52 protein-coding genes and 5 pseudogenes (1 of these 57 only partly in view) are annotated in these 57084 nt (G+C 69.5%); 34 read left to right on the top strand and 23 right to left on the bottom strand.

Translation table 11 applies throughout. From position 1 onward, the window contains the following. Both ACIRL2_RS45265 and ACIRL2_RS45260 read left to right on the top strand, forming a co-directional pair. Positions 1 to 992: the 3' portion of a hypothetical protein gene (locus ACIRL2_RS45265; protein WP_402240574.1), read on the top strand. The gene continues 154 nt to the left of window position 1, outside the view; the window shows 992 of its 1146 coding nt (coding positions 155–1146); its start codon lies beyond the left edge, outside the window; its stop codon occupies positions 990 to 992. Positions 993 to 1192: 200 nt separating this feature from the next. Further along, on the top strand, positions 1193 to 2734 hold the full coding sequence (locus tag ACIRL2_RS45260; protein WP_402240572.1) for a hypothetical protein: 1542 nt from the start codon (positions 1193 to 1195) through the stop codon (positions 2732 to 2734). A 106-nt stretch (positions 2735 to 2840) separates the two neighbouring features. Here the strand turns inward: ACIRL2_RS45260 and ACIRL2_RS45255 are convergent, their stop codons facing one another. Both ACIRL2_RS45255 and ACIRL2_RS45250 read right to left on the bottom strand, forming a co-directional pair. Continuing rightward, the gene (locus tag ACIRL2_RS45255) at positions 2841 to 3260 is read right to left on the bottom strand and encodes a hypothetical protein (protein WP_402240570.1); all 420 of its coding nucleotides are present in this window, start codon (positions 3258 to 3260) and stop codon (positions 2841 to 2843) included. A gap of 195 nt (positions 3261 to 3455) precedes the next feature. Then, positions 3456 to 4328, bottom strand: coding sequence for a hypothetical protein (locus ACIRL2_RS45250; RefSeq protein ID WP_402240567.1), 873 nt, complete (start codon positions 4326 to 4328; stop codon positions 3456 to 3458). Between the two features lie 780 nt (positions 4329 to 5108). Here ACIRL2_RS45250 and ACIRL2_RS45245 point away from each other — a divergent pair. Together ACIRL2_RS45245 and ACIRL2_RS45240 are read left to right on the top strand one after the other, a co-directional pair. Further along, positions 5109 to 5594, top strand: a complete 486-nt coding sequence (locus ACIRL2_RS45245; protein ID WP_402240565.1) for a GNAT family N-acetyltransferase — start codon at positions 5109 to 5111, stop codon at positions 5592 to 5594. Between the two features lie 229 nt (positions 5595 to 5823). Further along, on the top strand, positions 5824 to 6369 hold the full coding sequence (locus ACIRL2_RS45240; protein ID WP_402240562.1) for an SMI1/KNR4 family protein: 546 nt from the start codon (positions 5824 to 5826) through the stop codon (positions 6367 to 6369). A gap of 443 nt (positions 6370 to 6812) precedes the next feature. Here ACIRL2_RS45240 and ACIRL2_RS45235 read toward each other — a convergent pair whose 3' ends face one another. Then, entirely contained in the window at positions 6813 to 7328 is a 516-nt protein-coding gene (locus ACIRL2_RS45235; RefSeq protein ID WP_402240560.1) for an SMI1/KNR4 family protein, read from the bottom strand. Positions 7329 to 7389: 61 nt separating this feature from the next. Next, positions 7390 to 9494, bottom strand: a pseudogene (gene ligA, locus ACIRL2_RS45230) (NAD-dependent DNA ligase LigA). A 135-nt stretch (positions 9495 to 9629) separates the two neighbouring features. On the opposite strand from ligA, the gene ACIRL2_RS45225 reads away from it, so the two are divergent. Then, complete coding sequence (locus tag ACIRL2_RS45225; RefSeq protein ID WP_402240557.1) at positions 9630 to 9977, top strand: hypothetical protein; 348 nt, start codon at positions 9630 to 9632, stop codon at positions 9975 to 9977. A gap of 483 nt (positions 9978 to 10460) precedes the next feature. Here ACIRL2_RS45225 and ACIRL2_RS45220 read toward each other — a convergent pair whose 3' ends face one another. Further along, positions 10461 to 10877, bottom strand: a complete 417-nt coding sequence (locus tag ACIRL2_RS45220) for a hypothetical protein (protein ID WP_402240613.1) — start codon at positions 10875 to 10877, stop codon at positions 10461 to 10463. A gap of 716 nt (positions 10878 to 11593) precedes the next feature. Continuing rightward, positions 11594 to 12541 carry an SMI1/KNR4 family protein gene (locus tag ACIRL2_RS45215; protein WP_402240555.1) on the bottom strand — a complete coding sequence of 316 codons (948 nt, stop codon included), beginning with the start codon at positions 12539 to 12541 and terminating at the stop codon, positions 11594 to 11596. Positions 12542 to 12721: 180 nt separating this feature from the next. Between ACIRL2_RS45215 and ACIRL2_RS45210 the strand changes: the two genes are divergently transcribed. Continuing rightward, positions 12722 to 13678 (top strand): ankyrin repeat domain-containing protein, encoded by a 957-nt coding sequence (locus ACIRL2_RS45210; protein WP_402240552.1) that lies wholly within the window; start codon positions 12722 to 12724, stop codon positions 13676 to 13678. A gap of 262 nt (positions 13679 to 13940) precedes the next feature. On the opposite strand, the gene ACIRL2_RS45205 is transcribed toward ACIRL2_RS45210, so the two are convergent. From ACIRL2_RS45205 to ACIRL2_RS45195, 3 genes are all read right to left on the bottom strand, one after another. Further along, positions 13941 to 14150, bottom strand: a complete 210-nt coding sequence (locus tag ACIRL2_RS45205; protein ID WP_402240551.1) for a hypothetical protein — start codon at positions 14148 to 14150, stop codon at positions 13941 to 13943. A 44-nt stretch (positions 14151 to 14194) separates the two neighbouring features. After that, positions 14195 to 14584, bottom strand: coding sequence for a hypothetical protein (locus tag ACIRL2_RS45200; RefSeq protein ID WP_402240549.1), 390 nt, complete (start codon positions 14582 to 14584; stop codon positions 14195 to 14197). A gap of 632 nt (positions 14585 to 15216) precedes the next feature. Further along, a complete protein-coding gene (locus ACIRL2_RS45195; protein WP_402240546.1) occupies positions 15217 to 15441 on the bottom strand; it encodes a hypothetical protein in 225 nt (74 codons plus the stop codon). A 176-nt stretch (positions 15442 to 15617) separates the two neighbouring features. Between ACIRL2_RS45195 and ACIRL2_RS45190 the strand changes: the two genes are divergently transcribed. Then, positions 15618 to 16580, top strand: coding sequence for a hypothetical protein (locus ACIRL2_RS45190; RefSeq protein WP_402240543.1), 963 nt, complete (start codon positions 15618 to 15620; stop codon positions 16578 to 16580). A 119-nt stretch (positions 16581 to 16699) separates the two neighbouring features. Here the strand turns inward: ACIRL2_RS45190 and ACIRL2_RS45185 are convergent, their stop codons facing one another. Beyond that, positions 16700 to 17137 (bottom strand): DUF4259 domain-containing protein, encoded by a 438-nt coding sequence (locus tag ACIRL2_RS45185; RefSeq protein WP_402240542.1) that lies wholly within the window; start codon positions 17135 to 17137, stop codon positions 16700 to 16702. 185 nt (positions 17138 to 17322) lie between these two features. On the opposite strand from ACIRL2_RS45185, the gene ACIRL2_RS45180 reads away from it, so the two are divergent. The 3 genes from ACIRL2_RS45180 (at position 17323) to ACIRL2_RS45170 (ending at position 19670) form a co-directional block, all read left to right on the top strand. Next, positions 17323 to 17898, top strand: coding sequence for a hypothetical protein (locus ACIRL2_RS45180; RefSeq protein WP_402240540.1), 576 nt, complete (start codon positions 17323 to 17325; stop codon positions 17896 to 17898). Between the two features lie 942 nt (positions 17899 to 18840). Continuing rightward, a complete protein-coding gene (locus ACIRL2_RS45175) occupies positions 18841 to 18969 on the top strand; it encodes a hypothetical protein (protein WP_402240538.1) in 129 nt (42 codons plus the stop codon). A gap of 341 nt (positions 18970 to 19310) precedes the next feature. Beyond that, positions 19311 to 19670: a hypothetical protein gene (locus tag ACIRL2_RS45170; protein ID WP_402240536.1), complete on the top strand. Its 360-nt coding sequence runs from the start codon at positions 19311 to 19313 to the stop codon at positions 19668 to 19670. A 1309-nt stretch (positions 19671 to 20979) separates the two neighbouring features. Here the strand turns inward: ACIRL2_RS45170 and ACIRL2_RS45165 are convergent. Continuing rightward, a complete protein-coding gene (locus tag ACIRL2_RS45165; RefSeq protein WP_402240533.1) occupies positions 20980 to 22146 on the bottom strand; it encodes an LPXTG cell wall anchor domain-containing protein in 1167 nt (388 codons plus the stop codon). 360 nt (positions 22147 to 22506) lie between these two features. Here ACIRL2_RS45165 and ACIRL2_RS45160 point away from each other — a divergent pair, with 360 nt between their 5' ends. The 3 genes and pseudogenes from ACIRL2_RS45160 to ACIRL2_RS45150 all read left to right on the top strand — a co-directional run. After that, positions 22507 to 23568, top strand: a complete 1062-nt coding sequence (locus ACIRL2_RS45160) for a hypothetical protein (protein WP_402240532.1) — start codon at positions 22507 to 22509, stop codon at positions 23566 to 23568. Between the two features lie 380 nt (positions 23569 to 23948). After that, positions 23949 to 24419, top strand: coding sequence for a hypothetical protein (locus tag ACIRL2_RS45155; RefSeq protein WP_402240530.1), 471 nt, complete (start codon positions 23949 to 23951; stop codon positions 24417 to 24419). A gap of 62 nt (positions 24420 to 24481) precedes the next feature. Further along, positions 24482 to 24565 (top strand): annotated as a pseudogene (locus ACIRL2_RS45150) (RidA family protein); the annotation flags it as partial. A gap of 467 nt (positions 24566 to 25032) precedes the next feature. On the opposite strand, the gene ACIRL2_RS45145 reads toward ACIRL2_RS45150, so the two are convergent. Further along, complete coding sequence (locus ACIRL2_RS45145; protein WP_402240528.1) at positions 25033 to 25416, bottom strand: hypothetical protein; 384 nt, start codon at positions 25414 to 25416, stop codon at positions 25033 to 25035. A gap of 786 nt (positions 25417 to 26202) precedes the next feature. On the opposite strand from ACIRL2_RS45145, the gene ACIRL2_RS45140 reads away from it, so the two are divergent. Together ACIRL2_RS45140 and ACIRL2_RS45135 are read left to right on the top strand one after the other, a co-directional pair. After that, positions 26203 to 27000: a hypothetical protein gene (locus tag ACIRL2_RS45140; RefSeq protein ID WP_402240525.1), complete on the top strand. Its 798-nt coding sequence runs from the start codon at positions 26203 to 26205 to the stop codon at positions 26998 to 27000. 330 nt (positions 27001 to 27330) lie between these two features. Beyond that, on the top strand, positions 27331 to 28023 hold the full coding sequence (locus tag ACIRL2_RS45135; protein WP_402240523.1) for a hypothetical protein: 693 nt from the start codon (positions 27331 to 27333) through the stop codon (positions 28021 to 28023). A 654-nt stretch (positions 28024 to 28677) separates the two neighbouring features. Here ACIRL2_RS45135 and ACIRL2_RS45130 read toward each other — a convergent pair. The 4 genes from ACIRL2_RS45130 to ACIRL2_RS45115 form a co-directional block, all read right to left on the bottom strand. Next, positions 28678 to 29163, bottom strand: coding sequence for a hypothetical protein (locus tag ACIRL2_RS45130; RefSeq protein ID WP_402240522.1), 486 nt, complete (start codon positions 29161 to 29163; stop codon positions 28678 to 28680). A 42-nt stretch (positions 29164 to 29205) separates the two neighbouring features. Next, the gene (locus ACIRL2_RS45125) at positions 29206 to 29466 is read right to left on the bottom strand and encodes an Imm1 family immunity protein (RefSeq protein WP_402240520.1); all 261 of its coding nucleotides are present in this window, start codon (positions 29464 to 29466) and stop codon (positions 29206 to 29208) included. 889 nt (positions 29467 to 30355) lie between these two features. Next, complete coding sequence (locus tag ACIRL2_RS45120; RefSeq protein ID WP_402240519.1) at positions 30356 to 30916, bottom strand: hypothetical protein; 561 nt, start codon at positions 30914 to 30916, stop codon at positions 30356 to 30358. Positions 30917 to 31238: 322 nt separating this feature from the next. Further along, positions 31239 to 31823, bottom strand: a complete 585-nt coding sequence (locus ACIRL2_RS45115; protein WP_402240517.1) for a hypothetical protein — start codon at positions 31821 to 31823, stop codon at positions 31239 to 31241. A gap of 1425 nt (positions 31824 to 33248) precedes the next feature. Between ACIRL2_RS45115 and ACIRL2_RS45110 the strand changes: the two genes are divergently transcribed. The 4 genes from ACIRL2_RS45110 to ACIRL2_RS45095 all read left to right on the top strand — a co-directional run bounded on the left by ACIRL2_RS45110 (position 33249) and on the right by ACIRL2_RS45095 (position 38928). Beyond that, positions 33249 to 33455, top strand: a complete 207-nt coding sequence (locus ACIRL2_RS45110; protein ID WP_395872921.1) for a hypothetical protein — start codon at positions 33249 to 33251, stop codon at positions 33453 to 33455. After that, on the top strand, positions 33452 to 33838 hold the full coding sequence (locus ACIRL2_RS45105) for a hypothetical protein (RefSeq protein ID WP_395872922.1): 387 nt from the start codon (positions 33452 to 33454) through the stop codon (positions 33836 to 33838). The genes ACIRL2_RS45110 and ACIRL2_RS45105 overlap by 4 nt, the downstream gene beginning before the upstream one ends. Before the next feature lie 1612 nt (positions 33839 to 35450). After that, positions 35451 to 37151 carry an aspartate:alanine exchanger family transporter gene (locus ACIRL2_RS45100; RefSeq protein ID WP_402240610.1) on the top strand — a complete coding sequence of 567 codons (1701 nt, stop codon included), beginning with the start codon at positions 35451 to 35453 and terminating at the stop codon, positions 37149 to 37151. Between the two features lie 88 nt (positions 37152 to 37239). Continuing rightward, the gene (locus ACIRL2_RS45095) at positions 37240 to 38928 is read left to right on the top strand and encodes a bifunctional aspartate transaminase/aspartate 4-decarboxylase (RefSeq protein WP_402240514.1); all 1689 of its coding nucleotides are present in this window, start codon (positions 37240 to 37242) and stop codon (positions 38926 to 38928) included. Between the two features lie 77 nt (positions 38929 to 39005). Here ACIRL2_RS45095 and aspT read toward each other — a convergent pair whose 3' ends face one another. After that, the gene (gene aspT, locus ACIRL2_RS45090) at positions 39006 to 40688 is read right to left on the bottom strand and encodes an aspartate-alanine antiporter (protein WP_395872926.1); all 1683 of its coding nucleotides are present in this window, start codon (positions 40686 to 40688) and stop codon (positions 39006 to 39008) included. Between the two features lie 486 nt (positions 40689 to 41174). Between aspT and ACIRL2_RS45085 the strand changes: the two are divergent. From ACIRL2_RS45085 to ACIRL2_RS45075, 3 genes and pseudogenes are all read left to right on the top strand, one after another. Further along, positions 41175 to 41431 (top strand): annotated as a pseudogene (locus ACIRL2_RS45085) (hypothetical protein); the annotation flags it as partial. Positions 41432 to 41846: 415 nt separating this feature from the next. After that, positions 41847 to 42875: a P1 family peptidase gene (locus tag ACIRL2_RS45080; RefSeq protein ID WP_395872927.1), complete on the top strand. Its 1029-nt coding sequence runs from the start codon at positions 41847 to 41849 to the stop codon at positions 42873 to 42875. Beyond that, positions 42872 to 43603 carry an aspartate/glutamate racemase family protein gene (locus ACIRL2_RS45075; protein WP_395872928.1) on the top strand — a complete coding sequence of 244 codons (732 nt, stop codon included), beginning with the start codon at positions 42872 to 42874 and terminating at the stop codon, positions 43601 to 43603. Before ACIRL2_RS45080 ends, ACIRL2_RS45075 begins: the two co-directional genes overlap by 4 nt. A 192-nt stretch (positions 43604 to 43795) precedes the next feature. On the opposite strand, the gene ACIRL2_RS45070 is transcribed toward ACIRL2_RS45075, so the two are convergent. Beyond that, a complete protein-coding gene (locus tag ACIRL2_RS45070; protein WP_402240511.1) occupies positions 43796 to 43945 on the bottom strand; it encodes a hypothetical protein in 150 nt (49 codons plus the stop codon). A 286-nt stretch (positions 43946 to 44231) separates the two neighbouring features. Between ACIRL2_RS45070 and ACIRL2_RS45065 the strand changes: the two genes are divergently transcribed. Both ACIRL2_RS45065 and ACIRL2_RS45060 read left to right on the top strand, forming a co-directional pair. Continuing rightward, a complete protein-coding gene (locus tag ACIRL2_RS45065; RefSeq protein ID WP_395872930.1) occupies positions 44232 to 44390 on the top strand; it encodes a hypothetical protein in 159 nt (52 codons plus the stop codon). Further along, positions 44387 to 44464, top strand: a pseudogene (locus ACIRL2_RS45060) (serine hydrolase); the annotation flags it as partial. The gene ACIRL2_RS45065 and the pseudogene ACIRL2_RS45060, both read left to right, overlap by 4 nt. 230 nt (positions 44465 to 44694) lie before the next feature. On the opposite strand, the gene ACIRL2_RS45055 reads toward ACIRL2_RS45060, so the two are convergent. Continuing rightward, a complete protein-coding gene (locus ACIRL2_RS45055) occupies positions 44695 to 45618 on the bottom strand; it encodes an NmrA family NAD(P)-binding protein (RefSeq protein ID WP_402240607.1) in 924 nt (307 codons plus the stop codon). Positions 45619 to 45721: 103 nt separating this feature from the next. On the opposite strand from ACIRL2_RS45055, the gene ACIRL2_RS45050 reads away from it, so the two are divergent. The 3 genes and pseudogenes from ACIRL2_RS45050 (at position 45722) to ACIRL2_RS45040 (ending at position 46964) form a co-directional block, all read left to right on the top strand. Continuing rightward, the gene (locus ACIRL2_RS45050) at positions 45722 to 46285 is read left to right on the top strand and encodes a TetR/AcrR family transcriptional regulator (protein WP_402240508.1); all 564 of its coding nucleotides are present in this window, start codon (positions 45722 to 45724) and stop codon (positions 46283 to 46285) included. A 199-nt stretch (positions 46286 to 46484) separates the two neighbouring features. Next, positions 46485 to 46651 (top strand): annotated as a pseudogene (locus ACIRL2_RS45045) (RidA family protein); the annotation flags it as partial. Positions 46652 to 46703: 52 nt separating this feature from the next. Beyond that, on the top strand, positions 46704 to 46964 hold the full coding sequence (locus ACIRL2_RS45040) for a hypothetical protein (RefSeq protein ID WP_395872944.1): 261 nt from the start codon (positions 46704 to 46706) through the stop codon (positions 46962 to 46964). Between the two features lie 81 nt (positions 46965 to 47045). Here the strand turns inward: ACIRL2_RS45040 and ACIRL2_RS45035 are convergent, their stop codons facing one another. Beyond that, a complete protein-coding gene (locus ACIRL2_RS45035; RefSeq protein ID WP_402240507.1) occupies positions 47046 to 47621 on the bottom strand; it encodes a hypothetical protein in 576 nt (191 codons plus the stop codon). 919 nt (positions 47622 to 48540) lie between these two features. Here ACIRL2_RS45035 and ACIRL2_RS45030 point away from each other — a divergent pair. The 3 genes from ACIRL2_RS45030 (at position 48541) to ACIRL2_RS45020 (ending at position 50220) form a co-directional block, all read left to right on the top strand. Next, positions 48541 to 48843, top strand: a complete 303-nt coding sequence (locus tag ACIRL2_RS45030) for a hypothetical protein (protein ID WP_402240505.1) — start codon at positions 48541 to 48543, stop codon at positions 48841 to 48843. Further along, positions 48810 to 49049 carry a hypothetical protein gene (locus tag ACIRL2_RS45025; protein ID WP_402240502.1) on the top strand — a complete coding sequence of 80 codons (240 nt, stop codon included), beginning with the start codon at positions 48810 to 48812 and terminating at the stop codon, positions 49047 to 49049. The genes ACIRL2_RS45030 and ACIRL2_RS45025 overlap by 34 nt, the downstream gene beginning before the upstream one ends. A 637-nt stretch (positions 49050 to 49686) precedes the next feature. Beyond that, entirely contained in the window at positions 49687 to 50220 is a 534-nt protein-coding gene (locus ACIRL2_RS45020) for a hypothetical protein (protein ID WP_402240499.1), read from the top strand. A gap of 273 nt (positions 50221 to 50493) precedes the next feature. On the opposite strand, the gene ACIRL2_RS45015 is transcribed toward ACIRL2_RS45020, so the two are convergent. Next, positions 50494 to 50775, bottom strand: a complete 282-nt coding sequence (locus ACIRL2_RS45015) for a hypothetical protein (protein ID WP_402240619.1) — start codon at positions 50773 to 50775, stop codon at positions 50494 to 50496. Further along, entirely contained in the window at positions 50736 to 50900 is a 165-nt protein-coding gene (locus ACIRL2_RS45010) for a hypothetical protein (RefSeq protein ID WP_402240496.1), read from the bottom strand. Before ACIRL2_RS45010 ends, ACIRL2_RS45015 begins: the two co-directional genes overlap by 40 nt. Before the next feature lie 107 nt (positions 50901 to 51007). Between ACIRL2_RS45010 and ACIRL2_RS45005 the strand changes: the two genes are divergently transcribed. From ACIRL2_RS45005 to ACIRL2_RS44990, 4 genes are all read left to right on the top strand, one after another. Beyond that, positions 51008 to 51253, top strand: coding sequence for a hypothetical protein (locus ACIRL2_RS45005; RefSeq protein WP_402240494.1), 246 nt, complete (start codon positions 51008 to 51010; stop codon positions 51251 to 51253). Beyond that, positions 51250 to 54411, top strand: coding sequence for a hypothetical protein (locus ACIRL2_RS45000; RefSeq protein WP_402240491.1), 3162 nt, complete (start codon positions 51250 to 51252; stop codon positions 54409 to 54411). The genes ACIRL2_RS45005 and ACIRL2_RS45000 overlap by 4 nt, the downstream gene beginning before the upstream one ends. Positions 54412 to 54434: 23 nt before the next feature. Next, complete coding sequence (locus ACIRL2_RS44995) at positions 54435 to 55700, top strand: hypothetical protein (RefSeq protein WP_402240489.1); 1266 nt, start codon at positions 54435 to 54437, stop codon at positions 55698 to 55700. Between the two features lie 355 nt (positions 55701 to 56055). Continuing rightward, the gene (locus ACIRL2_RS44990) at positions 56056 to 56220 is read left to right on the top strand and encodes a hypothetical protein (RefSeq protein ID WP_402240487.1); all 165 of its coding nucleotides are present in this window, start codon (positions 56056 to 56058) and stop codon (positions 56218 to 56220) included. 162 nt (positions 56221 to 56382) lie between these two features. Here ACIRL2_RS44990 and ACIRL2_RS44985 read toward each other — a convergent pair whose 3' ends face one another. Beyond that, positions 56383 to 56658 (bottom strand): PQQ-binding-like beta-propeller repeat protein, encoded by a 276-nt coding sequence (locus ACIRL2_RS44985; protein WP_402240486.1) that lies wholly within the window; start codon positions 56656 to 56658, stop codon positions 56383 to 56385. Positions 56659 to 57084: the final 426 nt, after the last annotated feature.

The raw sequence follows: 57084 nt of genomic DNA, 5'->3' as shown, positions 1-57084 counted from the left end.
CCCTCGCCGCATACGTCACCGCACAACGCACCACCCACGGTCCCGCCGCCTGGGCGCATCCGCACCCACTGCTGCGCCGCGCCCATCAGGAAGCCGTCATGGCACTCGCACGCCTGGGGGACGTACGAGCGGTGCCCTCGCTGCTGACGGCTCTGGACGACGACGTGGACGCCTGGCGCGCCGAACAGGTCGCCGGACATCTGCGCGCGGTCGCCGACGAACTGGTGCCGCGGCTGTCCCGCCGCCTCGTCGACATCGACCTCGCGCGGCAACGGTCGGCCACGAGCGCGGGCGCCGCCGTCCACGCTCTGGCCGAGCTGGGCGACCCGGCGGCCGTCGATGCGATCACCGCGTTCGCCGGTGCCGCGGTTCGCCATGAGCGGTGGAACACCGCCGCCTCGGCCGTGGACGCGCTCGCGTCCTTCGGCACCGCTGCCGCACCGGCCCTGGGGGTGGTTCGTCCCCTGGCCGACGCAGCGGACGTGAACGTGCGCGCGGCCGCGACGGCCGCCCTGTGGGCGCTCGAACGCGACCCGGCCGACGTCGTGCCCCGACTGGAGAAGCTGATCGACAGCGAACGAAACCACGCGACGATCGACGTCCTCGGCCGGATCGGCCCGCCCGCCCGAGCCGTACTGCCGCGTCTGCGAGCCATGTCGCGAGACGGGCACGAGTGGACCCGCGTCCACGCCGCGGCGGCGCTGTGGGACATCGCAGGCGAGACCGAGGCCGACCTCGTCCTACCTGCCCTGCTGGCCGCCTGGGAGAGAAACGACGCGACCTCGAACCTCGTCCTGACCTGCCTGAACCGGATGGGATCGGCAGCCGCTCCGGCCCTGCCCCGCATCCGGGCGGAACTCGCGCTGCCCCGCCGCAGCGGCCGCTACGCCAACCTCGCCGACGACGAGGAACTCCAGCGCATGTGCCGTGACGTCCTGGCGCGCGAGGCCGGCGTGTCGAACGATCCGTCGAAGAGCGTGGACACGCGGTGAAGCGGGACGGTCCGCTGTTGTCGGCGGCGTCGTGATCGGGTGTTCTCCGCCGGATCCGCGGTGTCGTACACCCCACAGTCGCGAACTCGTCGGCTGTGGGTGGACGTTCCCGGGTTCGTGTTGTCTGTGCCGTGCGGCAGCATGACGCCTGGCCGCCCGGGTCGAGGACGCGGGGCCGGTGACGTTTCGGGGGAGTGTTCGTGCGGACGGTGTTCGAGGGTTCCGTGCACGTGGAGTACATGCAGATGTACGTCGACAGCCGCGCCAACTGCGTGCCGATCCGGGACGACCCCCGGGCGGGACAGGTCAACGGCCTGTGCGGCGCCGCCGTGGAGGGGTATCTGTCGCTGACCACCGGCATGCACACCGGCTGCGTGGGGCTGACCATCGAGGTCCACGACACCGCACCCGTAGTGGACGGGCGGTGGGAGGACGTGGTCGAGGCACCGTTCACCCCACAGACCCGCACCGTGTGGCTCACGCAGTGGGAGGGCGGAATCGCGTGCGAGTTCGAACTCGACCCGGTCGACCATCGCGTGCGCTACTGCGCGGTGGGGATGGACGAGGCCAACGCCCACGGCGTGGTGTTCGACGGCGAACCGCCGGTCGACCGCTACCTCCTGCAGTTCTGGCCCGCACCCGCGGAACCGGACCGCGTGGTGCGCCAGACCAGCGACCAGGCGGCCTACTGGCACAAGATCGCTCGGGACCTGCCGGCGCCGCCGACGCCCGGCGAGCGGGCCGCGGCAGCACGCGCGGCCCGCGCCGAAGAGGCCCGCGCACGCGCGGAAACCGTCCGAAAGCACGAACTCCGCATGTGGGCGGGCCGGTTGCCGACCGAGCGGCTGCGGAGCGTGGGCGGGAACGTGCACGGAATGCGCATGCTGGATGTGCACCTGGTCCACGCGATCGCGCGGGTCGACGACGGGACGCAACGCGAGATCGCCCGCTGGGCGGCGCACCGCGCCTGCGCCCTGGCGGGGCTGACCGACGTCGACTGGATCGCCCCGGCGTTGGCGGCCCTGGACGCGGGCCTGCCGCTGCCCGCGCCGTTCGACGAACCGGGCGCGGCGTGGCGGCGCCTGTTCGAGGACCCGAATGCTCCACTTATCACGATCACCCTCCCGGACGGCACCACCCACAACGCGTTCCAACAGGCCTTTGCCCTGCCGGCGTTGCTCGGTGCCGCGGAGTCGGACTCGCTGCAGGCCGCCCTCGACGCCCTGTACGCCGTCGCGTCGGCCCACGGCACCGACCACCGGGACTTCCTGGACGAGGTCCGCTACACCTGGCCCGGGCTCGGTGTCGTACCACCGGCGCCGGCCGAGTCGCTCCCGCCGCCGTTTCCCTTGCACCTGTTCACCCGGGACGCGCCCGACGACACCGCGTCGGGCGAACCGACCCCGGCCGCGGAAGCATCGCCCGCCGCTCCGGCGCCCGACCCGAAGGCCCCGGCCGCCCCGCCCCGGACCCGCCCGTCGACCACGCCTCCCCTCGCTCCCTCCACCGCACGGCGGCCCCCTGGCATGGACCACGCACCGCCGATCCCGGCCCCCAGCCCCCGGCCGCGCCCCGCCGGCAAGGCAACTCCGATCGCACAAGCTCAGATCGTCATCGCCGCGACGTCGCCGGGCCGGTCGGCGGCCGCCGAGGCCCTCGCACCGGACGGCGCGTCGCTCTTCCCGATCAAGGACGTCGATTCCGACGGCGACGGCGAGCAGGGGCCTTCGGAAGCCGGATGATCGTGCAGGTCCTGCCGTACGGGGGCGCACCGTCGCACGGCGCGTCGGGAGGGGGGCCCAGGCCGACCGGGACGTCGGCGATTCTGCCCTCACCGCCCGATGAATTTCAGATCGCGAGCCATCCGGGGCCGCCGTAGCTGGGCGAGACCGTGTGCGCCTCGAACCGGGCGGCGATCTCGTCGCCGAGGGCGCGGTGTTCGGGGCCCAGGATCACCTCGACGTGGTTTGCCATGACGTCGACGTACGTACCGAAGGTGGCGTTTCCGTATGCCTCCCGGACGGCCCGTTCGATGGCGTTCAGCCGGGCGAGGGTGAAGCGACAGGCTGCGATCCGAAGGCGGTTCGGGTCCGCGACGAGCGCCGCGACCTCCCGCTGTGTCTCGGTGTGGCGGTTGGTCAGGCCCAGGACGACCGCCGAGGTCACGTCCGGGTCCTCCTCGGTCGGCAGGTCCTTCCACACGCCCGCGTAGATGTCCGCATGGTCAATTCCCCAAGCCTCCAACGCTTCGTACGCCTCGAACAGCATCCGCCGGACGGCTGCTCCTTCCCCGGGCAGGCGGCGTCGGGAACGACGCGGGCTCCGAGGTCTTCCATACCGATCGATCACACGTTTCCTCTCTCGGATTTCCGGGACGAACGGGCGTGGTCCATCTCGCCGGCGAAGCGCCGAACCCGGGGCGGCCGCACGGGCGTCGGGCCCTCGGGTCTGGACAGGGGGAGATCAGCGGCGGGCCCACGGATCGGTCGTGTCGACGTTGTCGGTGTCGATCCGGAACACCAGCCCGTGGTGGTCCGAGGCGCCTTCGGGACGGTCCAGCAGGCGGTAGTTCGACACGGCCCCTGCCAGGGGGCTGCTCACCCACGCCTGGTCGATTCTGTCGTCCGTCCCCGTCCGCGCGAGCAGGCGGTGGTCACCCGTTTGCTCGAACAGGTGCCAGGCTACGTCGACAAGCCCGTTCTGCGCCAGCTTGCGGGCCACGCGACGATCCGGCTCCGGCGCCGTGCCGGGTGTGACGTCCCCGGCCGGCAGGAGTGTTCGGGATCCGGCGTTGTACGCCCGCATCGCCGCATGATCCGGCAAGGGGTTCCGGGCGGAGGCCGGGGGATAGTTGCAGTCGCCGCTGACGACGGCGAACGGACCGTACTTGTGGGCGCGACTGGCCACGAGATTGGCCTCGCTGAGAGCGGCGTCCGCGTCGAACGGCGTGAGGTGCACGGGAACGAAACTCAGCGGCGCCGGCAGCCCGACGTCGAAGGAGGTCACCGCGAACCCGTGCAGCGTCTCGGACGCGAAGTCCGGGTTGTGGCGCACCCAATGCCCCATGGTCTCGCGGCGGAACAACAGTGCGGTGCCGATGCCGCTGCGGGAGGGAGCGAGCGGCGCCGCGTCCAACCCGAGGTCGCACAACGCTCGCACCAACTGCTTGTGCCCGTACCGGTGCCAGTCCACGACCTCGCAGAGCATGACGACATCGACCCGTTCGGCCGCGGCCAGGATCCGCTCCACCAACAACGGCCACCGACCCTGCGGATCCCCGTCAGCGGACCGCAGGGCACCGAGCTTGAGGTTTTGTGTCACGACCGTCAACTCCACGCGAATTCCTCCACGTTGGTCCCACCGAGTGGGGTACATCCCGGCCGCCGATGGTCCCGGCAGCGGCGGCCTCGAACCAGGCGTATTGTCCGGTTGCGAAGCCGGTGCCGGCTTCGGTGCCGGTCTCGAACCTACTCGGCCGACGGATCGGGCGCTTTGCGACGACCCGGACGGTGAACGCCTGTGGGCGGTGGCGACCGGTAACCCGGGCGGGTACCCCCGCAGGCGGTCCGGCGCGAGGTCGTGATTACGGGCTTGGAGGGCATTGCCGAAGGCGGCCCCGCGTCCGTGACCGGGCGGTATCGGACGAGCCCACCGAGCAAGCCGGGGAGAGCGCCGGCGGCGTAGGACGCCACAGGGTGCTCGACTGCTGTTCACGGTGGGGGAGTTGGTTTGCCGGGCGGGCGGGCGCTGCGACGTTGAGGTCGAGTGATCCGTGATACTGCTGCGGATGGATCGGGAGTCATTCCTCCGCCGGTTTCCCGGCGGCACGGGGGTGCGGCAGCCGCGGGCGCAGTCCCGGGCGGTTCGGAAGGCGAGGCGCACAGCCGGGCCCGTGCGACGGGCGCGCCGGCGCCGTGGACGTTTCGATCGTGTCGCGTTCGTTTCGATCGCTGTTCATCGGGGGAGCCGCTCCCGCAGAATGACCGCACCACGGGTCGACCGGGGAGGATGGGGTCCGTGATCGGTTTTGCGCATCGCGCCAAAGGTGGGGTCGTCCTGGGCGCATCCCGGGGCGACGGGCCCTTCGGTGTCGCCGGCCCGAGCCACCCGGCGGGCGTGCGTCTGGTGCCCCGCTCGATCACCCATCCCGACGCACAGGCCCTCGTGCATGCCCTGTACGCCAAGGAGATGGACCTTCGGGGGTTCGCCGACCACCCCGAGACCATCGAACCCCGCGACTACGAACCGCCCGCGGGCCTGTTCGTCCTCGTCTATCACGGAACGGTGCCGATCGGTTGTGGCGGTTGGCGCACCCTGCCGGGCAGGACGGCGCAGATCACCCACCTGTACATCGACTCGGAACATCGGAGCAGGGGCCACGGCCGTCACCTGCTCGGCACGCTGGAGCGCACCGCCACCGAGGCCGGAGCACGACGCCTGATCGTGGAGACGGGCAACCCCGACATCGGCGCTCTCGCGGACGTCGGCTACACCCCCTGGGATTCGTACTCCCAAGACCGCGACCCTGCCGTCGACGCGGCGATGACCAAGCCCCTGTTCCGCGCGGTGGGCGCCCGCCCGCTTTCGGCCCCGCCTCGCTGAGGAGCGGACCCGAGGCTGCGCGTGCAGGGTACGGGGCGGCCGGGTCCCCGTCGACGTGGCAGGAAGTTGGCAATCGGTCCGGTGGCGTGTGCCCGGCGGGGGTTCGGCGTCACAGGGTTGCCGACGTCGGGGTCGCAGTGTCCCGGGATTCCCACGCATCGGCAGGCCGCAGCAATCCGGTACGGATACTCGCAGCGGCTCCGTCGGTCCTTTCTGCGAGGGTGTCGTCATGACGATCGCATCGCCTGACGAGCGTCCCGACGAGGCCGCCTTGGAGTTCCTGCGTTCGGCGTTCGAGCCGGGGTGGCGGGAGCCGGCTCTCGGATACGAGGCCGTCTCGGCGTGGGAGGCCGAGAACGGGGTCGTGCTTCCGGAGCCGTACCGGAGTCTGGTCGCGGAGATCTCCAACGGGTCCTCGGTCGGGCCGCCGGAGGACGGTGGCCTGCTGCCCCTGGGCCGACTCACGCCGGGTTGGTCCCACCGGGTCGACCGGGATCCCGCCGCGCCGTTCCCGCTCCGGGAGTCCTGGGCCTGGGAGGGCGAGCCCCTCGCGGCGGGCCACGACGAGCGCGTGGCCGACGTCTACGGCCACGGCTCCGTCGTGTTGGGCACCGATGATGAACTCTTCTACTGGCTACTCGTCGTCAACGGGCCCCAACGGGGCAGGGTCTGGCTGGTCGGCGAGACGGGCGCCTACCGGTATCCGGGGCCGGAAGCCTGCGGCTTCCTGGAATGGGTTCGACGTTGGCAGGTCGGCGACGGCTGGTGGGACTGACCGCGACAGGGAGCCCGACGCGCCGAGAGTGCGTCGGGCTCCAACGTTTGGCGGAGAGACTGCCGACGCCGACGGGAACCGCTCGCTTTCCCAGACGGGTTGCCGGTTGTCCGGGGTGCTCTGTGCCGGCCGCGCCACCGGCAAGCCGACGCGCAGCCACGAAGCACAAGGTCCGTTCGTCCGCGTGCCCCGGCCGAGGAGCCGGGCGGTCGGCACGTCGAGGATTGTGCACGCCCGGATCACACGTCGAACGGCTCGAACAGCGCAGCGAGGCGAGGCATGGTCACCCCGGTGGCCTGGTCGAAGGGGTACTTGCGCGACCACATGGGCGCACTGTCCACCCGCAACGCTCGTCGCCGGCGTGGACGTGCTTGCCACCATCACACCGTCGAACCGCAGTGATGGCACACGCCGTTCGCAGCATTTCCGGCGCCCCTCGACGGCTACAGCACGCGACCCACCATCTCGTAGGACGGCTCTTCCAGAACCGAATCGTGAAAGAAGTGAACGTCTCCCGCGAGTGCCTTGGTGAGGAACTCCTCGAAGCCCACCTGATAATCGAGCCACTCGGTGCCCCAGTCGACCAGAACGGACCAGCCGTCGTCGACTCGGGCGGCCCTGGGTCGCAGGAACACCTGGTGCCCGAGCGGCGTGTGCCCGATCGGGAAGACGCCACCTGCCATCGGGAAGATCCGGTACGGCACGAGAGCCGGTTCGGTCTGTTCGTACACGTCGGAAACGGTCGCGATCTTCCAGCGCAGGCTGAGACTGTCGTCCGCATTGGGTGCCCGAGGATGGAAGAGGGTCAACGTGTCGCTGATCACGCACGGCCCGTACGCCGACATGAACCTCTTGTAGTCGAGTGGGAGGCGGACTTCGAATCCGTTCTCGAAATCCCGCCAATCGGAGTCGACGTCGTGATTCAACAGAGGTGCGCCGAGGACGCGCGCAAGCTCCACCAGATGTCCTTCGTATGCAGTCGTGACCGGGTGTGGGATCCGGGAGCGGGCAGCGTCAGTTCTACGCGCCGTCGTCCAGGACGGGCGCCACCAGCGTCGCGAATTCCTCCGGGGTGATGATCTTGATGTTCAGGGTCTCGGCCTTGGCGCGTTTGGAGCCGGCCTTGTCCCCGGCGACGACGAGGGTGGTTTTCGCGGAGACGCTCGACGCGGCGCGGCCTCCGGCGCGTTCGATCAACTCGTTCATCTCGTTGCGGGACAGCGCTTCGAGCGCGCCGGTCATGGCACCGGTCACGACGACGGCCTGGCCGGCCAACGGCAGGGGCCCCTGTGGGGCGGCCGGGTCGTCCGCCGCGTCCGGGGCCGTCGATGCTCCGGGGGTGACGCCGGGTTCGGTCGTGTTCACGCCGGCGGCGACGAGCTTGTCCAACACCTCTGCCAAGTCCAGGAGTTCGGCCACGATCACCGGGGCCTTGCCGTCGCCGATGCCCTCGACCCGTGCCATCTCGACGACGTCCGCCGCCCGGATCGCGTCCAGGGTGGCGAAGTGGCGGGCGATGCGCCGCGACATCGAACGCCCCGTGCCCCGGATCCCCAGCGCGCACAGCACCCTGCTCAGCGGCCGGGACTTGGCGTCCTCGATCCCGGCGAGAAGTTTGTCCGCGCTCTTGTCGTCCATGCGGTCCAGGGCCAAGAGTTGGTCGCGGGTGAGGGTGAACAGGTCGGCCACGTCGGCGACGGCTCCGGTGTCGACGAGCTGCGTCACGAGTCGGCCGCCGATGCCCTCGACGTCGAGCTGGTCGCGGCCCACCGCGTACAGGATCCCCGCGTGCAACCCGCACGCCCGCCCCTGGACGCACCGCCACCGCTGCTCCGACGTGTCGATCCCCCTACCGCACTGCGGACACGCCGCGGGGAATTCGATCGGTGTCTCGTCCCCGGTGCGCACGTGCACCAGCGGGACCTCCACGCGCGGGATGATGTCGCCCGCCTTGTAGACGCTGACCTGGTCGCCGACCGTCAGTCCGCGGCGTTCGATGTCGGCGGGGTTGTGCAGGGTGGCGAAGCCGACGATGCTGCCGTCGATCTCGATCGGGTCCAGGATCGCCCGCGGCGCGATCACCCCGGTCCGGCCGACCGCCCAGTCCACGCCGACGAGCCGGGTGATCTTGTGGACCGCGGCGAGCTTGTAGGCGATCGCCCAGCGCGGCGCGCGCGACCCCGTTGCCCGCGTCGGCCTGGTCGGCGGCACTGTCGGCCTTGATCACCACACCGTCGATACCGAACGGCAGGTCCGGCCGCATGGCCGCGATCGCGTCCACGGCCTCCTGCACCTCCACCAACGTGGGGCACACCCGCAGCCCGGCGGGGGTGCCACCGGTGGTGTTCACCCCCAGGTTCGCGACCGCGGCCATCACCTCGGAGTGCGGCGCCTCGCGCAGGAACGCGGCGAAGGAGCCGTCGTCGTCGGCCACGGGCATGCCGACGTAGCCGTGGAACGTCGTGGGGATGGTGTACGGCCGGTCCTTGGCCCGCAGCGTTCCCGCGGCGCCGCTGGGGGGGTGGAGAAGACGGTCGCGCCGTTCTCCACGCGTATCTCGTTGGCCCGCTCGAACTGTTCGCCGGTCAGCAGGATCTCCCCGCGGACCTCGATCGATACCGGGTCCGCCAACCGCTCCGGCAGACCCCGCACGGTGCCGATCGCGTGCGACACGTCCTCCCCGGCGATTCCGCCGCCCCGCGTGACCAACTGCTCCAGCCGACCCTTGCGATAGTGCACCGCGACCGCGAGACCGTCCATCTTCGGTTCCACGGTGAACCCGTCGACCGGCCGGCCCAGTCGCCGCTCCAGCGACGCGCCCCAGGCGAGGAGCCCCTCCGGGTCGAACACGTTCGCGATGCTGAGCATCGGCACCGAGTGGGGAACGTCCCCGGGCGCGATCGCCCCGGCGGCCACCTTCCCGACGGGGACTCGGCGAGGACGTGGTCGGGGTGCTCGCGCTCGTACTCCTCGATGCCGCGCACCAGGGCGTCGTACACGTCGTCGAGCGCAGAGTCCGCGCCGCCGCAGTACGCCCGCGCGGCGGTGGCAACGGTTTCGACGGCCTGGGCGTAGGCGTCGATGTCGGCCGCCGGCGCCGGGGTGTCGGCCATGTGGACGATCATGACCGGGGGCGCCGACACCCGCCGACGCGGGGCGTGTCCCTGCTCTCGGACACGGACTCCGGGTCCGGATCGACCCGCTCGGCCCGCCTGTCGTCCGCGCAGAACGTCACCACGACCGGAGGATCGCGACCCGATATGACCGACATGCAAGAGTTCAGGAGTCTGTTCACCGAGCTTGCGGCCACGCCGTATCCGAGTCGCGCAAGGCTGGAAGCGCTACGGGAAGTGGGCTCGCTCCTTCTCGGCCTCGACACTCACGTCGCGGGATACGCGTCCCAAGTCCATGGCGGCCACATGCAAGCCGAGGAAGTGCCGGATCTACCTCGCCTGGTCGCCGAGGTGGAGTCTCTGCGCCGGGCCGCGAGTACCGTTCGTGCGCAATCGGAACAGGACGTCCGGCTGGGCCAGGAATATGTCCGGTATATAGAGATCTTGGAGTCCTTGGTTCGCAGCCTCGAACGAATTGCCCACGGGCAGAAGTAGCCCCCGGCCGGCCGACTTCGTCAACCTTGATTGTGGATGCACTCGTTGCCGGCCATGCCGGTACCGCCCGCCACGCGAGGTTTCGAGTCCCAGGGCCAGAGACCGGGGCCGGTCCTCCCGCCGGGCGTGCAGGGTGGTTGTGCAGGGCCGGTCCGCTTGCGGCCGGTGCAGGACGGGGTGCGGTCTCGGCGACGCGAGGCCACCTTCCGGCCCGAACTCGCTTCGATGATCTCGGTGTACAAGGACCGCGGCAACGGGGCAGCGGCAACCCGAATCGGTGTTCGGTGTACCGGGCCTTGCCCGGAGTGAGCGCGGGCAGGGGTTCCTCCGGAACGCCAGGGCAAGCGTCACACCCTCTGCCCGGGTCGACGTCCTGGTTGCCAGGCTGCGGGGCGGCACCATCTACGAATCCCGGCCCTCGGCCTCGACATGAGACCGCGGCTTGTCGCGCGGCGGCAGCCGTGATCCCGACGTGATCGCCGGCTACGAATCCGACCTCAGGCCCAACGCGCTGTGTTGCACGACACCGGCGGGAACATTCGCATTCCCGGACCTGCGGCGCATCAACTCCACCAAGCGCGTTCTGAGTTCTCGAGACGTCTCTCCGAGCACGATCGTGCTGAGTACCAGTTCCAGCATCAAACAGTCGTACTCGGCATCCTCGCCGCGATAGCGTTCCCGGTCGCGTTCCACCACGGCCCCGGCGATCCGGCGGCCGCCGTCGTCCGCCGGCACGAAGGTCGCCTCGAAGACTCCGTGGCCCGTCCAGCTTCGATGCAGGAAGACCACGTCACCCTCGGCGAAGACGTCCCACTTCTCGTCCATGTCTCGGGAGGAGTAGCCGAGCTGGATGCGCCGCCAGTCGGCATCCGACCAGATCCGGTGCGGCAGGAGCGGCAACGGCACAGGGACGGAGATCGGCTGAAGATCGGAAAACGAGGACCGTGTCACACGTTCGTCGGTGGGCATGCCGCGATCCTACGGAGGGCACTCATCACGGCAGCTCGCTGTTGATGCCAAACGCGAATACGCCGGCGCGAGCGGACGGTGCCGGTGCCCTGAGGCATGGCGCCGCGCAAGATCGCGCACGCCCCTGTTCCTCGAACTCGCCCGTGGTGGCCGGAGGTTCCCGGAAGAACCTGCACCGGTTCCCCTTGAGCTCGTGCTGTCCGTCCCGTGCGGCGGCATGACACTTGGAGGCCCGGGCCGAGGACGCGGGGCCGGTGACGTTCGAGGGAGTGTTCGTGCCCCGCAGCCTGCTCGATGCCGGCCTCGGCCGCCCGTGCCACCAAGGCAACGCGGGCGACTGCGAGGACCGCCGGCGCCCCGACCCCGTGCCGCATCGAAGGATGGTCGGCAGGTTCGATTCACGGCGGTCGAAGACGGGGAGACGGTGACGACGCCCCGTCACCTACGAGGCGACCGGCAAGGACCGGAACTCGGCCCCGAGTTCGTGGCAGTGTGACCGACCGGAGCCGACTGCATGTTGCTCGTGGCCACATCCGCCTCATGTGGCCACCCGACGTGTCCGAACGGCGGCCAAGGCGCCGGCGTCGTCGTCCACGCAGGGATGCCGGGCGTGTGTCGTCTGCCACGAGGAGCGCCGGGCGGATGTTTCACCAGTGTGGGTGGTACTCGTCCCAGAATGCTTCCTGGGCCCGTTCGACTTCTTCGTCGGAGGTGAACCAGTGCGACTCGAAGTGCTTCGCGAGCGTGTAGGCGTGGTGCGGGTCGGTCAGCATCCGGTGGACGAACTCCGCGGCGGAGCAGTCGAAGCGCTCCCAGGGTTCACAGGCGTCGTCGCGCGCGAAGACCGGCCACCGTTCCGGATCCGGATCCTCCACGAGCCAGCAGAACGAGTGCTCGGCCGACGTCGCGGCCCATTGCAGGAGCCGGATCGTGGGCCGGCTCGCCGGGGCGGGTTCGGCGAATTCGTGATGGTCCGCGATGAACAGGTCGAGGTCGTCGAGATGTGGTGATCCCGGTACACAGAGCCAGAGGTTGTCGTCGAAGGTGCCCGCGCCGAACGTCTCCGCCAACTGCTTGTAGTCACGCGGAAGACGAAGCCCGAGCTTGCGCTCCACGGACTCCCAGTCGATGACCCGGCGCTCCCCGCTCCAGCCGGTCAACGCGGCAAGCTCCGCAACCCATGACGACCCTGCGGGGTGCACCGGATTCAAAAGTGCGCGGACGGCCACCAGATTCACGGTGGCGGTGACGCCGGGGTCGTCGGTGGTGTTCTCGAGCAGGCCGACGCCGAGCCAACTGTGCCCGATGGTCCACCCGTGCATCTCGACGGCTCGGGCCACGAGAACGTCGGACAACGGGGGACCCGGCAGATGCCGGAGCAGCGAGGGATCCGTGACGCCGTCGACGGCTACCGTCGTGGGAGGCCCAAGCCGCGGGCGCAGCGCGGCCACGACATCGTCGAGGGGACAGGGCCCGTGCTCGCCGGCCGTGACATGCACCAGTTCGTAGCCCCGGACGTGGTCTTCTCGTCCGCTCTCCGGCAGAGGGCGGGCCAAGAGGTCTTCGATCGCGATGAGAAGAGCGGCGCTGTCCACGGCATGAGTAGACCTCAAGGGTCGGACACGCGCCACCAGCCGGTCTCGGACGCGGATGACGGCGGTGTGGGACGCGGCTGCGACCGCCCGATCCGGGGTATGGGCGGTGTCCGAGCCGTGTGCGAGTGTCCCGGGGGAGCCCCGCATGGGGCTTCTCGGGTCGCGGCTGGAGGGGTCATTGTGTCGGTGCAGGGGGATGGTTGGGCCGGTATCGGCTGGGACTGGAAGGACCATGACGACATCCGTCGTCGCCTCGACCGGGGCGCCGACCCGGAGGCGTGGCGCGGGCGGCGGCCGCTGCACCGTGCGGCCGTGTTCGGCTCTGCGGAGTTGGTTGCGCAGTTGGCCCGGCGGGTTGCGGACGTGGACGCGCTCGAGAACGGGGTGACGGCGTTGTGGGAGGCCGTCGTGTCCAGGAAACCGGACAACGCACGGGCCCTTGCCGCCGCCGGGGCCGATCCGTGGCGGCGATCGCTCGGCGGCTGGTCGCCGGGCCGCCTGAGCCTGGCCGGGCCCACTTCGGACCTGTTCACCGTGCCGCCCGACGAGCACCTGACCGACACGGAGCGCGCGGCGGCACAGGACGCCGGCCGGCTCATCGCGGCGCTGGGCAACTTCCACTGGGATGGCGCGGGATTGGCCTGCGTGGCCGGGATCGACGCCACCGAGGCGATCCGCCGCCTCGAGGCCACACCCGCACCGGCCGACACCGTCGACGCGGCGCTACAGAATCCGCACACCGCCGAACAGGACGAGATCCTACGGATCGTCGGTGTGACATCCGTGCCGGGCGGCTGCGCCGTGACCCAACCGTGGGGATACGCCCCGAAGATGCCGGGCGTGCTGACCCGGTTGTCGGTGGGAACCGTCTGCTACGGCCTCTACGCCAACCCCAAGAGCGGCAACCAGGGCGCGATCGCGCGCGACGGGGCCATCGAGGGCTGGGACCTGCATCCGGGCGGCGGACCGCACCAGGACGACACCCCCGAGGAGGTCTTGACCGCCTACCTCCACCAGTACCACGCGGTGGCCTTCACCTGCGCCTTCGCGGGACTGCGCCCTACAGGGCCGCGGGCGGTCGTCGGACCCCCCGACCGGTGGGTTCGATTGCCGGAACGCGACTACTGGAAACATTGACACCGGTGAGGCCGAACAACCTCGCCACTGCGCGGATCGGCGTCACCGGCGGGGTCGACGCCGAAGCCTGGGGTGTCCGCGGTCCGTTGGACCCGGTCGTGTGTCGGCAGGGCCGCGATGTCGTCGCGTTGACGTGCGTGCGCCGCGCGTGGAGCGTGCTCACTCCCGGAGTGCCGGCCATCGTTCGTGCGGGAGATCGTCGGGATCGGCGTGGGGGCGTTCCCGTTACGGGTCGGTGTCGGGGCCGAGGGTGCCTTCGGGGCTACGGGGTTCGGTCGGGGGCCAGTCGCCATGGGCCCGGGTATCGGGCGTTGCAGCGGGCGCAGTGCGCGAGGTAGAGCGCGGAGACCGGTCCCGGGGTCGTGGCGGGGCGGGCGCGCAGGCGCCGGTTCTCGACGACGGTGACCAGGTCCGTCCACGGGTTCGGGCAGGTGCAGTCGGGCGGCGGTCGTCCGGCCGGGGGTGTGGTCACGGGGTACCTCCGTCGTCCGGGGGGTCGTCGGGGGTGGTGGCGCGCTATTCGCGGGGCTGGCGGCCGAGGGCGTGCTGCACGTCGGCGACGTCGGCGTGGTCGTAGGTGGTGCGGACGCCGGAGATGGACATGCCGCTGGCGTCGGCGAGGTCGGCGAGTCGGTAGGGGCGGGGCCGGGTGAACTCGCGGCCGTACGCGACCAGGCGGCGGATCTCCGCCTCGGCCAGGTCGCGGCGCCACCGGGCGGCGGCGATCGCCGACAGCAGCGGCTCGTTGTTCTCGGCGTCCGCGTCCGAGGCGGCCTCGAGGTGGAGGGTTGTCTTCTTGCGGGCGGCGTCGACGTCGTGGTGGACGTCGCTGTGGAACTCGGGATCGACGGCGCCCGGTTCGGGCATCGGGTGCAGGATCGCGGCAATGTCTTCGTACACGCTCATGGTGTTCAGTCTGCGCAGGACCCGCCGGCGGCTTCGGCCACCGACTCGCCGCAGTCCTCGCCCTCACCGGCGGGCGCCGCGTGTGTCGAGGCCGCCGACGAGGACGCCCGGGCCTGCGCGCCTACCGACGCTGCGCCGCTGTAGCCGGCCCCGAGCACCCGACCCGAGGCCGTGGACCGCGACGGACGAACCCCGGACGTGAACGCGTCGATGGGCGAACCGTCAACGCTCCCGGGCCGCGACGGGACGCCGGTGGCGTCGGAGAGTGGCGAGGATTCCGGCGTCGAAGGGGCCAGGACGCAGCGACGAACGAACCGCCGCACTCCTGCGCGGCCGCGCAGTCGCCCGGGCCGCCCGGGGTTCGTGGACGTGGGAGACGTACGACCTCTTCACTCGCCTTCAGGCCGCGTCCAGCGGCATGCGGCTCTACCGGCTGCCCACGACCCGGGGATGGACACTTTCGGGGAACGCCCTTACGCCCCGCCCCACCGGACCTATCCGGTCGGGGGGCGAGCAGCATGGCGAACATCGGCGACACGGCCCGCGATCGCGTCCGAGCGGCTGCCCCGACGCCGCACTGGACCAAAAGGCGCATGCGCCCGGTGCGGCGTGCGGCTCTCGCGGACGCGGGGTCACCCGTCGGCCGGCCGGCGCTCCTCGAGGGTGTTGGCGACCTTGCGTGCCATGGCCGCCTTCTGCGGCGGAAGGTAGTCGTCCAAGGCTTCGTCCTCCTCGCAGAGCCTGGCGTTCAGGCGGTGCAGGCATGCCTCGGTGAGCAGGTCCTGGATGTCGTCCGCGGCGACGCGCAGCGCCGGCAACTCGGGTGCGCAGACACCGTCCTCGGACGGGCTCGGCATCGAGAGTGGAGCCCATGCCCCGCAGGTCGGAGTCGCCACCGTGCCGGCGTCCGCGTCCGGACCGCTACGCGTCCGTTCACCCGGACGCCGCCGAAGGGGCATCCGCCGAACGAGTCGTGCATCAAATATTCGGATATCCGCGCTACGACGCCCGCCCGGCCGCTAGCGTCGCCGTCGTGCCCAAGCCCCGCCGCCGCGAGCCGTCCGGTCGACGTCGAGCCGAACGGCGGTCCGGGCCGCGGAAGGATCAGCCGCCGCCTCCGCTCACGAGCGAGGAGAAGGCGTACGCCCGCCTGTTCGCGGCCCTGGACGCGGACACGAGCGAACCCGCGCACCTGGTGTGCCTCCCGCCGTTGTTCGTCGACCACCACGCCACACAGGCGGGGTTTCCCCTCCAACGCTGCCTCGACGACTGCTCCACCCTGGTCCACGCCTACGCCCACCTGGGCCTGCGCGCCCAGGTGCGTGTCGCGGAGCTGACGATCACCGACGCCCGCGACGGCTCCACCACCGTCCACGGCACCCTCGAACCCCGTTGGCGTGGCGACGTCTTCCACGGACACACCGTGGTGTGGCTACCGGACACCGGCCACCTCGTCGACCCCACCCCCGACCAGTTCGAACCCCTGGCAGCTCTGGACCAGGGGCCGGTCGTCGCCGCCGTCGCACGCGCGTCGCACACGGGCACCGGACCGACCGGGGCGAGCGTACGCCGTGAACACCTGTTGCTGGCCTACGCGTTGGCCCCGCCCGAGGCGACCGGCCCGGTGATGGACCATCCGATGATGACGGCCACCGGGCCGGAGGGCGACCACGCGCGCCACGGCCACAACGTGGCCGCGGCGATCGTGGCCCTGCTCGCCGACCGTCTCCCCCCCGCCCCGGGCCCGCCGCATTCCCCACGCCCGGGCGGCTGCCCTGGTCCGGGCCGCTCGCGACCTCCCGACGACCACCACTCCCGACGGGGACCCGCGGTTCGTGGTGTCCGCGCCCACCGGCGAACCAGTTCATGCCCGCCTGGACCAAATGCCCGTGGCCGACGACGTCCCCACGGCCGCCGAGTGCGAGATCTTCCGCAGGGAGAACCGGCTCGATCACTGAATCCTCGGGTCGAGCGCCGTATCGGCCGGGCAGGATGAAGCGCATGACCTTCACCTGGGCGACCCCACCGTGGCAGCGGCACGAGGACTGTACGCACATGGCGGTGATGCTCACCCATGTGGGTTCTGGCCCAAGTCTTGTGGTCGGTGGCGCGGCGTCACGGTTCCAAGTCGAAGAGTGGGATGTCAAAGCTCTCCAGCGGAGGGGAAAGCACTGCGCGTAGGCGGTTGATGTGGGCGAGCCATTGGCGCGCGTTGGCGGCTTCCAGCCAGTTCGCGATCAGGCCGGAGTCGTCGCTGGCAATGCGGTCGAGGGCTTCTGCGGCGAGCGTCCGAAGGACGGCGGGGGAGACCGGCATGGGTTCCTCGGGGCCGTATCCGCTGTCCACCGGTTCGCCGCCTGGGGACTGTGTCGCGATGAGGGCTGCGGCGGCGATCGCCTTTTCGGCCTCGAAGAGGTAGTCGATCGCGTCGACGGTGCGCGTGAGGACGCCTCGAATCAGGGCCTCGTGCTCTTCGGGCCCGGCATCGTCCAGCGTGTTGGCGAAGTCCGCTGCCGTGTCGTTGTCGAACGGGCCGGTATCCCAGGTCCCCACGTGTCTCCTTGCGTCGTTTCGTAGGAATCCTCCCAGTTGCGCCCGACAGGGGCGGTCACGGAGCAAGGAGGACTCGATTCCGAAGGAGATGGAAGCCTGCGCGGCCGAACATCTGACGTTTGAGCATCTCAAAAGTTACGTGGAATCTGCCGGGGTGATTGTGTCTCTCCGGTGCAACCACGGACTTGACAGATGTGTTGAGCGGCACGACGGTGCTGATGGAGAAGTGGCCTGTGCTCGGCCGGCACGAGTTCGACCAGGTCTGCCGCGAACGGTTGCTGGAGGGCAGCCCTCCGAACACCCTGCACACGATGCAACGGGCGGTCGCCGACCTCGGATTGTGTGATCCTCCGCGCCTCCACTCGGCGGGGCCGCGGCGGCTTCCTGACGGTCTTCAACCACAGTGCGAAATCGCGGGCCTCGACCCGGCCGGCCCGGTCCCAGGGAACGTTGATCGCGCGCAAGAAGCGGAACCACGCAAGAAGTTCGTGGGCGTACGACCTCAGCGAGGTTGGCTGCTGGTCATCGGCCAGCATGTGGTGGAGGGACTCGCTTACGGCCTCGACCTCGCCGCCGTGCTCGTCCAGCAGCGCGTACGGGCGAAGCGGTTCTCCCATGGACACCACCCGTCCCAGCCGGGCGACCCCAAGCGCCGCTACGTTCCGAATCCCCGTACTCGACTCCGTCATCTCTGCCCTCCGCATGCCGCTGTTGCGTGCCGACACGCGATATCAACCGATGCCGACGAGCACCCGCGGTGACCAACGGCCCCGGGCAAGGCTTCTCACGCAGCGCGATGACGTTCAGTGGCCGGCGCGGGAACCCCGGCCTTGACGTTCCTTAGTTCGGTCAACGGTCATCAGATGTCCTCTCCTGCGAGTCGACCCGGTCCAACGGCCGGGGCTGGTGGACATCCGCGACAACCTCATCGCCCGCATTGTCGAACCGGCTCCACGGCGGCGACCAACATCAACTGGATGCCCTCCCCGAGATACTCCACGCAGGTCAGCAACACCATCGACTCGTCCGGCACCACAAGGCCCCCTTCGCCGCTCTGGACTACCTACGCGCCCGCACGACCACGACCAAATGGCTCAAACGAGGCGAAGTGCCAGCACTCCAACAAACTCTGGAGTCGACGCCTTCACGCCCTCGGTGAGGACCCATACGGAGATCCACACCACCCCACGGACGACCGCATCGAGCTCGCCACCTACCCCGAAATCGTCACTCTGAGTGGCCTGTTCGCCTCACCTCGCTGGCGCGAGCGCAACAATCTGCACGCCGAGGCCGCACGCCGCCTGGCGATCGAAGCTCAGGACATGCCGCCCAACCTTACCCAAGTCGGCACGCACCCGGACGATCAAACTGGCCATGAGGCCGTGGGAGAATGCGACCTATGAACCGCACCCGAAGGGCCCGTGCCGCATAAGACGCCAGCATCACTCCGATCGCGCGAGCGCTCCTGGCGCAGTTCATGGGTGCGCTACCGTGACGTCCCAACCCTGTCAGGATCGGCAAACGCAGCCATTCGTTGCTTGGAACGCGATCGACTGATACCCGGTATCATCGCCACGGCCCTGAGCGTGTGGTCCACCCGAGTCCACGGGACCAGGCGACGCTGGAAGCCATGGGAGGCTGAGTTCACCTGCCCATGCTGCGGCGAAGGCTGGGCCCGCGACAAACTCGAAGAAGCGCTCGCCATGCTCCCGCCACGGGCCGCCAACGAACTACGGGTACTGGTCGACGACCTGGACGCGGTGTTGCTGCGGCGGACCCATCATGAACCACAGGCAGCCCCCGAGCTGGCCTGGTGGCACCGCAGGTGCTGATCCCTGGAGTCCACGCTCATCGCCCCTGGGAAATGTCATCTTCTATGAGACCCACGACGCTGACGTCTCAGCAGAAACGACAGCACGCAGGCCAGAGCCCCCTCACCGCACCATGATCGACGAGACGCCCGTCCCGTCCCGATCAGGCAACGCCACCGAGGCGCCAGCCGACCGCGCCAGAATCCCGAGTGCACCTGACAATGCGCAGGCCAAAGGACATCCACATCTCGCGATGAATGAGACGGGACATCCTGTCTCGGATGATCCGGTCCGATTTGGTCGTGGTTTCCGAAGATCCGGTCGGTCGCGCCGCTGTCGGTAGGGGATGGCAGGTTGCGTCGATGAGCTACGACCTTGCCGTGTGGGAGGGCGAGCGGCCGGCGGACAACACCGCTGCGGCCAGGTGCCTTGCCGATCTGTACGACCGGTACATGGACACGGAGGGGCCCGTGGTTCCCCCGGTGGATCGCATCGCGGCGTTCGTGGCCGCGCTGTTGGAACGGTGGCCGGATCCCACGGAGATCGACGACGATGACTCGCCCTGGTCGGCGGGGCCGCTGATCGGCGATGCCCGTGGCCCGTTGATCTACTTCCCCATGAGTTGGAGCAGGGCCGAGGAGGCATCCGCCTACGCGGCGGAGGTTGCCGCGTCGCTGGGTCTCAACTGCTTCGACCCGCAGGCGCGGCAACTCCGGCCCTGACTACGGCGCGGGAGCGATCAGACTTCGGCAGGTGGCCGGCCTGGCGGGCGCCCCCGGGTCCGGTGCCGGCTCGAAACACGGCCGACCCGATCATCCGTGAACGCAAGACGAACGAGACGCCCGTCGATCTCCGGATCCACCCCCGTGACGGAGTCCGGCTTCGGCGCTCAAGCGTTCCACCTGCCGACAGCAGTCGAACCGGCGAGCCGTTTCGCGCGGCGCTACAGCACCCTCGGCACCCACGAATCGCTCTACCGCCACTTCCGCAAAAGCCATGTCGTATGCAAACAGCGGAACTCGTTTCCAAAACGACATGGCAACCGCCCAGGTCGTAGGCGTCTCAATCGCCATCTGCATTGCGACAGGACACCGCAGTTCAGCGGGTTGTGTTGTGGCAGTCGGTCGGCGGCATCGTCGGTTCACCGACACGGACCTGAGATTCCGAGCGTCCGACACGACGTGAGACAGCGGACAGACTCGTAGGTCACGGGACCGACATGCGTCACGGGCCGCGAGACCCTACAGCATGTGCAGGGTCCCGCGATCCGTGGCGGAATCTCGTGGATCTCGACGGATGTCCGGCGGATCGCGAGAACTCTCAGGTCGGCGTTGTGTGTTGGGCCTGGTCGGCGTGCCGAACCGCCACCGCCGTGAGACGGCGGGCGACCGCCATGGTCCGAGACGCCGGGCGACGGTCATGGTCAGGGCATCGGCGTCCGCCAACGGCGGCGAGAACCTACATTACGCTGGCATGTCGGATCGCTGTCGGATCCGACATCGTCGTGAGACACCGCAGTTCGGCGGGTTGCGTTGCGGCAGTTGGTCGGTGGCATCGTCGGTTCACGGATACGGAACCGAGATCCCGAGCGTCCGACACGACGTGAGACAGCGGACGGACTCGTAGGTCACGGGACCGACATCAGTGCGGTGTGAGGACATCCGGCGTTTCTACTGGCCCGGCACGACCGACGATTTCGTTGTGGAGCCGACTCGTCATCGTCACGTCGCACTCGACGTGTGGTGACACCCATCGGCCGCCCGCACGCGCATGTCCCAGCGCAGGGGCGGCGCACACCGCAGGCCACCGAGCCGGACATGAAAGTTGCTTCCGGTCCCGTTTGGCGGGCCGGGCCAACGGAGCCGAGGGCTGCGGGTCACAGCACCCCTGTGCACACACGGCCCGTCTCGCCACTTCTGCCTGCGCGTCTTGTGATGCGCTCGAGTGGGACGGGACCGTGTGTGCCGGGTGCGCATGGCGAGCCGGGCGATTTGCCGCGACCCGACACGGAACGCCGCGAAGTGTGAATGATCAGCCGCGGCGACGGCGTACGGCGAAGGTGGTGCCGGCGCCCGCGGCGAGGGCGAGCACGCCGGCGACGCCCAGGAGGGTCGCGGTGTTGCCGTTGTCGTCGCCGGTCTCGGCAAGTTCCGGCTTGCCCTGGGCGGGCGGGACCGGTGCGGCCGTGGCGGGCGTGGACGGCGCGGTGGTCGGAGTGGTGGTGGTCGCGTCACCGGCGCACTTGGGGGCGCCGGAGACGGTGACCGTGGTGAAGTCGGCCTTCTCGTAATAGTTGTTGGGGCCGGCGCCCGGGTAGTAGCCGAAGGCGATCCAGTGGTTCGTCGGGGTGGCGTAGCCACCGCCGATGCTGATCCGGGCCTGGAGGACCTTGTGGTCGACGGGGCCGGTGGCCCACTTGGCGACGTCGACGTCGAGCTCGCTCCGGCCTGCCGCCTCGTTCTTGACCTTGTGCCAGACGCCCTGGGGGTCCTTGACCTCGATCCGGGCGTCGCAGGCGGACGTCCCGCTCATCGCGCGGTCCAGGTCCATGCCGAACGAGGCACGGCTCAGGTGCCAGTCGGCCTTGTTCCGGGTCTTGAGGTGCACCTGGAACTCGTGCGGTTTGGCGTCGGCGGGGAACTCCTTGGGCAGGCCCGTGTAGGAGGTCTCCAGCCCGCTCACACGCAACATGGTGCGTCCGTCGCCCTGGAGGTCGACGTAATTGCCGTTGGAGGTCGACCCCTTCGCGACGAAGACGCCCACGCCCATGTCGCTGGTGGGGCCCTCCGTGGCGACCTGCAGCAGACGCACCCGCACCCGCCAGGTGTGGTCGTAGCCCGCGGGCAGGTCCATGCCCGCGGCCGGGGCGAGGTCGCCCCGCACGTCCCGCAATTCGCCGATGGTCCGCGTCGCGAGCGGCTTCCAGGGAGCGCCCGGTCCGTCGGCGACCTCCACGAGGACGGAACTGGGGACGGCCGGGTCGTAGGAGGCACCCTGCAAGGACAGATACGGATGAACGCCCGTCAGGGACGTTCCGGTCTTGTTCGTCAGCCGGATCGTCCCCTCGGTCCAACCCCCCGCGTACTCGGCGGCATTGGGGAACTCGACGGTGACCGCCCCGTCGGGCAGGGCGAGCGCGGACGCCGGAGAGGCCGGAGCGAACACGCACAAGGGCACGGCGATTACTGCGGCGCTCACTATGAGACGCAGTGACTTCATGGATGTCCGTTCGAAAAGAACACGCCTCTGGGTGGGGCGTGTCACATGGAATGCCGGGGAAGGCACGGTGGCTCACTCTAGAGGCCAACCACACGCTCCCACCATCGAGTTGCCCACACCGCCCGAACACATTCCGACGTCGGACACCGACGTGTTCCAGGAACTCGTCACGGTCTGCCCGTCCGACGCCGGGTGTCGGTGGGGCCGGCTATGCTCCGCATCCGCCGGGTCCGGGGCGGTGCGGTGGCGCGACCGCCCTCGCGAACGGCCGGGTGAGTGAGGGCGTGTCGAGGGTCGTCGTCGTGTCGGGGCGTGGGGGCTTGGGGGGAGGCGTGCGGGATGGACGACGGTGTCGACGCGAAGGCGTTGCACGAGGCCTGGGTCGATGCGTTGCCGCGGTACTGGTCGCAGCGGTGGCAGGGGACCGACGGGGACGTGCGCACCGTGGTGGCGCGGATGCCGGCGGAGGTGTGGGACGGTTTCGTGTACGACCGGGTGCCGTGGGGCCGGTTCTCCCACGCCTACGGCTCGGGCGAGGACGTCCCCGAGGACCTTGAGGGGATGCGTTGTGCCGACGCCGTGACGGCGGAGCGGTCGCTCGGGTCGTTGTGGGGCTCGATCTGCCATCAGGGCTCGCGGGGTTCGGTGGCGCCGCTCGCGGTGCCGTTCCTGTTGCGAATCGCCGCGGATCACCGCGCGCATCCCCGGGTGGGCGCGCTCCTCCTGGTCGCGACGGTGGCACGCTGTGATTGTCAGGAGGATTCCCGCGCCGATCTGCTGCGGGTGGCCGATTCCTGTGGCGACCACGCGCACTTCGATGTGGGCGGCTACTTCCAGAACTGGACCGTGGAGGCGGCACGCGACGCGATCACCGCGGACGCGCACATCCCGATCGCGCTCCTTCACGACCCGGACCCCGACCTCCGGGAGGCGGCCGCGTACGCCCTGGCCGCGACCTCGGGCCGGGCCGGGGAGATCTCCACCGCCCTGCACGACCGCTTCCGGATCGAGGACCACACGCGCGTACGCGCGAGCCTGATCCTGGCGATCGCGCAGTCGGCCCGGGAACACCGACACGACAATGCCGCCGCCTTCACCCGCGCCCTGTGGTCGGACCCCACACGCCCCGCCGAGGTCCGAGTGGGCGCCGCCCTGGGATGGCTGTGTCTGGTCGAGGACCCCGTGCCCAACACCCTGCGCGCCGCCCTCGCCGCATGCGCCACCCCCGAACTCGACCGTGCAATGGTCTCGGTGCCCTGGCTGCGCCGGGTCGATCACGACAGCGCCGGATCGACCCACATCCTGCGGCAGTTGCTCGATCCGGACCCGTTCCGACGTTCGGTGGCCGACGGCCGCCTCTGGGCGGAGGCCGAGGGCTGCGCAGACGACCCGCCCTTTTGACGGCTCGGTGGCGGCCGCGGCGATCGGACGCTCCGGGGGCGGTCCGCGTCGGCGTCTGGGCATCGCGGGAGGCCGGGAAGGAGCGGAATGCCTTGCCTCGTCTACGCGCCGAGTGGTTCGGCAACGGCGCCGGCCGTCGCGGTGATGGGTCCGGTGTCGGGGATCGGTTGGGGTGATGAGGTGTCGACGGGTGAGGGTTCGGAGAGTCCTTCGCGCAGTCCGGCCGCGAGGAGTGGGCCGTGGACGACAGTGTCGTGGGGGAGTGCGAGGCCGAACACGGCGTCGGCACGTGAGTTTCGCTCACCAGGCACCCGGTCCTTCGCACCGTTCAACCCCACCCTACGGTTCGCAACCCGTTCACCACAGGCGATGATTCACCGATGTTGAACGTCACCGGCTCGGACGGCGCCGAAAGCGCGGCTCTCTTGCTGACCACGATGCACCGGCTGCACAAGCAACTGAACGACTTCGCCTCTCGGCTCTACGCCGCCTACGACTTCGGGGACGGGTCCGGGTTGGTGCCTGCCATCTTGATCGAAATGCACCCCGCGGGACCTGAACTGCGGCTCCGCCACCGCTTCGGCTTCTTCGCGGAGGGCGACTCGGATGTCAGTGAGCTGCGGTTCTCCGCAGGTGCGACCATCACCTCGGCCGGGAGCATCGTTGAAGCCATGGTGGATGTCGACCTCGAACGACCCCGGGGAGAGTTCGACTCCGGTGTCCACGCCCTCTATTTCGAGCGGATCGATCAACTTTCCCTCATGGACGCCCTGAGCCACTTGGAGGAGCAGGTCACGACGCTCTGCACAATGGGCGCTGTCCCAAGCCGTCTGGGGTTCGATACGCGTTGATCGCGGTTGGCCGGGTCCGCGGCTTCCTGCCGTCGCGGATACCGGATACGCCGCCCGTCGGCTTCCTCGCCGGGTCATGTCCGCTGAACGATGACGGTTCCATGGCAGCGATCGGGGACTACGCGGGCCGGGCAGCGAAAGCCATGCTGCTCGGTCCGTGCACGAGCGGTGACGAGACGATAGGAGTCGGTTCCGGCCTCGATGATGTTGCCGCTGGGTACCCGGGGGCCTTGGCTCGCCGTCGGATGTGACGCGTTTCTCGAACGCGGTAGCGATCGCGAACCGGCCGGCGCAGGGCGGGCACTGCGCCGTTCCGAAGAGGTACGGCAATTCGCTGGCGAGCGAGGTCTGCTCGTCGCGGGTGGCGATCTCGAGCAGGCGTGCGCCCGGTGGGGACAGCTCGCCTGCCGGGGCCGGCCGCCGCGGGCGGCGGTCGATGTCGCCTCGGTGCCGGTCGCGGATCGCGGAGTGGTTGCCGTGGTTGCCCACCGCGATGGTGACGTCGGCGCCGCAGCGGGGGCAGTGGACGGCGAGGAACCGGGATCCGGCACTGGTTGACGTTCGATGTCGGTGTGTGGCTGTCGGCTTCACCTGCCCCCGCCCATGAACGGCCTTACCTCGGGTGCAGGAAACTCCGGACATCGTCGTAACCGTCCACGGCCCGACCATCGACGTCCGAGGGGTCCGCCTCGGCGCGCGCCGACAGCGACCTCGCCAGCGCGAGAGCCTCATCGCTCAGACGCCCGAAGCGTCGAGCGGTGTGTCCCAGGCACAGGCCGGCCAACCCGAGGAGGGAACTGCCGGGCACGGCCCGCGTTCCGACCTCGATGCACCAGTGCTCCACGAACTGGGCGTCGTCGTCGTTCAACGCGGTCCCGACCAGGACGCTCGCCGCCTCACCCTCCGCCGAGCGGTCGCGTAGGGCCCGCTCCAACTCCTCCACCACCACCTCGTGAGGCAGCGCGGGCGGGTTCTCGAAGCTCCGATGAGAGTGCATCCCGCGACACTAGTCGGATGTCGGGTCCGTGACCTGCGGGTTTGTTCGCTTGTCCCGTCACACGGAGGTTGTCGGCGGACGTTGCCCTGAGCCGCAGCCCCGCCGGGTCGGTGGAGAACGATCCGGCAGGGCGGTCCCGGCAGACCCCGGCACGTGCGGATCTCGGAGCGGGTCACCGATCCGGATCCGGTCGTGTTCCTCCTCGCGGTACGGCGGTTCGCGCCGTCAACTCGGCGGCGTGGCGGACCTGTGCCGTGGGTCGAGGGTGACCCGCGTCGTGATGACGAGCCCATGAGCGTCGGTGAGGGCGACCAGGTGGTGGCCTTGCGCCTCGTTCCGCGGGGTCCTCGCTCGCGTGCTCGCCTACGGACGCCCAGAGGGTGTGCCCGGGCCGCGGTCCGACCCGGCCGCGATCCGTCAGCCGGTTGCGACGCCATCGCATCCTGCCCGCCTGCGGGTTCGAAGGCCCACGTGGACCCTCGTGTCGGGCGGGCGTCGGCGGTGTGCCGATCGTCCACGACCACCTGTCGTGCGGCCGGTTCTTCTCCGAGGTCATCGCCGAGCGGGCGGAATCGTCCGGATCCGCCGCCTGGTTCTCCGGGGCACGGCCTGCTTGCGCGGTTCGGCACAGCGGGCATTCGATTCGTCCCACCCGGTTCCCCCCGCCCACACATCCCCTCCGATTCCGCTGGGGCTCTCGGTACACGGTTCGGATCCCCCGCCCCGTGGGCGCAGTTGCCGAGCCCGGTAGGTTGGCGGTTCACGGGGCCCGGGAGGAGATTCGGCATGGCAGGCCTGATCTTGACGGTGTGTCTGCCGCCGGAGGCGCGCGCCGATCCGGACGCGGCGCTGGCTCGGGTCATGGATCCGTTCCATATCGACTGTGGTGTCTGGGAACGGGCGATGTGGGACTCGTGGAGCCTGCGCGTTTCGAGCAACCTGGGCCGTTTTCGCGTCCTGCCCGGTTACGAGGGGGACCCGCGGCTGATCCACGAGGCGCCCGACGACGATGGTCGGATGCCGCCCGGTGGGGCGGGTTGGTGCGCGGGCGGCCCGCGTGGACTCCTCGACTTCGACGGGCCCCGCGCCGCGGAGCGGGCCTGGGCGGGGTCCGCCTGGGACCTGTGGCAGCGTCTCGCGGCACGGCACCCGCCGTATCTGCCGTTCTCCGTGTTCCAGGAACGGCACGCAGCAGTCATCGTGCACTCGCCGCCGTGGGCACGTGCATGCGCCGACTATGAGGCGCAGCCGTTGTTGCGAGCCGCGGCAGCGTACCCGGAGGCGGACGCACCGGTCCGCTTCGCCGAACGCGTCGACGCACTCGGCCGGCCCGACGTGTACTTCGCCGGGACCCGTGAGGAATTCGCCGGAAAGGTCGGCGACGACGCCGTCCTGCTCACCGACCTCCTGACCTCGGACGGGTGGTGGATCGAAGCGGACGGCACCGCCATGCACGCGACCTGTGAAGCCGCGACCACCTGTGAACACCGGTCCGAACTACTCGACCGGCCCGCCGACAACCGCACCCACATGGAATCCCTCCCCGACGACACCCTGCTCGTCCGCGTCCGGTGCCACGTCTAGCGCACAACGCGCCGGCCGATCACAGAAATGGGCGCATGCCTTCGCAAAGGTGATGGAGAATTCGAAAGAGCCTGCGGATCTCCGGAACGCGATTCGGCCATCGGACCTCGCGCGCAGGTCCGCTTTTGTGAGCCGATGACCGCCCACGGAAGCGGCCGGTACTGTGGGGTGGACTTCCAAAAGGTGATTGCCGAACGGGCATGACTTTTGTTTCGGGCGAATCCGTGCCATGGCTGTTCGAAACTTGTTTACATCGAAGGCGGACGGTCGTAGGCCGAGGAGGTTTCGTTGGTTGGCCAGGGTGTGTCGGCGGTGGGTGGAGCGCGATCCGTGGGGCTGGTGTCGGGTGCGCTGGCGTGGGGCGCGGCCGGCACGTGGCGGTCGACACACGAAAGCAACTATCCGTGGAATGTTTGGATTCCCATCGGTTATGGGGCGGTCAAAGGAGTTTTTCTCGGACTTGCGATGGGTTGGTGTGCCCTCTTGCTGGCTCGAAAATGGGGGTGTGTCCGAGGGTTCATGGACAGGCGGATTTTCGCTGCTGTATTTCTGCTCGGCCTGCTGCCTGGGACATATCAGGATCTGACCGGCCCATCACCCCGGTTGGTCTATTTCGAGGAGTCGACGCCGGACGATCAATGGTATTGGAACGCCTTCGCGACCCAATGGATCACGGGTACCGTTCTCCCGGCGTTTGGATGCGCGCTGGTCGTGGCGTCGTTCGCGGCCTTCAGCGGTCGTTCATCGCGGAAGCGCCTGATGTCCTTCATTGGTGTCCTGGTGACCGGTGTGGGAGGCGTGCTGTTGATCTTTCTGCCGGCGCTGGCCTCTGCCGGCGCGCCTTCGCCCGAAGGCAACGGGCAACACGTCGACGAGAGCGCAATCACGGCGATGGGAGTGATCCTCGTCGGACTGTCTCTCGTGTTGCGCAGCGTGATCGGGCTCATCTCTGCCGTGAAACGTAGGCGTCGGTTGCGTGAGGTCTCTCGAAGGCAGGGCGAGAACGCCATCGGATCAGCCTGAGCCACCGCTGTGCGGCACGTTCCGCGACCACATGGTCCATCCCGGGCGCCCGGTCCGCGCGGTGAGCGCCGAGCGGATCCGGTTCCCGATGAAGGTGCGTGTACATCGGCGCCATCCGGTCCGATGCCGTGAACAACAGCCGGCCGCAAGCGAGTTCGTAGAGCATGCGGCCCAGCACATATAGCCCGGCGGCGACCGTGTGCGCGAGGAGTCGGCCGGGGTCCGTGCCGAAGCGGTCCTCGGGAGCGTCTTCCTCGAAACCGGACGGGTCGGGTGAGGACGTGGTCGCCGGCGCGTTGGACGCGGGCCATGACGCCGAGTTCGGGTGTGTACGGGTCGAAATACTGTGAGAACCGCGAACACGGGCTCGTGCGCCGCGTCGGCCCCGTGTCTTTCGTCCGTGGTCGTGTTCGCGGTTCAGCCGTCGAACGTGGTCCAGTCGATGCCGGAGTCGGTGAGGGGGCGTAGCAGGTTGCGGTGTTTGGCGCCGATCCGGACGGTTCCGGTGGTGTGGTCGTTGGTTTCGCCTCGGATCATGGTGATCAGGCCGGGGGAGACGTGGAAGGAGGTGGGGTTGGTGTGCCATGCCCAGGTGCGCAGGGGTACTCGGGTCTGGAGGCCCGGGGGATCGTCTCCCGGGTGTGGCTGGGGTGTTCATGTTCCCGGGAGCCTGGGCTCGCCGTCGGATGCGAAGCGTTTCTCGAACGCGGGGGCGATCGCGAACGGGTTTGCGCAGGGTGGGCATTGGGCCGTTCCGAAGAGGTACGGCAGGCCGCGGGCGAGCGAGACCTGCCCGTCGCGGGTCGCGATCGAGAGCAGGCGTGCGCCCAGCGGGGACAGTTCCTTTGCCGGGGCCGGCCGCAGCGGGCGACGGTCGATGTCGCCTCGGTGCCGGTCGCGGATCGCGGAGTGGTCGCCGTAGTCGCCCACCGCGATGGGAACGTCGGCGCCGCAGTGGGGGCAGTGCACGGCGAGGAACGTGTCGGTGAGGTCGTCGAGTACCCATGCCCAAGCGCGTGGGTCGCCGTCCGCGGCGTCCCGCGGCGACAGCGTGGTGCTGCCTGCGTCGGGGGCGTCTCCCGCTCGCACCACGGTCGCGGCGACGTCGCGCACGCGCGAGCGTTGGCTGCGCATCGCCATGAACGCCCCACCGTGCGCGAACCTGCCGCGTCCTTCGGAGGGTTACCGAAGGCTGTCCCAGTCGATTTCCGGATCCTCGACGAACTCAGCGATGGGTGGACGATCGAAACGCTGCCCATTCATGCCACCGACAACCCAGTCGATGCACTCGGGTCGTTCTCCCGTGCCCGCTCGGCAGAATTCTTCCAGTGCGGCACGAATTCGCGGGATCGGAAGGGCGCTGGACGGGTCGTGGAACAACGGATAGCAGGGATCCGACACCACGCGCGGGTCGAGGTCGGGGGGTTCGGGATTGTCGGACACCCAAACGTGATCATGAATTCCCCCCTTTTGAAATTTTGGGTTGATAAATCACACCTAAGCACCATGTCCCGTACGTTGGTTGACCGCGACACGCAGGTTGCTTCCCTTCACCGGTCCGTCGCCACAGCGCTGGTCGGCAAGAAAGAACCAGGATGAGTCGAGACGCATCAACCCTTTCACCGTAGTGCCACCGATCCTGGAAAAATACGCTCAGAATCATGATCCGGGCCGCCATTCATCGTTTCGGACGAGTACTCCCGGATCGACGCGACGGACTCGCTCGCCACCGTCGAAGCCGTGTACGAACTCCTCGGAGCGTAGGAGCGGGTCGGTCGGCCTTCATCGGCCCCACCGGTCACGTGGCGGGCTCACTCCACGGGTCGAAGCCGTCGACGCCCCCGGCCGAAGGGGCGGCGGCGCCCTTGGCGTCCACGCTCTCGTAGGGCTGCCATGTCCTCTCGTCGTGTCGGTGCTCCCATCCGGGCAGGACGGTCAGGCCCCGAGGCGGTGCTCGGGGACGGCGACGGGGCGGTGTGACCCCGCGGAGACGGGCCAAAGTCGATGTGCCGTTCTCCGAGCCCGGCCGGGGAGTCGAAGACGCCCACGGGGAACGTCTGCTCGTCCCGTCCGCCCGCACTCGACGTCCAACCGCAACACTCGGTGGAGGTACGGGCGTTCCTCGTGTAGCGGGGGATTCCCGGCCGCGCGGCCGATCCGCGCCTGCCCTCGGGGAGGCTGCGGGCACGGGGCGACAACCCCGCGCGGTAAGCGAGTTGAGCACGCCACCGGCCCGCGACCCGACGGGGTCCGCGCTCGATCCGCCCACCGCCGCGCCGACCGGGTTGCTGTCGATGTGCCGGTGTGTGGCGTCTACGGATCGCTCACCGCGTCAGGGATGGAACGGTTCGTTGGCGGCGCGCCGCCACGCGGTGATCCGTTCGTCGGATCGGCCCGGGATCGCGTCGCGGGGTCCGGCCGGGCGTGTGTAGCCCTCGGGGTACAGGTCGTTCTCGAGTTCGGCGTATTGATCCGGAGTGAGGGCGGGGATGAATCCGGTGGGGAATCGGTGCATGAGCGGGTGGGCCCCGATGTTCTCCAAGCCGTGCACGGAGCACTCCAAGGCGACGAGATGCTCTCCCTCGCCGCTACCACCCCCGACGTAGGCGCGGTCGTGGGTGAGGCACACGTACCCGAGGGACACACACGGATCCGTCTCGGACGGCTCGTGGAACGACGGATCCCGCACCACCTCGATCACGACGTCCTGCGGGTCCAGGCGGGGGATCGGCCGCGGGTCACGCCACAGCAGTCTCGGAGGGAGCACGCCGTCATCATCGCGCGCGCACGTGTTCCGCCCGAAGGCGGTATCGGCGGCGGACGCGAGGATGCCGTCCGAGGGGCCGAACAATGTCGCCTTGAGCACGCCGATCAGCTTCTCCGTTCCCCTCATGGTTCCCCGGGCAGCCCCTCTCGACCGGCACGACAGCGTGAGACCGCCTGCCGACCACCCGCCCCGACTCCCGGCGTTCACGCGCGCGGGCCCGGCATCCGGCCTGTGCCGCGCCTCGCGCGGGTCCTGACGACGGCCGGGGTGAGCGCGGTCGGTTGAGTACGTGGACGCGCTCGGTTGAGTACGTCGTCCCTGTGGGTGTGCTCTGTGACGACGAGGGCGGTGGGGCGGCGCGATGCGGTGGGCGGGATGCGGCGACCTTGTATCGCGAAGCTCCCTGCCGCGGCCTTTCAGTCCATGGCGACCTTGATGTCCACTTGACTCACGGCATCCTCCTCGCCCACAGATGAACGCGATTCGGCTCGGCGTCGGAGCGTGCGATCCATGTACCGTCACCCAACGCGGTAGGCACTCCGGTCACAGGAACCGGGTAAGCGATCTCGACAGGCACGGACGGTTCGGCGGAGTGGAGGGTCCAATGACGATGCCGACCCCATTGGTCGTCGAGATCCGAGGTCGAGGCAATGATGGTGTCACCATCGATATAGCTGCACATCTGATCCCAAACGGGGAGGTCGTTGGGATCGTCGGCGTCGGGATGGGTCGTGAGCGCCTCGTAGTCGATTTCGATGATTGGGCTGTCATCAGCCGACCGATACCTGGTCAGAACGTCAGTCGAGGGGGTGAGGGCGACATACTCGTTTCCTGCGGGTGAGATGTCGCACAGAATGATTCCCGGCTCCGTCTCTGCGCGTCGAGTGTTCGCCTCTCGGCCGTCCCAGGAACCCCAGATTATGGTGATGTCGTCTGGATCACTGCCGAGGCAGAGGGCGATGCTCTGTCCATCAGGGTGAGGGATGTGACGCGAGTTGGTCGCATAGAGATCGTGGAGGTCGATACGGTGCACGATTCTTCCATCGGAGGCGTCCAGGAGTAGCCATGCCTCGCCCTGTGGTGTTCCCGGTGTGTCCAGGGCAGTCGGTGTTGCCACGTGTGCCCAGATCAGGCGGCTGTCGGGAGTGACCTGGCACGAGCCCGTCTCTACGCTATCCGACGTTCGCATACAGGGACATTCCATATCACCGCTCGGGATGAATGCCCGTCCGAAAACGGTGCGGCATTGATGGAAAAACTCCCATCGGGTTTTTCCGTTCGATTCCACCACGCGAACAGAATGCGGGCCCACGAATACGGCATACGTGAGATCCGGGCTCACCGCGTCCTGTCCACTCTTGTCCCTGGACCACGGCGCCGGGAAGTCTGCCTCCGTGGCATCGCCGGAAACCGAGTCGACAATGACCCGGGCCCGTAGAACCGCGTCCGTGCGAAAGGCGAGTATGCGTCTTCCTGCCCACCGCAGCACTCGGGATTTGGCATGATGCGGCATTTCTATAGTGGTGATTGACCGTGCCTCTACAGATGCCATGGCTCTCCTGCAACAAAGATGATCGGCGAGTCGATTGTCATGCGAAAGATACAAGGCCGAAGTCGATGGTGCGCTGCTGGTCGACTGTTGCCGGAGGGGCGGTGGGTTCGGTGGGTAGAGGTGTGATACTCGCGCGTCGGTGTATGCACGGCGCGCGTCCCGCCTGGGCACGACACCGCCGCCTGGATGGTCCGGGTGGCGAGCAGGCCCGAACCTGATCGAGGCGGACGAGGTAAGGGCGTGGCCGGACCATCATGACGCGCAGATCGCGCCCGAACGGATCGCCACCGTCACCGTGTCCGTCACGCCTCCCGAGAATGCGACCCCCGGGCCCGCCGCCGTCGAGCTGATCGGCGGCTCCGGTCTCGAGTGCACCGCCTATCCCGGCACCCTGACCCGACCGAAGGCCAACGAGAACGACGTGCTCGCCAGTCACTATCACATCCTGCGGAAACATCCTGAGGCCCCGCACACTCCCGGACACCACGTCGGCCTCGACGACTTGGTCCCCGGTCTGCTGCGCCCGGACTCGAACCCGCAGTTTGTGGCGATGGTAAAGCCTGCTGCCAAACCGGGCCCGCGCCGGTCGATGTGTGCCCGACGGGGCGCCAACTCGTGGCGAATTCCTCCAGCGCCCGGATCGGATCCGCCTCCACGTGGGCAATCCACTCCGCCCCCGCCGTCCGTTCACGCCGGAGGCAGCGTTCCACCGGCCGCCGTGGCAGGCCGGCGCAGTGTTCGCCATGACTGCCTGCCCGAGCCGGCCTGTTCACCTGCCGGAGCCACCCACCCGGGGGTCCGGTTGCGCCCTGCTCGGTTCGCCGACGACGACGGCTCCCAGGGGCCCCAGCGGTTTTGGTACCGGTCCGGTACCGCCGGTGGTACCTGCCTGGTACCTTGGTGGGCATGCCAGCTTTGAACATCGAGTACACGGACGAGGAACTCGCCGCAGTGCGCAAGGCCGCGCAGCTGGGGGGCAAGTCGGTGAAGGCCCATGTGCACGACCTGAGCGTGTCCGAGGCCGCCCGCCGCAACTTCGTCACCGGCGCCGCCACGTTCGTCACCGACCACTTGGCCGAGTTCCAGGACGCCTTCCCCGAGGGGCAGCGTTGATCCTGCGCGTCGACGCCGGCTGGGTCCTGGACATCCAGACCGCGAACACCCCGGTGAACCTACCTCTCACCGACTGGGGATCGTTCGCGTTCTGCGTCGAGCGCCACCGCTACGAACGCTTCCGCGGCGAGCTCTACTACGAGGAGACCGCCGCGCGCGCCGCGACGTTCGTCCACTCCATGATCGTCTTGGAACCCTTCGCCGACTACAACGCCGTCGTCGGCTGCGCCTGCGCCGACCGCTACATGGCCGGCTCCGACGAACCCCTCACCGTCCCTCCCGGCGGCTGGGTACAGCTCACCCGCGACATCCGCGAACGCAAACACACCCTCACCGACGTCGCCCGAACCCTGCGCGCCTGGAGCCGGCCGCAGACCGATTGAACATCGCGGCCGGCCGACGCACAGGGTTCCGGCGAGCCGGTGGAACAGGATCCGTCCGCTCCGCTCCCTCGTCACCCATGTCGGGATCTGTGCCGGGGCCCGCAGTTCGGCGTCGAAGCGGCACGGATCGTCCTTGCGCGCCGGCGACCGGTGGCTGAACGGGAGGCGTTCCGGCGGCGAATGCCGGTGTGGGGCGGCGGGGTTCACATTGCCGAAGGGTTGGGCACGTCCCATTGCCGGCTGTCCGCGGTGGTGCAGGTGACGAATTGTCGTTCCCTCGAGACGGCGTAGACGAAGTCGGTGGGCGCGGGGCATCCGGCGTCGTGCCACCAGGTGGTGGCGGCCTCGGAGGCGTGTCCACAGGTCGTGGGGTCCCCAGGTCCAGGCAGGGTGGTCGCCGTCGGGGTCGGACACCGCCATGGCGTGCGTCCCGTAGGGCTCCATGCCTGGGCGCGTTGGTGGCCGTTGTCGTCGATGCCGCGACCAACCGTGCGCTCTGAACAGCCGCCACACGCTCGACAGGGACGCGTACACCACCCCCGTGACCTGCGTGATCACCCGCCCGACCCGCGTGAGCGTCCAGATCCGCCCGGTGAAACCCGCCTCCGGACCGGCCTCCAGCACTGTCGCCACCTCGGCGAACCCCTCGTCCGACACCCGCCGGTGGGCACCCGGCGGGCCGGCGGAGCGCAACGAGTCCGCCCCGCCGTCCGCCCACGCGCGATGCCACGTCGACACCGCCTGCGGCGAAACACCCGACCGACGCGCCCTTGCGCGCGACCTCCTGCAGGCGGTGTTGCTGTGGCTTCCTGCGGGCGCGAAGGCCGATCTCGGGAGGGTTGTGGGGCGACTCGACGCGGAGTTCGACCGCCGGACGGTGCCGCGTCCCGGGCTTATCGGACCTGACAGTCCCTGGGGCGTGAACGGGCCGTGGCGCGATCAGCTTGCGGTGGAGTGAGTGGCCTCCGGATTCCTGACCGCCTTCCCTGTCGCCGCTGGATCCCCGGCGGGAGGCATGGTCAGGTAGCGGTTCGTTGCTGTTCCGCACGGGACAGGGCGGCGACGGCGCGGGCGGGGGTGCGGCGCAGGCGATCACGTACAGGACGCGGGTGGTGTCGGGTGTGGTCATGCGGGCAGTCCAGCGCGTTCGGCCAACTCCCGCAACGGCCACGGCGCCGCGCCCCTGGATCGCCGGTGCAGGTCGGTGACGACGTTGCGGGCGCAACCGGATCGCAAGCTCACGCTGGGACAGACCCCGCCGCTCCCGCCAATGCCCGACGTCCTCATGTCGCGCCATACCGCATCGCGTACCTCGCGTGCCGCTCCGGCGCCGCGGGGCGGCGGGGTTGGGCTCGACGGGTGCACTGTGGACCCGTACGGCGCAGCAGTGGTGTGGCGTGCGGCTGATCCGCTCACTGTTCCCGGCGGGCGCCGTGACGATGGACCCTGACCGTGGCGGCCGGAAGGAGAGCATGAAACCGCGCTGTTGCCGACGGATGCCGAGCATGTGTACGGAACCCAGGCGGCTCTGCCCATCGGGCGGGGGCGACGCAGGCCCGGGTGGGTCGGATTCGGGCGCGTGTCGTACTCCCCGGCGTCGGGGCTGACCACCATGGACTGGCTCAAGGACGAGATCTTCAAGCCGTATCCGGAGCTGCTGGTCTTCCTGACCGTCGCCTTCGGGTTCCTGCTCGGCAAGATCCGCTACAAGACCCTCGCGCTCGGCTCGGTCACCGGCTGCCTGGTCGCGGGGCTGCTGCTCGGAGCCGGGGTCGACGTGCAGATCAACGGGACGGTCAAGTCCCTGTTCTTCATCATGTTCTTGTTCGCGCTGGGGTACAAGGTAGGCCCGCAGTTCTTCCGGGGCCTGAAGAAGGATGGCCTGCCGCAGGTCGTCAACGCGCTGGTGGTGTGCGTGACGGGGCTGCTGGTGTGCTGGGGGTTCGCCACGATGCTCGGGTACGGACCGGGGTTGAGCGCCGGCCTGCTGGGCGGGGCGCTGACCCAGTCCGCGGTCATCGGCGTGGCGCAGGACGCCATCGGCCAACTGCCCGGCTACGGGGGGGCGAAGGCCCAGAGCGAGGCCAACCTCGTTGCGATCGGATACGCCGTCACCTATCCGCTCGGCACGATCCTGTGCGCGCTGCTGCTCGCGAACGTGATCCCCGCACTGCTGCACCGGGACCTCGCGAAGGAGAGCGCCGACCTGGGCAAGGAACTCGACGTCCCCAGTGCCGACCCGGACCTGGGTCGGGGCTACTACGAGGACGTGCTGCGCGCCTACACGCTCACCCACCAGGAGTACGCCGGGCAGACCGTCGCCCGGTTCGAGGCGGCGCAGCACGATGCGGGCCGACGCGTCTACATCACCCGGATCCGCCGCGGCGACGAACTGATGGACGGCGCGGAGGAGACCGTGCTGCGGGTCGGCGACGTGCTCGCGGTCAGCGCGCTGCGCGAGGATCTGGTCGCGTTCGATCCCGAGACACGTGTGGGCCCCGAGGCCGACGACACGGCGCTACTGGCCTACGCCACCGAGACCCTGCATGTCGTGGTCTCCGCGAAGGGCCAGATCGGCCGGACGATCGCGCAAGTGCGCCTCGAACCGTTCATGGCGGGCGTCTTCATCGACAAGCTGTACCGGTCCGGGGCGGAGTTCCCGTACGTGCTCTCCTCCACCCTGGACCGCGGCGACACCCTGGTCCTGAGCGGCCCGCAGCGTCTGGTCGTCGGTGCCGCCAAGCACCTGGGCACGCCGGTGCCCACCAGCTATGCCACCGATATGATCTGGGTGGGCCTGGGCATCTTCGTCGGCGGTTGCATCGGCATTCCCGCCCTGCACGCCGGCGGCGTGCCCATCAGTTTGTCCACCTCCGGCGGCGCGTTGATCATGGGCCTGGTCTTCGGGTGGCTGCGCGGCAAGTACCCGACGTTCGGGAACGTCCCGCCCGGCGCGCAGTGGTTCATGGACACCCTCGGGTTGTGCATGTTCGTCGCCGTGGTCGGCATCAACGCCGGTCCGAGCTTCACCTCCGGGCTCGAGCAGGCCGGGTTGGGGTTGGTGGTGTGGGGGGCGGTGGCCACCGTCGTTCCGCTCGTCGTCGGTTTCCTGTACGGCCATGTCATCCAGAGGATCCGCATGCCGCTGCTGCTGGGCATGCTCGCCGGCGGGCAGACCACCACCGCCGCGATCGGCGCGATCAACGAGAACGCGCGCAGTCAGGTGCCCACTCTGGGCTACACGGTCCCCTACGCGGTGGGGAACGTGCTGCTGACCATCTGGGGCTCGGTCATTGTGCTGCTCACCCATTGACGGGCCGGTCCCTCGCCCTTTCCCTCCGTAACCCCGTCCGGTCTCCGTCCGATTCCCGTTCCGGTTCCGTCCTTGAGGAGTCAGCGTCGTGCCCAAGGCCACCTACAGCCGCGAGAAGATGCGCACTCTCGCCGCCCTGAGCCCCTTCGAGCTGAAGGCCGAGTTCATCAGGCTCGCCGAGGCCCATGCGGCGGACGCGAGTCCCGAGGACGCGCAGAAGCACCGGGCTGCACGGCAGATGCTCAACGCCGGGCGCGGTAATCCGAACTGGATCGCGACCGGGCCGCGCGAGGCGTATCTCGCGCTCGGGCATTTCGCGCTCGGCGAGAGCCGTCGAGTGTGGACCGCCGACGACCTGGGCGGCATGCCCGTGCAGCCCGGAGTCGCGGACCGTTTCGAGGCGTTTCGCATCGCGAATCCGGGGCTCGCCGGTGTCGAGATGCTGCACAAGTGCGTACGGCACGGCATCGACGCGTTGGGCTTCGACCCGGACGTGTGGCTCCACGAGCTGGTGGACGGCTATGTCGGGGACAACTACCCGATGCCGGACCGCATTCTGGCGTGCACCGAGCAGGTTGTCCGGACCTACCTGCACCACGAGATTTTCGATGGCGAGGCGGTCGCCGGCAACAGCCTGAGCCTGTTCGCCACCGAGGGCGGCACCGCGGCGATGTGCTACATCTTCGACTCGCTGATGAAGAACGGCATCCTGCACCGGGGCGACCGGATCGCGTTGATGGTGCCGATCTTCACGCCCTACATCGAGATCCCCGAACTGGACACGTACGGCTTCGACGTGGTCGACATCAAGGCCGAGCTGTTCGCCGGGAACGGGGTCCGCGAGTGGCGTTATCCCGAATCGGAGATCGCCAAGCTGGAAGACCCCGCGATCAAGCTGGTGTGCCTGGTCAACCCCAGCAATCCGCCCTCGCTCGCGCTGTCCGAGCGGGTCGCGCGGCAGATGGCCGCGATCGTCCGGGACAAGAACCCGAACCTGGTCGTGGTGACCGACGACGTGTACGGCACGTTCGTCGACGGTTTCCGCACCATCGCCGCCGAACTGCCGCGCAACACGATCCTGGTCTACTCGTACTCCAAGCACTTCGGCGCGACCGGCTGGCGGCTGGGCGTCATCGGCGTGCACGACGACAACGTGGTCGACGCGCTTCTCGCCGCCCTGCCGGACGCCGAGAAGCGGCGACTCGCCAAGCGGTACGGCACCATCGCGCTCGAGCCCGGTGCCCTGAAGTTCATCGACCGGCTCGTCGCGGATTCGCGGCAGGTCGCGCTCAATCACACCGCGGGCCTGGGTTTGCCACAGCAGGTGCAGATGGCGCTGTTCTCGCTGTTCGGGCTGCTCGAGGAGGGCCAAGCGTACAAGCGACTCCTGCGGGAGACGGTGCGCCGTCGCCTCGATCTGCTCCTGGAGGGGTCGGGGATGCGGATCGCGGACGATCCGAAGCGTGCCTGCTACTACATCGAACTGGATTTGGTGGCGGAGGCGAAACGTGTGCACGGGGACGGTTTCGCGAAGTTCCTGGAGGCCAACTACGAGCCGATCGACCCGCTGTTCCGGCTCGCCGAACAGACCTCGGTCGTGCTGCTCAACGGCGGTGGCTTCGACGGGCCGCAGTGGTCGATCCGGGCGTCGCTGGCGAACCTCGACGACCTCGACTATCTGAGGATCGGTCACGCCGTGCGCGGGATCTTCGACGACTACCACCGCGAATGGGTGGACGCGGGCAGCCCGGGTGCCGGCGACGACAGCGGCGGCTGAGCAACCGGCGGAAAACGGCGTGGGGCACCGCGGCTGCCGAAGTGCCCCACGCCGTCCGTCGGGTCGTCCCCGGGGGATCAGGTCTTCAGGCCGATGATGCCGACGAAGATCGGCCCGGTGAGCGGGAGCAGGAAGTTGGAAAGCGTGTACGTGATCGTGTAGCCGAGCATCGGCACGGAGCTGCGCGCGGTGTTGGTGACCGCGGTGATCGCCGGAGTCGAACACTGCTGCCCGGCGATGGCCCCGACGAGGATCGGCTTGTCGATGCCCAGGAACCTCCGGCCGATCCACAACCCCAGGAACGCCGGGATCACCACCATCGCGATGCCGGACAGCGGCAGCAGCAGCGGGTACTGCTTGAGCAGCGGCCCGGCGTCCGGCCCGGCGGCCAAGCCGGTGACGGCGATGAACATGGCCAGGCCGAGGTCCTTCATGGTCTGTGCGGCGACCGGCGGGTACGCGCCGAAGGTGGGCTGCGTGGACCGGAACCAGCCGAACAGCAGTCCGGAGATCAGGCAGCCGCCGCCGGTGCCCAAGGTCAGGTCCGCGCTGCCGACGTGCACGACGATCTGGCCGAGCAGCACCCCGAGGCAGATGCCCAGGCCGATGTAGATCCAGTCGGCGCTCTCGGTGCGGACCTTGGCACCGAACTTCCGCTGGAACCGGTCGACCTTGGAACCGCTGCCGACGATGGTCAGCGTGTCGCCATGGCGCAGTTCCGTCTCTCCGGTCGCGGGGAGGTCCTGGCCGACCCGCTGCAGGCCGGTGAGATACACGCCCTCGGTCTCGTCCGGGTACGCCCGGTTGAGCTCGGTGACCGTCTTGCCGGCCAATTCCTTTTTGGTGAGCACCAGTTCCCGTACCGACAGGGGGTTCTCCAGGCCGGGGACGCCCGCGGTCTCCGGTCCCAGCCGTCCACCGGCCGCCATGACGCCTTCGCGCCGTCCGACCACCAGCACGCGGTCGTCGCGGGCCAGCCTCAGGTCCGGGGCGACGGTCAGCACCTTGGTGCCGCGTTTGACGCCCTCGACGGAGGCGTGCAGCCCGACCGCTTCCTCGAGCGCCTTGATCGTCACGCCGCCGCCGTCGGTCACGTGGTACGTCCGGCCGACCAGGGCCGGCATCGACGCCTCCTGGCCCTCCTCCAGCGTCGCGTGCGCACCACGCATTCGCTGCCAGAGCTCGCGGCTGGCATCCGCCAGGTCGATCTTCATCAGCCGTGGGAAGAGCTGACTGGTCAACATGACGATGGTGATCAGCCCGAACAGGTAGCACACCGAATACGCGGTGGCGACGTGCGCCTGCATCTCCTTGGACTCGTCCGCGGTGATGCCGGACAGCTTGGAGATCGCCTCCTGCGCGGTGCCGACGACCGCGGACTCGGTGGCGGCGCCGGCCAGGATGCCCGCGCCGGTGCCGACATCCAGGTCGCCGGCCTTGGTGATCACGATGGCGATGATCACGACCACGACGGCTTCCATGATGGACAGCGCGCCGAACCGCAGTCCCTTCGCGTTCAGGTTGGCCACGAACCCGGGTCCGGCGATGTATCCGAGGGAGAAGATGAACAGCGCGAACGCCACGTTCTTCACGTCGGCGTTGACCGACACGTGCTGCGCGCCGATCAGCATCGACACGATCAGCGTGCCGCAGATGCCGCCCAGCGTGATCGGCCCGACGCGTAGCCTGCCGACCAGGTAGCCCAAGGTGAGGCACGCGAACAACGCCAGCACGGCGTTCTCCCGCATGAGATTGAGCACGACACTCCTCCCCGAAGCAACAGGTGTTGCATAGAGCATCACATCGGGGCATTCCGGAGGCCCGCAGGCCACCAACGCCGAACGAGTGAAGGGATGGCGCAGGCGGGGGTATGGGGGAGGCGGGGTGGCGCCGGTGCCCCGGATGTGGAGCGTCCGAGCGAGCGGTCGAACCGTCGCGACTTCCACGACCGGCACGGCATCGCGACTTTCAGCCGTGTGATTCGAAGCGGGCTCGTGTGTCGAGGGGCGGGTCGCCGGGTCGGGCGGGATTCGCGAGGGTGCCGGTGCGGCTCTTGCGGCTCTTGCGGCTCTTGCGGCTCCGTCGCACCGCGGGACCGGTGGCAGCGACGAGGACTCCGAGGGCACACAGTGTCACCGTCCGAGCTGCGGGGGCCGGACTTTTTGGTTCGGGCAGCCCCGCGGGCTCAGGTTCAGGTGTCGCCGAGCTCGACCGCGCGGCGTAGGCCCGGCGGAGGGTCGCGGAGGGCGACGGCGAGCGCCTTCAGTCGACGCGCCACCTGGGACGACACCCACACCTGGTACCTGACGACTCGGGAGGTCATGAACAGGTTGTGGGTCGCGGAACCCAGTTCCCATTGCCCACGCATGACGCGGCGCGCGCGTACTTCCTCGATCTCCACCGGACCGTCCGGCAAGGCCTGCCCGACGGCGAGAGCGTGCGGGACTACCCGGAGGGAACCCGGTCGGCGTTCCTGGACGCGGCTCGTGCCGTCATGGAGTGACGCGCGACCGCCGTCCCGAACCCCACCCCTCTGCTCGTCGCCCTCTCCCGCCTGCTCGATCCGCCGTCGCCGACCGGGCTGCGGCAACGGTGGGGCCGGAAGGCGGTTCCACCGAGCAGGCACGTGGGCAGACGACACCGGGCCGCGGGAGCACGTTCACGTGTACCTGGTTGGGCACCGCGGGCCGGGCAGGTTGATCGCGTCCCGGCCGCCGACCACGATCGCCGGCTCGACACGTCCCGCCTCCGGCAGGATGGCCGGCCCTGGCGGTACGCGGCCATGGGCGCGGTGGCGGCCAGGCTGGAGCTGCGACCCAATGCGGGGCGCCAACTTAGGTCGCGGGGACAATGTTCGCGGCCTTGATGCCCATGAGAATCGGCCTCGTCCGTTGTGAGCCAGAGAGGCCGATCGCGCCATGAGCAACTCCGTACCACCGCGTCCCGGCCGGCCTCGGCTGCGTGAGCTCGGACACCGGATAGGCCGCATCGACCCGGGGCCGCTGAACGCGATCACCGATGTGGCGGGGGTGCGGGTGGGCCATGCCACGGTGTTCGACACCGCTTGGGGCGTCTACTCCGGGGTGACGGCGATCGTTCCGACCGCGCTGCAGGGGGTGCGATCGCTGTCGGCCGGTCTTCATGTGGCGAACGGGTACGGGAAGTTCGTCGGCGCCACCCAACTGGTGGAACTGGGCGAGTTGGAGACCCCGGTGCTGCTCACCTCCACCCTCTCCACGTTCCGGGTGGCCGACGCCCTGGTGAGCTGGGTCCTCGACCACGCGGACGGCCCGGTCAAGTCGCTGAACCCGGTGGTCGGCGAGGTCAATGACTCGTGGCTGTCGTCGACGGTGGCGCGTCCGGTGACCGCCGACCATGTCTTCACGGCGTTGGCCGAGGCGGACACGGGACCGGTGGCAATGGGCAACGTCGGTGGCGGCACCGGGGCATGCGCTCTCGGATTCAAGGCGGGCATCGGCACGGCCTCACGCCGCATCGACATCGACGGCCGCGCCGCGACCGTCGGGGCGCTGGTCCAGGCGAACATGGACGGCTGCCTGCGGTTTCCCGGGCGGATCGTGACGCCCGAGAGCTTGGGGCTGGCCGGCGCCGGACCCGACAGTGCCCAGGGCTCGTGCGTGGTGGTCCTCGCCGTCGATTTCGCGTGCCCGGCCGCGCAGTTGTCACGGGTCGCAGCACGCGGCGTCTTCGCGCTCGGTCGGGTCGGTGCCGCGTTCAGTCACGGAAGCGGTGACTACGGCCTGGCATTCTCGACCGACACCACCACGGCGAGGAACCTCGAACCGGCAGAGCTGGACGCGGTTTTCGCCGCCGTCATGGACTGCGTCGAGGAGTCGGTCATCGACGCCCTGCTCGCGGCGGAGACGGTTACCGCACCATCAGGCCGCGTCGCCCACGCGCTCCCGCACCGGACGGTGCGGGTATGAGCGCCCCGGCGGGCATGACCGACACCCGACGACCCATGCGCCGACTGGGCATCCTGGGCGGCATGGGGCCTCTGGCCACCGCCGACTTCTACCGACGGCTGGTGGAACATACACCCGCCGATGTGGACCAGGAGCACCTGCCGGTCGCGATGTGGGCCGACCCCCGGGTACCCGACCGGACCGCCGCGTTGCTGGGCAACGGCCCGTCCCCGGTGCCGGCTTTGCTGGAGGGAGTGCGCTGGCTCGAGTCGGCCGGTGTGGATGTGATCGCCATCCCTTGCAACACGGCGCACGCGTACGTCGAGGACATCCGCGCCGCCAGCGACATCCCGCTGCTGGATATGATCGGCACGGCTTTTGCGGACGCGCAGCGCCGGACGGACGACGTCACACGGATAGGTGTGCTGTCGACGCGGGGCACGCGCGCCGCGAAGCTGTACGAACGTGCTGCCGAAACGCTCGGTGGAACGATTGTGCAGGTCCCCGACGCAGCGCAGACGGACCTCGTGGACCGGGCGATCCGCGCCGTCAAGAACGGGGCGGATCTGCGGGAAGCGGAGCTGTGGATCGAGTCGGCCGCGCAAATCCTGCGCGACCTGGGTGCTCAGGTCGCCATCGCCGCGTGCACGGAGATTCCGCTGGTCAGCGCGGGCGCCGCAGGTGTGCTGCCGGTTGTCGATTCGACGGCCAGCCTGGTCGAGTCCGCCGTGGCGCGCCTGTGGTCGTGAACGCCCGCGCCCTCGCTGCGGCGATGACCGCGGATGCACGATCCGGCGGCGCGCTCGTGCGCGCCGGGCGAGGGCCGAGGACGGCTCGCCTCAGGCGAGTGGCTGTGGGGCGCCTCGGGGCCTGCGGAAGTCGGACGCGCCCGTGCGGTGCCTCACGGTCGTCAGCGCCGCACGGGCCGGCCTGGCAGCGCGTCAAGCGACCTGGATCCTGCCCTCGCGACGCATCGCGGGGACGCTGTCCTGCAAATTGCTCCCGGGGAGGTAGTTGCATCGGTTGACGGCTTCGAGCAGGGTGAACGCGCCGAGTTCGCGCACATAGCGGCGCAGCACTTTCGAGAACATTCCCGCAGTTCCTGGGGTCGCCGGCCCCGTCCAGCCACGTGAGTGGCATCGCCTCGGAACCGATGACGGTCGCCGGAAACGGAAGTGTCCTGTCGACGAGCGCTTGGTCTTGCGGATTCATCTCGTCGAGGAAGTGCATGATGGCCAGGCCACCGGGATCGGCCGCGCGGAGTAAGGCTGTCCCGACGGCCGAAGTACCCGGTGTGTCTTTGTCGCCGTATACCAGCTTCCGACCGGCGGCGATCGCGATAGTGGAACGATCGCCTCGTCGGAAGTGGAGTCCCTCATGCCCCAGGCTGCCGATCTCGGATCGACGCCCGACGTCGCCCTTGCCGCTTTGTTCGACAGGCAGGTCGTGCCCGGCGCGGCCATCGGCATGGTCCACGGCGACGCGGACTACGTCGCGACACAAGGCGTACTGACGCATGGGCCCCGGCCCGGGTGACGCCGGACACGCTGTTCCGCATCGGATCGGTCACCAAGACCGTGACCGCCACCGCCGTGGCAGGACTTGCCGAGACCGGGCCACTCGACTTCGAGCGCGTCCGCGCATATCTGCCGTCTCGGAAAGCACCCGGGGCGTGGCAGTCCAAGAGCCGCGCCATCCCCGATCGTGACGGCCGCCGGATGCGTCCGAGCATCGGGGTGCCCGGTCCCGGGCGACGAGGACCGGGCGGGTCAGGACGCGGTCCCGGCGCGTTGGACGCGCATCGCGACACCGAGCGACTGCGGATGGACCACGCTCCTGCTCAGGCGGCGGTCCGCAGATGTTCGTGGGCCCACTCCTCGAAGCCGGTCAGGTCGATGCCCAGCGCGCGAGCGAACCGTGGCCGGGCCGGCTGGCCGACAACCTCGATGAACCGGTGCGTGGCACCCATGTCTCCCATGCCGGCGGCGCGGGCCTGTTCCTCGGTCATGTCCGGGGCCGTCAGTGGGACTCCCGCCGCGCGGGAGAGGATCTCGGCGATTTCGGCCATGGTCAGGTAATCGCCGGCGAGCTCGAGTTCCACGCGGTGGAACTCGGCGGGGGCGGAGATGGCGGCCGCCGCGGCGCGGCCCACGTCTTTGGCTGCCACGAGTGCCAGGTGCGTGGTCGGTTTGACGACGGTGACCAAACCCCCTTCGACGCCCCGGGGGAAGTAGAACCGCATGGACGGCTCGAAGTTCTCCATGAAGAACGACGGCTTGAGCAACGTCCAGTAGGGAAAGTCGAGTTCGCGCAGCCGGTCCTGGATCGCGGCCTTCGTGCCGAGCGGGGCTTCCAGTACCGCCCACCGTCCTTCGGCCCAGCCCGGGGCCTCGACGTGCTGTCCCACGCCGCTGGTGGAGGACTGGACGAACTGCTGCACACCGGCGGCCCGTGCGGTCGTCATGAGGTTGTCCGCCTGGCTGACCTCGCCGGCGAAGTCGAACCCTTGCTCGGTGTATGCGGGCATCTGCACGGAGAAGACGGCGCGCACGCCTTCCACGGCCGCCTCAAGGGTCGCAGGTTCGGTGAGATCGCCCACGAACAGGTGGGCGCCGAGTTTTTCGACGGCTCGTGCACGCGGCGTGTCGGGGTCGCGTACCAGGGCGCGCACCGGTGTTTCCTGCGCGAGCAGGGCGCGGGCGGTGGCGCCGCCTTGGCGGCCGGTGGCGCCGGTGACGAGAACCGGTGTCGCGGCAGCGGTCATGTGCATCTCCTCGGCGGTCACGCACAGCACAAACGGCGGGGGGCGCCGTTTCGTGTTCGCTACAATACGGCGGGGTCCGCCACTTATCAATGTTGGGGAGATCATGACCGGTCAGCGCTCGGACGCCCGCCGCAACTACACGCACATCCTCGCCGTGGCCGAGGCCGAGGTGGCGACCCAAGGAGCCCAGGCTTCCCTGGAGCGGATCGCCCGCATCGCAGGCGTCGGATCAGCCACCGTGCGGCGCCACTTCCCCACCCGCAAAGCCCTACTCGAAGCCGTCTTCAAACAGCGGATCCACGACCTGTGCGATCGCGCTCATACGCTCTGCGGCGAACACGACAGCCGCTCCGCGCTGGTGGAATGGCTGCGCGAGCTGCTTGCCTACTCGCTCGCCGCACGCGGCCTGGCAGACGTCCTCTCCTACGAACCCCTCCAGGACGAGGCGACGCAGGACTCCTGTGCGCCGGCCATCGGTGCGGCCGGCGCCTTGTTGCTGCGCAAGGCCATTGACGACCAGACCGTCCGGGCGGACATCACCATCGACGACCTGCTCACACTGATCGTCGGAATCGCCCTGGCCACCGAGAATTACACCGACCCGGCGACGCAGGCGGACCGTGCCTTCCGGCTCGCCGTCGCAGGCTTCGGCGCCAACGGCGCCTGACCACTCACGTACGATCGGCACAGCCCTGACAACCGGCGGATCGATCAACCTCCCTCATGGACACCCTGAGCCACGTGGAGGAGCACGCCACGACGCTCTGCACAATGGGCGATGTCCCAAACCGTCCGAGGTTCGATACGCGTTGATCGCGGTCGGCCGGGTGTGCGGTTTCCTGTCGTCGCGGATACCGGACACGCCGCGCGTCAGCTTCCTCGCCGGGTCGTGTCCGCTGAACGACGATGGCTCCACGGCAGTGATCGGGGACTACGCGGGGCGATCGAGAACATGCGGGCTGCTCCTACGGACTCGGGTGCGTCGCTCCAGGACGTCATCAGTACAAGGGTCCTCGTCGCATGGGCCCGGCGCCCACTCGAAGCGGGTCCCGATCACTGGGCCGGCCGCCGCCGGCCCCATCGTCGTGAACGGACCGGAGGTTTGGGCCGAAGCAGCCCGCACCGACGGCTTCCTGGTCGGATCCCACCCCCACGGTCAGATCGAACTCCAAGACTGGATGGCGGAGCCCAACGGTCCGGCATGGGCCTTCGACGAAGGCGCAGGGGGAACCAAGCCCACCACAGCGGCCCTTCCCGTCCATCGCGACGACGAGTATCGGGGCTTCGTCGCGGACCCCAACGAAGGGGAAGGCCATTTCGCGTTCCACCCGATCGGCAAACCCTGAGGCGTGAACAAGGGGCCGTCTTCCCACGGCACCGGTTCGACCCGGTGCCCGGGTTCCGGGTCTCGGGACAGGAGATCCGGATCATGAACGACCCGAACCGCTGCGTGGAGGGCGGGCATTGGTCGCGCGCCGGCATGCCTGTTCGGTGTCGCCATCGTGGTGGTCGCAGGCGGCCGTGTCGAGGGTGAGCAGGGAGCGGGTCATGGTGCTGGTCGGCGCGGACAGCTCCAATCCGCGCTGTTGGCTTTCGCGGGCGCGGCGGGTGTCGCCGAGCGCGATGAGCGCGTGGGACAGGTGCACGTGGTGTTTCTGTTCGCCGTGGGTCAGCCAGGTGTCCGCTCGTGCGCCGGTGTCGAGGCGTTCCATCAGGGCGTCGGCGTCGGCGACCGCGCGGCGTGCCTGTTCCGGCTCGTGGGCCACGGCGTGGGCGCGGGCGGTGACGGCGGCGGCCAGGGTCGCCGCCGGGGTGGCTCGGTTCCCGGCGGCCCATCGGACCTGTTCGGCGAGGGCCGCCGCGGCTCGGGGGGCGCCGTAGTTGAGCGGAACCATCGCCTCGCGGGCGAGGGTCCACGCGAGGAGGTCGTCGTCTGTGGGGCACCTCGGCGAGCGGTGGCAGAACCGCGTGACGTCGTTGCGGTTGCCGCCGATCGGGGACACCGCGAGTGTGATTTCCCGTCCCTCGACCAGGACGTGGTTCTTGTCGCCTGGTCGTGCGCGGTCGACTGGGCGCGGCCCGCTTTCGGGCCCCTTCGGGCGGCCCGGACGTGGCTGGCGTCGATCAGCGCCCACGACCGGTCGAGCTGCCTGGCGGTGTGCAGTCTCGCGAGCAGGATCACGTGCGGTCGGTCCCACATGCCGGCCGCGGCGTGAGAGGCGGGCGGCGGGACCGCAGGAGGTGTGCGGGGCGAGTCGGTTCAGGACCACGGGTCGCTCGGATACGCCTTCGATGACTACACCGGTGATGAGGCCGTCGACCGGCACCGCGGCGTTCGCGGTGCCGCTCTCGCGCACGAGTTCGGCGACCGCGACGGAGGACACAGGTTGAAGAGCGTGTCGGGGCTCATGCCGGGGAGCTCGGCGATCGTGGTTCGGGTGTAGGGCGCCCTGTCGGGAGGAGCGGGTACCGTCGCCCGCATGTCCGACGATCGAGGTTCATCCCCGGGTCCCGCGCTGCGGGCGAAGCTGGTCACGGAGGCGGTCGTACCACTTCGTGACCCGGTACGGCGGTTGGGGAGTGGCTTCCTGGCGGCTCCCTGAGCTCGCGAAGTCCTGGTCCTGGACCCCGAGTTGCGCGTCGTCGCCCGGTTCCCGATCCCCGAGGAGTTGGCGCACCGATATCCGGAGTCGGACGGGGACATCCGGATCGATGTCGGTCCGGACCATCGGTGGTTGGTTCTCGCGGGCACCGACCGCATGGTGGTCGTGGACTCGACGGGACGTGTGGTCTGGCGGGCCTCCTACCCCGCGTTCGGCGACGCCGGTGGCGACGCGGTGCCGGCCTGTGCGGTGTTCAGCCCGGACGGCTCCGAACTGTGGGCCTTCACCGACTCTCGACGCGTCCTCCGACGAGGACTGGGTGGACGACGCCGAGCGATGGGTGGTCAGGGTCTCGGACTGGCAGGTCACCGGCCGAGCCGAAACCCGCTATCGGGGGATCACGGACATCACCGTCCACCCAGACGGGAGCCGACTGGGATTCGCCTACTTCAACGGGCACGAAGCGGACGGCACCTGGACCACCTGGCACGACAACACCGAGAGCGCTCCCATTCAAGGCGCCTGGTTCCCGCTGGACGTATCCCCGACGGCCACCGCTGGCTCGACGGCACCCGGCACGACATCGTCGTGGGCGACTTCACGGGCACCCGAATCCGGCTGAACGAGGACGGGCACTGGGACCACTGGGAATTCACCCCCGGCACGTGCTTCGTAAGCCCGGCCCAAGTGCTCGCCGTCGCCCGGGCCGCCTCCAGCGCGACGGTCGCGGCCACCGGCGCCGGCGCGATCGTCCTCCGCGGCCTGTTCACGTTCTCGGCCCTGCGGATCCGTCACCACCGCGCAAAGTCCAGACCCCCCGCCCGGTGAAAGGAGAGTGGCCCACCGCGTCGACGGCCTCCTCGGCCGGTTCGAACTCGCCTGCGAACGGGAGGATTTCGGCAGGTGCGGCCCGGAAGACGACGTGATCGCCATACGTGTGACGGATCACCAGCCGGGGTGAGCCGCGCCGGCGCGAGCCGGAGGGGCATCCCACTCGTCCCGTGCTCGGAATGACCACTTGCCGCGAGTCCGGCGCGAGGGACGGTTCGCGAACCGGCCGGCCGCAGCCCTCCGATCGCGCACGGCCACGGTCGTCGAGCACACCACGGACACCGGGCGCCGCTCGCGCGTCACGCTCGCCTCGCCGGTCGCGAAGGGGACATCCCGGGCGCGCCCGTCGGCGGCGGCCCAGTGAAGGGCTCGTTCCGACGCCGGGGAACCGTCGTACCCGAGCGGGGAGGGCGTCGTCTCCGGCGTGGACTCCGCGAACGGTTCCCGTCGTGGCGAAGATTCCGAAAGGCCCGGTAGTCGTCGGGGTGTTCGATGGAGGTTCGGTGCCGCCGAGCGGCGCGCCGGTGGGGGTCGTGCCGCGGGTGGGGGAACGAGGTGGCCGGTGGGCCGATTCGTCGTGGACATCGTGCGATCGGTGAGAGCCGGTTTCGGGCTCTTTGTGCTCAATTCTTTGATGCAGTTCCTGTTCGTCGCCGCAGAATGGTGGGCCGAGTACGGCTTGACAACCGACGGCCCGGTCGAGGACTTCTGGGGAACGGTGGCCGGGCTCCTGCTGGTCTTTCCCGCCGTGTGGACCGCGACCACCCTGATCGCGATGTTCGTCTTCCGTCCCACGCGGCGGATGGCCAGGGAGATCCTGTCCTCGCCCGTCGGCGTCACGGTGTTCGTCCTGGGCGCGTTGCGCGTCGCGCTCCTGTACGGAACCGATCGGGTCGTGCTGTCGTACACGATCGGTTGGACCGCTGTGATCCTGGCGTCCGTCACGCAGTTCCAGGTTCAGGATCGGGGCCCCCAACCGTGGTTGGGCATCACGTTCCTGGTCGTGGGCTACATTCTCGGGTCCTATGTCGCGGTCGCCGAGGACGTCAAAGCCGACCGGGCACTTCCCGACGACGTCCTGGACTGGATCGTCGCCGTGCTCAACCTCGCCCTCGTGTGCTGGGCGGCACGGCGACTGTGGCACCGGCACCGCCATTCGGCAGCTTGACCGACGCCTTGCGCATCACCGCCGACACCGGGCGAGCGCCCGGCCGCCGGGCGTGTCGTGCCTGCGAGCCGGTCGACTCCGAGCGGCTCCGCACGCATGGCGACCCGCGGGAACCTGGCCGCGTTCACGACCTCGTCCTCTCGCGCACCCATCCGCCTGGTCCATGTCCGACTCCACCGGACCTCCGGAGCGCAACTGCTGCTCACCGTCTTGCGAGTTCTGCCGATCCCCGACGCTGAGGAGTTCATGATCCGCTCGAGGCCGGCGCCGCCCTCACCGTGACCGTCCCCGACAAGGTCGACCAGTCGCGGAGACGCTCGACGCGGCGCGGCCTCCGGCGCGTTCGATGAACTCGTTCATCTCGTTGCGGGACAGCGCCGCGAGCACGCCGATCATGGCACCGGTCACGACGACGGCCCGGCCGGCCGGCGGCGGCGGCCCCTGCGGGGCGGCAGGGTCGTCCGTCGCGTCCGAGGCCGTCGCCGCTCCGGGGGTGACGCCGGGTTCGGCCGTGTTCACGCCGGCGGCGACGAGTTTGTCCAACACCTCCGCCAAGTCGACGAGTTCGGCGTCACCGGGGCCTTGCCGTCGCCGATGCTCTCGACCCGGGCCATCTCGACGACGTCGGCCGCCCGGATTGCGTCCATCGTGCCGAGGTGGCGGGCGATGCTCCGCGACATCGATCGTCCCGTGCTCCGGATCCCCAGCGCGCACAAAACCCTGCCCAGCGGCCCGATCTTCGCCTGGTCGATCCAGGCAAGGAGCTTGTCGGCGCTCTTCGTCGGCCGTGCGCTTCGAGGGTGAGGAGTTGCTCGCGAGCGAGGGTGAACAGGTCGGCGACGCCGTCGGTGTCGACGAGTTCGGTGACCAGTCGGCCGCCGATATCCTCGATGTCGAGACGGACAACCCACCGGGTTCGTCGTTTCCGGGGACTCGTCGACGTGATGACGTCACACTGGTGGTGAGGACACGGGGGCGGTTCGAGGCTGATCGGGGGCATCGTGTGCTGAGCGTGCCGAGCGGCGTCGTATGAACTGGTTCGAGTTGCGTTTGCAGGCCGCCGGCATACAAGGGTTGTTCCATATCCTGCGCGGTCGACCCGACAAGTCGGTCGCGGTGGCGGAGGACACGGTCGGCTTGAGGGCGGCCGACTACCGGTCCGAGGAGGCTTTGCGGCGGCGTGTCGCCGCGTTCCGGGCGAGGACGAACCCCAAGCGGGCCAGGGACTGGCTGCTCACCACCGCGCAGGGCGTGGCCATGAACGGCCGGTCGGCGGACGCGCTGGCGCTGTACCACGTGGTGCTGGACGTCCCCGACGACATCAGGCGAGACCCGCGGCGTCTGGTCGGTCACCTGGGGGAGACGCTCGCGGACGACGCGAAGCTGTACATGTCGACGTTGTCGTACCTGGCCATGCTCTTCGAGGGACAGGGACGGTCGTCCGAGGCCGCGGAGTTGTTGCGCGTCGACTTGGAGTCGATACCGGTCGCCGCCGACCTTCGGGACCCGGACGACGTCTTCGAGGCGCGTCTGCGCCGGCGACTCGACGGACTCGACCGACTGTCCGCCGCGGTCTATCTGGCGACGGTCACGCAGTTCGTGGACGCTGTGGCTCCGAGCCCGACCGGCGTGGTGGCCTTGGAGCGCGCCTTCGGCCTTCAGCCGGGGGACTACGCGTCGCCGGCCGCGCTGAAGCGCAAGCTGGACCCATGGGCGAGTGGGACGGGGGTCCTGACCGGACCGGCGAACGGCACGGCGGCCCTGTTCGGCCTGACGGGCGGCCTCTTCAAGGCCGGGCGCAACAGCGAAGCCGTCGCGCTCGTCGAGTGGTGGCTCGATGCGACCGCCACGGACTATGCCGATACGACCCTGCTCGCGGCGAAGTGGCGCGCGTTTCGTTCTCGACTGGTCGGTGTGCCCGTGCTGTCCCTGCTGTCCGTCTGGGCGGAGGCACTGGCGCTGGACGGCAGGCATCAGGATGCTCTTGCGGTGATCGCGGCCGACAACGACGTGGTCGTCGATGTCATCGAGGACACAACCAAGTTCCTTGCCATGTTGGAGCGTCGCTTCACGACCCCCCGACCCGACACTGCCGAGGCGGCTTACGTGGCGGTTGTGTTCGCCACGATGGTGGCGAGCGAGCGAACCGACGCCGCGGGCGCGATCGCGACGTGGTTCATTCCGCGTCACGAGTTGCTGTGGAGCCCGCGTCCCGGCGGCGACCCCGACGTGCACCGAATCGTCGCCCTACTGGACTTCTGGCTCACCGTTGTGGACCACGACGATCCGGAATACACCTGGACGGTGTGCCGACAAGCGGTTGCCTACCTCCGCACCAGCGTGGCGATGGACGTCATGCACCGCCTCGTCGACCGGCGCGCCTTCATCACCGATGTCGAGAGCCTCCGCACGACGATCGGTACCGTCGCGGACCGAGTGTCGAGTGCCGGGCACGACGAGCAACGCCTGATCGAAGCCCTGTTGTGGGACGCCGAGTTGGGCCAGCGAGCGTTGTTCGAGGAGTTCCTGCTCGTCACCGTGGCCCCGACGGTCGAGGGCACGGCTCCGGAGGAGCGGTGGCCGCTGCCGGGGCCCGAACCGCACTTCGACAGCCATCTGCCGGACCCGGACGCCTGCCGTGACCACGACGTCCTGAGCATCCTCGCGGCGGCGGATCGACGGGCGAGCACGTCACGCGCACCCATCGAGACTCGCTCGCCCGAGTCCACCGCGGTGCCTCCCGAGAAGTGGCTGACCGAAGCGGAGGGCGTCGTCCGTGAGGGAGTGACCCAGGACCTGCTCGCCAAGATCCTCGGCCGAAACGGGATGCTGCTGCGCGCCGGATTCCACACTGACGGCGCTCTCGCGTGGACCGCCGTCCGCTCCGACGGAACCGCGCTGCGTGTCTGCGGATCCTACGTCGGTACGCCGGGCGACCGGACGCGCCTGCGCTGGGCGCGCGTCCGATACGAGGCACGCGTGCTCCTGGCCGCGGCGGACCGAGGACTCGCCGTGCCACAGGAGCCCGATGGCGAGGTATGGACGCCTGCGGGCTATCTCGCCCGCGCGCTGGGTCGACTCGCCCGAAGTCTGACCGAGGCCATCGCGATCGACGCACGTCGACGGGCCTGGAAGCAGCACGTCGACGCCGCCCTCGCCGACCTGGCGGCATCCTCGGTCGCCGTTCGCGAACGGCTCGACGAGCGCCTGCGGGATCTGCTGGAACCGGACCCCACGCCCGCCCTGGCGACCGAACTTGCCGCACTGGCGGCCTTGGTGGCGGAAAGCCAGGCGCACGCGGGCGACGGCGGCTTCGCGCGGATCGACACGGACACCGCGAGGTACTTGGACGACGTCGCGCGCCTTTGGCCGCTCGACGCGCTGGCGGAGCACCTCGACGACGACCTCGACGTCGTGTTCCAACTGGAGGACACACTGCAATCGTTCCCGATTGCCCACCACACCCTCGGAGACGGCGTCCCGCTGTACGCACGGGTTCGATCGACCCGGGTCAGCCTGTCGATTCTCGTCACCGTGATGCAGGACCGCGTCGAGCGGGAATCCGGCTCCAACGCGACGGACCTTCTGACTCTCTCGCACTTCGAGCCCGACGACAGCGCCGCACAGTTCGCTCAATGGCTCCACCACGGCCAACGCCGGCTCGCCGCAGGCGCCGTCACATGCCTGAGCGCCGCGATCGACCCCGAGGGGTCCGCGAGCACCCTGGGCGCCGCGCTCGCGCGGGGGACGGGATTCGCCGCGGTCACCGTCTGCGGACACGGTCATGCCCGGGAAGCCGCCATCGAACTGGCCGACGGCCTGTGGAACGGCACCGGCGTCGACTGGCGGGGGGTCGATCTCCTGGTGCTCGTGAGCTGTTCGGTCGGCGTCCTGGACCAATCCGAGGACCAGGACGTCGAAGGGCTGTGCGTTCGGCTCGCCGTGCATCGCGCGCGCGGCGTCCTCGCCTGCCGCCGACCGGTGGTCGCGCCACACGCCATCGCGTTCGCCAATGAAGTCGTCGCCCGCTACCTGGACTTGCGCGGCGACCACGACGCGGGGCCGCTCCTGCGGGCGCGGGCCGTCAACGCGGCCCGACGGCACTTCCTCGGGCGGGGGAACACCCCTGTCGAGGGACGGATGGTGAGACTCGACACCGTGGCGGCGTTCGAGTTGTACGGACTCGGATGACCGAGGAGAACAGGAGCACGGCGATGACCGGACCGACAGCCGACCCCACAGGCCGTTTGACGATGGTGGCACTGGACCGCGACGGCAACCGGTGCGACGAACAAGGCGTGGTCGCGCGACTGCTCGACACCATCGGCGACACCCGTCGCCCGGTGACCGACATCTTCGTACTCAGCCACGGATGGCAGACCGACTCCCCCACTGCCACCGCGATGTACAGCGAGTGGATACGCACGATGCGCGACCATCTCGCCGGGCCCCAGGCCGCGCTCCGCGAACGCCGTCCCGACTTCCGTCCCGTGGTCGTGGGAATCCGCTGGCCGAGCGTGCCGTGGGAGCGTCCTGCGGGTGCGATGTCCTTTGAGCAGGAGGTCGCGTTCTACACCGACCTGATCGGTGATCCCGCCGCCGAGGAGGAACTGCGACCACTGCTTGCCGAAGCGAACGCCAAGCCGGATGCCGAACTGTCCGAAGCCGACGAACAACGGTTACGGACCTTGGACGCGAGATCCGGTCTCGCCCTGGGGCACGTCGGAGCGGCACCGGGCGACGATCGCGCATCCTTCGAACCCCGACGGATCGTCGCGGACTTCCGCGAGACGCGAGACGACGGCGCCGAGGCCGGGCGATCGCGCTCGATCCTCGCGCCCCTGTGGGTCACCAGTTTCTGGACGATGAAGCGACGGGCCTGGCAGGTGGGCCGCAGCGGCGGACACCGACTGCTCCAAGAGCTGCGCGCGGCCGCCCCGTCACAAGCCAGATTCCATCTCGTCGGTCACAGTTTCGGCGCCATCGTGTGCGCGGGCGCGATTCAGGGTGACGGAAGCACACCCGCAGCATCCGTACACTCACTCATCCTGTTGCAGGGAGCACTCTCCCTGTGGGCCTTCGCCCCCCGGATCCCCGACACCGAACGATCCGGATTCTTCCACCCTCTCATCACCCAAGATCTGGTGACCGGGCCTCTCGTCACCACGCGGTCACGCCACGACCGTGCCCTCAAGTGGTACTTCCGTATGGCCGCCACCGTCGCCCGCGACAATCGGCTCGCCGGCCGTTTGCCGCGCTACGGCGCCGTGGGGACATACGGTCTCGCGGGCGTGGACCGCGTCACCTCCGAGGTGGTAGGGCCGGGCCGCCTGCACTACGGCATCCGGTCGGCCAATCGGTACGACCTGGTGGGTGATGCCGTGATCTCCGGGCGGCGGTTCTCGGTCCAAGGCGCCCACTCGGACCTCGCCCACCCCGAAATCGCCGCCGCCATCTGGGAAGCCGCCACATCCACGTGATCCGCGCCGGACACACACCGCGATCCGGTGGCGGCGCCGCGGTCACCGACGAGCGGTTCCGGCCCGGCGTTCCCACCCGAAGCTCGCTCACCTCGGCCCCCCGAAGTCCGTCGGATCCGAACGGCCGAGGGCCGCAGATGGGACCCCGACGGCCTCGGGTTACGGCGCACGGCGGTGCCCTCTTCCGGGTGCCCGTCCGCACGAATCCGGCGTCGTCCCCCGGTAGGGCGGGGCAGCGTCCGGGGCGTGGAGTCCCCTGCCGGCGGTCCAGGGCCGGTTCCGACGGACCGGGACCGCCGACAGGGGCCGCGGGGTCATGCCGGGGGAGCCGAAAACCTCCCCAGCCCTTCCGGGAGTGCCGACGGACACCGTGTTCCACGTCCACACGCAGGCGCACGGCAGCGCGTGCGAGGTGGCCGTGACCGGCGAACCGGACCTGGCCACCGCCCCGCAACTGCGCGCCGCGCTCACCCACGCCCTCGCCGGCCACCAGCAGTCGGCGTGGACCTGTCCGGAGTGACCTTCGGCGACTGCGCCGGCCTGAGCGCCCTGCTCGGCGCCGCCCGCGACCACGGCACCGACGGCGGGTACCTTTGGCGGTCGCGCCAGGACCGATAGCGGGCCGCGCTCGTATCGAGGCATCCCCGCCGGCGGCCCAGCTTTGCCGCGAGCACGGTTCCGGTCACGGCCCGGTGCCGGTGGCGGCGTCCAGCGCGTAGGGCGTGCCATCGCGGGCCCCGAGGTAGACCATCCCGTCCGCTGTCGCGGGCGGGAAGGACGTGCTGCCGGTCGGGTACGTCCAGCGTTTGGTGCCCGTGGCGGCGTCCAGCGCGTGCACGGTGCCGTCGGTGGCGCCGACGTACACCACCGTGTCCGCGATCGCGGGCGACGCGGCCGTGCTGCCGGTCGGGTGGGCCCCGCTGTGCCCGCTGCGCCGTCTCGCGGAGAGCCGTCGCACGGACCCTGGAGTGGTCGTGGCTCCCCGCTTTTCAGAACTCTTATGCGTATGACGCCTGTTCGCGCAACGTGACCCGCCACGTTCCAGGCGGGCGTGCAGGGGCGGCGGTGTCGCCGAGCGCGTCGTGGGGTAGATCGACGCGGCCTCACGTCCGAGGCTCGGGTCCCGGATACGAGGCCTTCGCCCGCCGGAGGAATGGCCGGCATCGCGACCACACCGGGCTGTTTCGGCGGACCGCAGGATTGGTCGGGACGTTGCCGGGTGGTGGGGTGGTTGTGCGTCGGTCGGCTGGGCACCCATCCGTCGGGGACGCGGCTACGAATGCTCGATGAGGACTGGAGGGAGTCTGCGTTGAGTGTGATCGAGGTTGCCCCGACTCGGATCGACCCGGTGCGTTGGCCCGATGTGGCCGAGGTGCCGAGGCGG

It is taken from the genome of Embleya sp. NPDC127516, from assembly GCF_044765325.1.
Taxonomy (GTDB): Bacteria; Actinomycetota; Actinomycetes; order Streptomycetales; family Streptomycetaceae; genus Embleya.
The sequence above is the reverse complement of the archived record's forward strand: the minus strand, read 5'-3'. Positions and strand labels throughout refer to the sequence as shown.

What these genes read in the sequence shown, in the direction of transcription:
- ACIRL2_RS45170 (WP_402240536.1), top strand. Translation starts at nt 19,311, where the DNA reads ATGAGCTACGACCTTGCCGTGTGGGAGGGCGAGCGGCCGGCGGACAAC.
- ACIRL2_RS45000 (WP_402240491.1), top strand. Translation starts at nt 51,250, where the DNA reads ATGAACTGGTTCGAGTTGCGTTTGCAGGCCGCCGGCATACAAGGGTTG.
- ACIRL2_RS45155 (WP_402240530.1), top strand. Translation starts at nt 23,949, where the DNA reads ATGTTGAACGTCACCGGCTCGGACGGCGCCGAAAGCGCGGCTCTCTTG.
- ACIRL2_RS45065 (WP_395872930.1), top strand. Translation starts at nt 44,232, where the DNA reads ATGCCCCAGGCTGCCGATCTCGGATCGACGCCCGACGTCGCCCTTGCC.
- ACIRL2_RS45225 (WP_402240557.1), top strand. Translation starts at nt 9,630, where the DNA reads ATGACCGACATGCAAGAGTTCAGGAGTCTGTTCACCGAGCTTGCGGCC.
- ACIRL2_RS45130 (WP_402240522.1), bottom strand. Translation starts at nt 29,163, where the DNA reads ATGGCGATGCGCAGCCAACGCTCGCGCGTGCGCGACGTCGCCGCGACC.
- ACIRL2_RS45195 (WP_402240546.1), bottom strand. Translation starts at nt 15,441, where the DNA reads ATGCCGAGCCCGTCCGAGGACGGTGTCTGCGCACCCGAGTTGCCGGCG.
- ACIRL2_RS45110 (WP_395872921.1), top strand. Translation starts at nt 33,249, where the DNA reads ATGCCAGCTTTGAACATCGAGTACACGGACGAGGAACTCGCCGCAGTG.
- ACIRL2_RS45020 (WP_402240499.1), top strand. Translation starts at nt 49,687, where the DNA reads ATGCAGTTCCTGTTCGTCGCCGCAGAATGGTGGGCCGAGTACGGCTTG.
- ACIRL2_RS45050 (WP_402240508.1), top strand. Translation starts at nt 45,722, where the DNA reads ATGACCGGTCAGCGCTCGGACGCCCGCCGCAACTACACGCACATCCTC.
- ACIRL2_RS45120 (WP_402240519.1), bottom strand. Translation starts at nt 30,916, where the DNA reads ATGAGGGGAACGGAGAAGCTGATCGGCGTGCTCAAGGCGACATTGTTC.
- ACIRL2_RS45145 (WP_402240528.1), bottom strand. Translation starts at nt 25,416, where the DNA reads ATGCACTCTCATCGGAGCTTCGAGAACCCGCCCGCGCTGCCTCACGAG.
- ACIRL2_RS45080 (WP_395872927.1), top strand. Translation starts at nt 41,847, where the DNA reads ATGAGCAACTCCGTACCACCGCGTCCCGGCCGGCCTCGGCTGCGTGAG.
- ACIRL2_RS45055 (WP_402240607.1), bottom strand. Translation starts at nt 45,618, where the DNA reads ATGACCGCTGCCGCGACACCGGTTCTCGTCACCGGCGCCACCGGCCGC.
- ACIRL2_RS45240 (WP_402240562.1), top strand. Translation starts at nt 5,824, where the DNA reads ATGACGATCGCATCGCCTGACGAGCGTCCCGACGAGGCCGCCTTGGAG.
- ACIRL2_RS45175 (WP_402240538.1), top strand. Translation starts at nt 18,841, where the DNA reads ATGCTCCCGCCACGGGCCGCCAACGAACTACGGGTACTGGTCGACGAC.
- ACIRL2_RS45075 (WP_395872928.1), top strand. Translation starts at nt 42,872, where the DNA reads ATGAGCGCCCCGGCGGGCATGACCGACACCCGACGACCCATGCGCCGA.
- ACIRL2_RS45160 (WP_402240532.1), top strand. Translation starts at nt 22,507, where the DNA reads ATGGACGACGGTGTCGACGCGAAGGCGTTGCACGAGGCCTGGGTCGAT.
- ACIRL2_RS45070 (WP_402240511.1), bottom strand. Translation starts at nt 43,945, where the DNA reads ATGTTCTCGAAAGTGCTGCGCCGCTATGTGCGCGAACTCGGCGCGTTC.
- ACIRL2_RS45140 (WP_402240525.1), top strand. Translation starts at nt 26,203, where the DNA reads ATGGCAGGCCTGATCTTGACGGTGTGTCTGCCGCCGGAGGCGCGCGCC.
- ACIRL2_RS45200 (WP_402240549.1), bottom strand. Translation starts at nt 14,584, where the DNA reads ATGAGCGTGTACGAAGACATTGCCGCGATCCTGCACCCGATGCCCGAA.
- ACIRL2_RS45255 (WP_402240570.1), bottom strand. Translation starts at nt 3,260, where the DNA reads ATGCTGTTCGAGGCGTACGAAGCGTTGGAGGCTTGGGGAATTGACCAT.
- ACIRL2_RS44995 (WP_402240489.1), top strand. Translation starts at nt 54,435, where the DNA reads ATGACCGGACCGACAGCCGACCCCACAGGCCGTTTGACGATGGTGGCA.
- ACIRL2_RS45010 (WP_402240496.1), bottom strand. Translation starts at nt 50,900, where the DNA reads ATGTCGCGGAGCATCGCCCGCCACCTCGGCACGATGGACGCAATCCGG.
- ACIRL2_RS45100 (WP_402240610.1), top strand. Translation starts at nt 35,451, where the DNA reads ATGGACTGGCTCAAGGACGAGATCTTCAAGCCGTATCCGGAGCTGCTG.